The 57,671-nt window shown below is 56.2% G+C and carries 51 protein-coding genes (2 of these 51 only partly in view); 28 read left to right on the top strand and 23 right to left on the bottom strand.

What is annotated here, in order from left to right:
• Nucleotides 1-302, top strand: the 3' portion of a protein-coding gene (locus FHR99_RS04280; RefSeq protein WP_183409298.1) for an acyl-CoA dehydrogenase family protein. Its footprint begins 838 nt before the window's first position; the window shows 302 of its 1,140 coding nt (coding positions 839-1,140); the start codon falls outside the window, past its left edge; the stop codon is at nucleotides 300-302.
• A gap of 81 nt (nucleotides 303-383) precedes the next feature.
• Here FHR99_RS04280 and panD read toward each other — a convergent pair whose 3' ends face one another.
• From panD to dksA, 11 genes are all read right to left on the bottom strand, one after another.
• Nucleotides 384-764, bottom strand: a complete 381-nt coding sequence (gene panD, locus FHR99_RS04275) for an aspartate 1-decarboxylase (RefSeq protein WP_183409297.1) — start codon at nucleotides 762-764, stop codon at nucleotides 384-386.
• Between the two features lie 57 nt (nucleotides 765-821).
• Nucleotides 822-1,706 (bottom strand): pantoate--beta-alanine ligase, encoded by an 885-nt coding sequence (gene panC / locus FHR99_RS04270; RefSeq protein WP_183409296.1) that lies wholly within the window; start codon nucleotides 1,704-1,706, stop codon nucleotides 822-824.
• Between the two features lie 292 nt (nucleotides 1,707-1,998).
• Nucleotides 1,999-2,790, bottom strand: coding sequence for a 3-methyl-2-oxobutanoate hydroxymethyltransferase (gene panB / locus FHR99_RS04265; RefSeq protein WP_183409295.1), 792 nt, complete (start codon nucleotides 2,788-2,790; stop codon nucleotides 1,999-2,001).
• A 12-nt stretch (nucleotides 2,791-2,802) separates the two neighbouring features.
• Nucleotides 2,803-3,453, bottom strand: a complete 651-nt coding sequence (locus FHR99_RS04260) for a deoxynucleoside kinase (protein WP_183409294.1) — start codon at nucleotides 3,451-3,453, stop codon at nucleotides 2,803-2,805.
• Nucleotides 3,454-3,948, bottom strand: coding sequence for a 2-amino-4-hydroxy-6-hydroxymethyldihydropteridine diphosphokinase (gene folK, locus FHR99_RS04255; protein WP_183409293.1), 495 nt, complete (start codon nucleotides 3,946-3,948; stop codon nucleotides 3,454-3,456).
• Nucleotides 3,948-5,309 carry a polynucleotide adenylyltransferase PcnB gene (gene pcnB, locus FHR99_RS04250; RefSeq protein ID WP_343067379.1) on the bottom strand — a complete coding sequence of 454 codons (1,362 nt, stop codon included), beginning with the start codon at nucleotides 5,307-5,309 and terminating at the stop codon, nucleotides 3,948-3,950. Before pcnB ends, folK begins: the two co-directional genes overlap by 1 nt.
• Nucleotides 5,310-5,787: 478 nt before the next feature.
• Entirely contained in the window at nucleotides 5,788-7,221 is a 1,434-nt protein-coding gene (locus FHR99_RS04245; RefSeq protein ID WP_183409292.1) for a sigma-54-dependent transcriptional regulator, read from the bottom strand.
• 140 nt (nucleotides 7,222-7,361) lie between these two features.
• Nucleotides 7,362-10,358 (bottom strand): ATP-binding protein, encoded by a 2,997-nt coding sequence (locus FHR99_RS04240; RefSeq protein ID WP_183409291.1) that lies wholly within the window; start codon nucleotides 10,356-10,358, stop codon nucleotides 7,362-7,364.
• Nucleotides 10,348-10,524, bottom strand: coding sequence for a hypothetical protein (locus FHR99_RS04235; RefSeq protein WP_183409290.1), 177 nt, complete (start codon nucleotides 10,522-10,524; stop codon nucleotides 10,348-10,350). The genes FHR99_RS04240 and FHR99_RS04235 overlap by 11 nt, the downstream gene beginning before the upstream one ends.
• A 74-nt stretch (nucleotides 10,525-10,598) precedes the next feature.
• A complete protein-coding gene (gluQRS, locus tag FHR99_RS04230; protein ID WP_183409289.1) occupies nucleotides 10,599-11,489 on the bottom strand; it encodes a tRNA glutamyl-Q(34) synthetase GluQRS in 891 nt (296 codons plus the stop codon).
• 35 nt (nucleotides 11,490-11,524) lie between these two features.
• Nucleotides 11,525-11,962: an RNA polymerase-binding protein DksA gene (gene dksA / locus FHR99_RS04225; RefSeq protein ID WP_183409288.1), complete on the bottom strand. Its 438-nt coding sequence runs from the start codon at nucleotides 11,960-11,962 to the stop codon at nucleotides 11,525-11,527.
• Nucleotides 11,963-12,193: 231 nt separating this feature from the next.
• Here dksA and FHR99_RS04220 point away from each other — a divergent pair, with 231 nt between their 5' ends.
• The 11 genes from FHR99_RS04220 to FHR99_RS04170 all read left to right on the top strand — a co-directional run bounded on the left by FHR99_RS04220 (nucleotide 12,194) and on the right by FHR99_RS04170 (nucleotide 22,069).
• Nucleotides 12,194-13,357, top strand: a complete 1,164-nt coding sequence (locus FHR99_RS04220) for a pyridoxal phosphate-dependent aminotransferase (RefSeq protein WP_183409287.1) — start codon at nucleotides 12,194-12,196, stop codon at nucleotides 13,355-13,357.
• Between the two features lie 127 nt (nucleotides 13,358-13,484).
• A complete protein-coding gene (locus tag FHR99_RS04215; RefSeq protein WP_183409286.1) occupies nucleotides 13,485-14,588 on the top strand; it encodes an amidohydrolase family protein in 1,104 nt (367 codons plus the stop codon).
• A gap of 182 nt (nucleotides 14,589-14,770) precedes the next feature.
• Nucleotides 14,771-15,244, top strand: coding sequence for a Na+/H+ antiporter subunit E (locus FHR99_RS04210; protein ID WP_183409285.1), 474 nt, complete (start codon nucleotides 14,771-14,773; stop codon nucleotides 15,242-15,244).
• Between the two features lie 5 nt (nucleotides 15,245-15,249).
• Nucleotides 15,250-15,534, top strand: coding sequence for an MrpF/PhaF family protein (locus FHR99_RS04205; protein WP_183409284.1), 285 nt, complete (start codon nucleotides 15,250-15,252; stop codon nucleotides 15,532-15,534).
• On the top strand, nucleotides 15,527-15,850 hold the full coding sequence (gene mnhG, locus FHR99_RS04200) for a monovalent cation/H(+) antiporter subunit G (RefSeq protein ID WP_183409283.1): 324 nt from the start codon (nucleotides 15,527-15,529) through the stop codon (nucleotides 15,848-15,850). Before FHR99_RS04205 ends, mnhG begins: the two co-directional genes overlap by 8 nt.
• Nucleotides 15,851-15,859: 9 nt before the next feature.
• Nucleotides 15,860-16,855 carry a Na(+)/H(+) antiporter subunit B gene (locus FHR99_RS04195; RefSeq protein ID WP_343067476.1) on the top strand — a complete coding sequence of 332 codons (996 nt, stop codon included), beginning with the start codon at nucleotides 15,860-15,862 and terminating at the stop codon, nucleotides 16,853-16,855.
• Nucleotides 16,855-17,202 carry a cation:proton antiporter subunit C gene (locus FHR99_RS04190; RefSeq protein ID WP_183409282.1) on the top strand — a complete coding sequence of 116 codons (348 nt, stop codon included), beginning with the start codon at nucleotides 16,855-16,857 and terminating at the stop codon, nucleotides 17,200-17,202. Before FHR99_RS04195 ends, FHR99_RS04190 begins: the two co-directional genes overlap by 1 nt.
• Nucleotides 17,196-18,668 carry a proton-conducting transporter transmembrane domain-containing protein gene (locus tag FHR99_RS04185; protein WP_183409281.1) on the top strand — a complete coding sequence of 491 codons (1,473 nt, stop codon included), beginning with the start codon at nucleotides 17,196-17,198 and terminating at the stop codon, nucleotides 18,666-18,668. Before FHR99_RS04190 ends, FHR99_RS04185 begins: the two co-directional genes overlap by 7 nt.
• Entirely contained in the window at nucleotides 18,665-20,113 is a 1,449-nt protein-coding gene (locus FHR99_RS04180; protein ID WP_425488605.1) for a proton-conducting transporter transmembrane domain-containing protein, read from the top strand. Before FHR99_RS04185 ends, FHR99_RS04180 begins: the two co-directional genes overlap by 4 nt.
• The gene (locus FHR99_RS04175; protein ID WP_183409280.1) at nucleotides 20,113-20,373 is read left to right on the top strand and encodes a hypothetical protein; all 261 of its coding nucleotides are present in this window, start codon (nucleotides 20,113-20,115) and stop codon (nucleotides 20,371-20,373) included. Before FHR99_RS04180 ends, FHR99_RS04175 begins: the two co-directional genes overlap by 1 nt.
• Entirely contained in the window at nucleotides 20,366-22,069 is a 1,704-nt protein-coding gene (locus FHR99_RS04170) for a Na(+)/H(+) antiporter subunit D (RefSeq protein WP_183409279.1), read from the top strand. Before FHR99_RS04175 ends, FHR99_RS04170 begins: the two co-directional genes overlap by 8 nt.
• 178 nt (nucleotides 22,070-22,247) lie before the next feature.
• On the opposite strand, the gene FHR99_RS04165 is transcribed toward FHR99_RS04170, so the two are convergent.
• Nucleotides 22,248-23,408, bottom strand: coding sequence for an acyl-CoA desaturase (locus FHR99_RS04165; protein WP_183409278.1), 1,161 nt, complete (start codon nucleotides 23,406-23,408; stop codon nucleotides 22,248-22,250).
• Nucleotides 23,409-23,627: 219 nt separating this feature from the next.
• Here FHR99_RS04165 and FHR99_RS04160 point away from each other — a divergent pair, with 219 nt between their 5' ends.
• The gene (locus FHR99_RS04160) at nucleotides 23,628-26,042 is read left to right on the top strand and encodes an efflux RND transporter permease subunit (protein ID WP_183409277.1); all 2,415 of its coding nucleotides are present in this window, start codon (nucleotides 23,628-23,630) and stop codon (nucleotides 26,040-26,042) included.
• Here the strand turns inward: FHR99_RS04160 and FHR99_RS04155 are convergent.
• The 5 genes from FHR99_RS04155 to FHR99_RS04135 all read right to left on the bottom strand — a co-directional run bounded on the left by FHR99_RS04155 (nucleotide 26,039) and on the right by FHR99_RS04135 (nucleotide 33,685).
• Entirely contained in the window at nucleotides 26,039-26,626 is a 588-nt protein-coding gene (locus FHR99_RS04155; protein ID WP_183409276.1) for a TetR/AcrR family transcriptional regulator, read from the bottom strand. The two genes, FHR99_RS04160 and FHR99_RS04155, sit on opposite strands and share 4 nt — an antisense overlap.
• Complete coding sequence (locus FHR99_RS04150) at nucleotides 26,616-27,956, bottom strand: hypothetical protein (protein ID WP_183409275.1); 1,341 nt, start codon at nucleotides 27,954-27,956, stop codon at nucleotides 26,616-26,618. The genes FHR99_RS04155 and FHR99_RS04150 overlap by 11 nt, the downstream gene beginning before the upstream one ends.
• On the bottom strand, nucleotides 27,956-28,840 hold the full coding sequence (locus FHR99_RS04145; protein WP_183409274.1) for an outer membrane lipoprotein-sorting protein: 885 nt from the start codon (nucleotides 28,838-28,840) through the stop codon (nucleotides 27,956-27,958). The genes FHR99_RS04150 and FHR99_RS04145 overlap by 1 nt, the downstream gene beginning before the upstream one ends.
• Before the next feature lie 14 nt (nucleotides 28,841-28,854).
• Entirely contained in the window at nucleotides 28,855-31,422 is a 2,568-nt protein-coding gene (locus FHR99_RS04140; RefSeq protein WP_183409273.1) for an MMPL family transporter, read from the bottom strand.
• 115 nt (nucleotides 31,423-31,537) lie between these two features.
• Nucleotides 31,538-33,685 carry a PQQ-dependent dehydrogenase, methanol/ethanol family gene (locus tag FHR99_RS04135; RefSeq protein WP_183409272.1) on the bottom strand — a complete coding sequence of 716 codons (2,148 nt, stop codon included), beginning with the start codon at nucleotides 33,683-33,685 and terminating at the stop codon, nucleotides 31,538-31,540.
• Nucleotides 33,686-33,856: 171 nt separating this feature from the next.
• Here FHR99_RS04135 and FHR99_RS04130 point away from each other — a divergent pair, with 171 nt between their 5' ends.
• The 3 genes from FHR99_RS04130 (at nucleotide 33,857) to FHR99_RS04120 (ending at nucleotide 36,002) form a co-directional block, all read left to right on the top strand.
• On the top strand, nucleotides 33,857-34,186 hold the full coding sequence (locus tag FHR99_RS04130) for a BolA family protein (protein ID WP_183409271.1): 330 nt from the start codon (nucleotides 33,857-33,859) through the stop codon (nucleotides 34,184-34,186).
• Between the two features lie 5 nt (nucleotides 34,187-34,191).
• On the top strand, nucleotides 34,192-35,151 hold the full coding sequence (gene trhO, locus FHR99_RS04125; RefSeq protein WP_183410132.1) for an oxygen-dependent tRNA uridine(34) hydroxylase TrhO: 960 nt from the start codon (nucleotides 34,192-34,194) through the stop codon (nucleotides 35,149-35,151).
• Between the two features lie 98 nt (nucleotides 35,152-35,249).
• Nucleotides 35,250-36,002: a hypothetical protein gene (locus FHR99_RS04120; protein WP_183409270.1), complete on the top strand. Its 753-nt coding sequence runs from the start codon at nucleotides 35,250-35,252 to the stop codon at nucleotides 36,000-36,002.
• A 34-nt stretch (nucleotides 36,003-36,036) separates the two neighbouring features.
• Here FHR99_RS04120 and FHR99_RS04115 read toward each other — a convergent pair whose 3' ends face one another.
• The 4 genes from FHR99_RS04115 to FHR99_RS04100 all read right to left on the bottom strand — a co-directional run bounded on the left by FHR99_RS04115 (nucleotide 36,037) and on the right by FHR99_RS04100 (nucleotide 40,686).
• Nucleotides 36,037-37,590 carry an acyl-CoA synthetase gene (locus FHR99_RS04115; RefSeq protein WP_183409269.1) on the bottom strand — a complete coding sequence of 518 codons (1,554 nt, stop codon included), beginning with the start codon at nucleotides 37,588-37,590 and terminating at the stop codon, nucleotides 36,037-36,039.
• A 94-nt stretch (nucleotides 37,591-37,684) separates the two neighbouring features.
• Nucleotides 37,685-38,062, bottom strand: a complete 378-nt coding sequence (locus tag FHR99_RS04110) for a DUF2237 family protein (RefSeq protein ID WP_183409268.1) — start codon at nucleotides 38,060-38,062, stop codon at nucleotides 37,685-37,687.
• Between the two features lie 5 nt (nucleotides 38,063-38,067).
• Complete coding sequence (locus FHR99_RS04105; protein WP_183409267.1) at nucleotides 38,068-38,697, bottom strand: acyltransferase; 630 nt, start codon at nucleotides 38,695-38,697, stop codon at nucleotides 38,068-38,070.
• Nucleotides 38,698-38,718: 21 nt separating this feature from the next.
• A complete protein-coding gene (locus tag FHR99_RS04100; protein ID WP_246386452.1) occupies nucleotides 38,719-40,686 on the bottom strand; it encodes a pyrroloquinoline quinone-dependent dehydrogenase in 1,968 nt (655 codons plus the stop codon).
• 152 nt (nucleotides 40,687-40,838) lie between these two features.
• Between FHR99_RS04100 and pyk the strand changes: the two genes are divergently transcribed.
• Complete coding sequence (pyk, locus tag FHR99_RS04095; protein WP_183409266.1) at nucleotides 40,839-42,269, top strand: pyruvate kinase; 1,431 nt, start codon at nucleotides 40,839-40,841, stop codon at nucleotides 42,267-42,269.
• A gap of 32 nt (nucleotides 42,270-42,301) precedes the next feature.
• Here pyk and FHR99_RS04090 read toward each other — a convergent pair whose 3' ends face one another.
• The gene (locus tag FHR99_RS04090) at nucleotides 42,302-43,081 is read right to left on the bottom strand and encodes an SDR family oxidoreductase (protein WP_183409265.1); all 780 of its coding nucleotides are present in this window, start codon (nucleotides 43,079-43,081) and stop codon (nucleotides 42,302-42,304) included.
• A gap of 302 nt (nucleotides 43,082-43,383) precedes the next feature.
• Here FHR99_RS04090 and npdG point away from each other — a divergent pair, with 302 nt between their 5' ends.
• The 6 genes from npdG to FHR99_RS04060 all read left to right on the top strand — a co-directional run bounded on the left by npdG (nucleotide 43,384) and on the right by FHR99_RS04060 (nucleotide 49,518).
• Nucleotides 43,384-44,061 (top strand): NADPH-dependent F420 reductase, encoded by a 678-nt coding sequence (gene npdG, locus FHR99_RS04085; protein ID WP_183409264.1) that lies wholly within the window; start codon nucleotides 43,384-43,386, stop codon nucleotides 44,059-44,061.
• Complete coding sequence (gene cofE, locus FHR99_RS04080; RefSeq protein ID WP_183409263.1) at nucleotides 44,058-44,825, top strand: coenzyme F420-0:L-glutamate ligase; 768 nt, start codon at nucleotides 44,058-44,060, stop codon at nucleotides 44,823-44,825. The genes npdG and cofE overlap by 4 nt, the downstream gene beginning before the upstream one ends.
• Nucleotide 44,826: 1 nt before the next feature.
• Entirely contained in the window at nucleotides 44,827-45,774 is a 948-nt protein-coding gene (gene cofD, locus FHR99_RS04075; protein ID WP_183409262.1) for a 2-phospho-L-lactate transferase, read from the top strand.
• 11 nt (nucleotides 45,775-45,785) lie between these two features.
• A complete protein-coding gene (gene cofC / locus FHR99_RS04070; RefSeq protein WP_183409261.1) occupies nucleotides 45,786-46,511 on the top strand; it encodes a 2-phospho-L-lactate guanylyltransferase in 726 nt (241 codons plus the stop codon).
• Nucleotides 46,508-48,991, top strand: coding sequence for a 5-amino-6-(D-ribitylamino)uracil--L-tyrosine 4-hydroxyphenyl transferase CofH (gene cofH / locus FHR99_RS04065; protein ID WP_183409260.1), 2,484 nt, complete (start codon nucleotides 46,508-46,510; stop codon nucleotides 48,989-48,991). Before cofC ends, cofH begins: the two co-directional genes overlap by 4 nt.
• 89 nt (nucleotides 48,992-49,080) lie before the next feature.
• The gene (locus FHR99_RS04060) at nucleotides 49,081-49,518 is read left to right on the top strand and encodes a nuclear transport factor 2 family protein (protein WP_183409259.1); all 438 of its coding nucleotides are present in this window, start codon (nucleotides 49,081-49,083) and stop codon (nucleotides 49,516-49,518) included.
• A gap of 67 nt (nucleotides 49,519-49,585) precedes the next feature.
• Here FHR99_RS04060 and FHR99_RS04055 read toward each other — a convergent pair whose 3' ends face one another.
• Nucleotides 49,586-50,866 carry a citrate synthase gene (locus tag FHR99_RS04055; protein WP_183409258.1) on the bottom strand — a complete coding sequence of 427 codons (1,281 nt, stop codon included), beginning with the start codon at nucleotides 50,864-50,866 and terminating at the stop codon, nucleotides 49,586-49,588.
• Between the two features lie 482 nt (nucleotides 50,867-51,348).
• Between FHR99_RS04055 and sdhC the strand changes: the two genes are divergently transcribed.
• From sdhC to FHR99_RS04030, 5 genes are all read left to right on the top strand, one after another.
• Nucleotides 51,349-51,723 (top strand): succinate dehydrogenase, cytochrome b556 subunit, encoded by a 375-nt coding sequence (gene sdhC / locus FHR99_RS04050; RefSeq protein ID WP_183409257.1) that lies wholly within the window; start codon nucleotides 51,349-51,351, stop codon nucleotides 51,721-51,723.
• Nucleotides 51,724-51,728: 5 nt separating this feature from the next.
• On the top strand, nucleotides 51,729-52,082 hold the full coding sequence (sdhD, locus tag FHR99_RS04045) for a succinate dehydrogenase, hydrophobic membrane anchor protein (protein WP_343067374.1): 354 nt from the start codon (nucleotides 51,729-51,731) through the stop codon (nucleotides 52,080-52,082).
• A 3-nt stretch (nucleotides 52,083-52,085) separates the two neighbouring features.
• Nucleotides 52,086-53,858: a succinate dehydrogenase flavoprotein subunit gene (gene sdhA, locus FHR99_RS04040; RefSeq protein WP_183409255.1), complete on the top strand. Its 1,773-nt coding sequence runs from the start codon at nucleotides 52,086-52,088 to the stop codon at nucleotides 53,856-53,858.
• A gap of 17 nt (nucleotides 53,859-53,875) precedes the next feature.
• The gene (locus FHR99_RS04035) at nucleotides 53,876-54,583 is read left to right on the top strand and encodes a succinate dehydrogenase iron-sulfur subunit (protein WP_183409254.1); all 708 of its coding nucleotides are present in this window, start codon (nucleotides 53,876-53,878) and stop codon (nucleotides 54,581-54,583) included.
• 275 nt (nucleotides 54,584-54,858) lie between these two features.
• Nucleotides 54,859-57,671, top strand: the 5' portion of a protein-coding gene (locus FHR99_RS04030; RefSeq protein WP_183409253.1) for a 2-oxoglutarate dehydrogenase E1 component. 31 nt of this gene lie beyond the right edge of the window; the window shows 2,813 of its 2,844 coding nt (coding positions 1-2,813); it begins with the start codon at nucleotides 54,859-54,861; the stop codon falls past the right edge of the window.

Here is a 57,671-nt window from a genome sequence, read left to right as displayed (position 1 = left end):
CGGTGCAGCATCAAATTGCCGATATGGCGACTCGATTGGAAGCCATGAACCTGCTGACCTATTCTGCGGCCCGCAAGCTGCAGGCAGGGCGCCCGGCGGTTAGGGAAATCAGTATGGCGAAGGTGTTTGCCGCCGAGGGTGCCCACGAGATCATCACCTACGGCATGCGTTTACTCGGGGCGAAGGCCTATCTGAGCGAAACCGCCATGCCGCGCCGTATGCGAGAGAGCTTTCTGGCCATGTACGCCGGCGGCACACCGGAAATTCAACGCAACCTGATTGCGCGGGATTTGGGTTTGTAGCGATAGAACGCTATACGAAGAAATAGCGGACATAAAAAAAGAGGCTCTAGGGCCTCTTTTTTGCGATTGCGTTGATGGGAGTCAGGCAACCTGAACCGGAATAGCATTGCTGCTGTGGCTGACTGTGTTGTCCGGATTCATGTAGATCAGGCGCGGCTTGAAGTTGATCAGCTCGGCCTCGGAGTAGCTGCCGTAGGCGCAGATAATGATCGTGTCGCCAACGCCGGCCTTGTGAGCCGCTGCGCCATTGACGGAGATAATGCCGCTGTTGTCTTCACCACGGATGATGTAGGTGGTGAAACGCTCGCCATTGGTGACGTTGTAAATATCGATCTGCTCGTATTCACGTAGACCGGCCAGGTCCAATAGTTTGCCGTCGATGGCGCAGGAGCCTTCGTAGTTGAGCACCGCGTGAGTAACACGTGCTTTGTGAAGTTTGGCTTTCAGCATGGTGGACTGCATACGCTGTTCCTTTCTGTCTCTCTTGCCTTAACGTGCGCCTGAATGAACCGACCCAAATTATTGGGCGGCAAGCATACCCCAGTCGGCGCTGGGATTGAAGTTCAGGGTGACATTATCGATCAGCCGGGTTGCTCCCAGTCGAGCGGCTGCCAGTATAACAATTTCTTCGGTGGCCAGAGTCACCTTGTCCAGGGTCTGGGCATCGCAGATCGAGAAATAATCGGGTTCAAAGCCCGCATCCAGCAAGGCCAGACGAGCGTGACGCTCCAGCTCATCATAGCTATCAAAGCCACAGGCGATGGCATCGCGGCATTCCTGCAGGGTTTTGTGCAGGAAGGGAGCCAGTTCGCGCTCGGCACGGGATAAAAATCCGTTGCGTGAGCTCATGGCCAAGCCATCTTCATCGCGGGCTGTGTTCACGCCTTCTATTTCAATCGGCATGCACAGGTCTGCGACCATCTTCTTGATGACGGCCAGTTGCTGGAAATCTTTCTTGCCGAATACAGCGACGTCGGGCTGCACGATTTGGAACAGCTTGGTGACGACGGTAGAAACGCCATCAAAATGGCCGGGACGGCTGGCGCCGCAATGGCGCTCGGACACACCGGGAACCGAAACGATAGACTGCACACCCATACCATTGGGGTACATTTCGGCGACACCGGGATGGAACAGGTACTGCACGCCTTCCGCAAACAGCTTTTCCTTGTCGGCGGCGAGGGTGCGGGGGTATTTGTCGAGATCTTCGTTGGCGCCGAACTGCAGCGGATTAACGAAAATGCTGACCACGACGATATCGCCCAGATCACGGGCGCGACGGACCAGTTGCAGATGGCCGTCATGCAGGTTGCCCATCGTGGGCACGAACGCAATGCGGCGACCGTTGCGTCGCTCGCTTGCCAGGGCTTCTCTCAGCCGCGCTGTTGTACTGAAGGTTTTCATACCACCCAACTTCCTACTCGTGCCATCGCTGATATGCAGATGCAGGTTGCTGTGATGTCAGTCCGCTTTCGCTGCGGGCTGGCGCCCATCTTCCACTGTTGCCGGAAGCCACTGTCACAAGTGTTTACAAAGTGTACATGGGACAGTGGCGGGCAAGTATGCCCCAATCATTAGAGGGGTTCAATGCTTTTCGGTAACAAAAAAACAATGATTGTGTTACCAAAAGAAGCGGCAATATAACGTAACAGAAGGTGCTGAAAGCCCCGTCATTCGGGGCTTTCAGCGGAAAAGGTCAGTCGAAGCTGTGCTCGGGGCCGGGAAACTCACCCTGTTCTACCGCAACCCGGTAGTTTTCTAAGGCGGTAGCGATGTCCGGGGCGTCTGCAAGGAAGTTTTTAACAAACTTCGGAATTCGCCGCGAGATGCCCAGTAAGTCGTGAAGAACCAGTACCTGGGCGTCGGTCTGTGGGCCTGCGCCAATGCCGATCACCGGGATGGTCAGGGCTTCGCTGAGGCGCTGTCCGAGCTCGGTTGGTACACATTCCACTACCAGCAGGCTGGCGCCGGCGTCTTCCAGCGCCTTGGCATCGGTAATGATACGTCGGGCTCCGGCCTCATCCCGGCCCTGCACCTTGAAGCCACCCAGGGTGTTGACCGATTGCGGGGTCAGACCCAGATGGCCACAGACGGGGATGCCGCGCTCGGTCAGCAGGCGGATGCTCTCGCACAGCCATTGACCACCTTCGAGTTTGACCATATGGGCGCCGGACTGCATCAATGCGGTGGCATTGCTCAGGGTATCGTCGATGGTGTTGTAGCTGCCAAAGGGCAGGTCGGCAACAATGAGGGCCTTTTCGGTGCCGCGATCCACGCAGGCGGTGTGGTAGCACATGTCCTCGACGCTGACGGGCAGGGTGCTGGTATGGCCCTGAAGGACATTGCCCAGTGAATCGCCGACCAGAATTACATCGATGCCGGCTTCGTCGACAACCCGGGCGAAGGTCGCATCGTAGGCAGTCAATACGGCGAATTTCTCGCCCTTGGCTTTTTTGGCCGCAAGGGACTGAGGGCTGATTTTGTTCATGGGCGACTCCCGTTACACCAGGCTCGGGTTGAAATAATGGCGGCCACTGCGAATGCGCGGAATATAGTCGACAAGTTGCCGGAAATCACGTTCGTTATTGGCAAAGTCGATTTCTTCCGCGTTAATGATCAGCAGCGGTGAGGCATCGTAGTAGTGGAAGAACTCGCTGTAAATCTCGTTGATGGTTTCGAGATACGTGCGTTCAACCCGCTGTTCGTAACGAATGCCGCGGTTCTGAATGCGATTCATCAAGACATCAGCCGGCGCCTGCAGATAGATAACCAGATCGGGAACCGGCGCATCAAGGGTCATCTGTTCGTAGACCTTGTCGTAGAGCGCCATCTCTTCGGTATCCAGGTTGGCGCGGGCAAACAGCCGGTCTTTCTGCATCAGAAAATCAGCGACCCGGCGTGGCGCAAACAGGTCCGCTTGTTTGATCTCATCGAGCTGTTCGGCGCGCTGAAACAAGAAGAACAGCTGAGTTGCCAGGGCGGATTGACGGCGATTTTTATAAAAGCGCTCGAGAAAGGGGTTCTCATCGGCTCGTTCCAGCATCGTGTGGTAGCCGAAATGATCTGCCAGCTTCTGGGTAAGCGTGGTTTTGCCCACACCGATCGGGCCTTCGATCGCAATAAAGTCCGGAAGCTCGGTATTTTCTGTCATCTACACTCCATCCCGTAAAGGCAGCCGCCAGACATCGTTGCGGCTCGCGTAGTCTAATAGGCTCGCCACGCAAGTTCCATCCGGCAGCGCCAGATCGGGGGCAATTTCTTCAAGCGGAACAACAACAAAGGGCCGATCCTGCAGGCGGGGGTGAGGAATGGTGAGTTCGGCGGAGTCGAGCTCGAGCTGGTCATAGAGAAGAATATCCAGATCGAGCGTGCGAGCACCCCAGCGGATGGTGCGTACCCGCCCGTGTTGCTGTTCGATGGACTGCAGGGTATGCAGCAGGGGGATGGGCTCCAGCGAGGTTGCAAGCTCGACCACCGCATTCACAAAGTCGGGTTGCTCGCCGGGGCCGACCGCTTTGCTGCCGTAAAAGCTGGATACCTTGCGTACCTCAATCGACGGGTGATCGCCGAGGGCGGCCAATGCGCGCTTCAATTGATGAAGAGGCTCGTCAAGATTACTGCCGAGGCCAATATGGCAGGTATGCATCAGGACGGTCGCGGCGACTTCCGGTGACGCGGCTTGCGACGGCGGCGGCCGTTACCGCGCGATGAGCGATCGCCCGCCACCTTTTTCTGCATACCGTCGCGGGCGCTTTCGTCGGCTTCCTGAAAAGCTGTCCACCAGGGGCCCAACTCTTCCGGGATTTCACCCGACTGCTCGCGCAGCAACAGGAAATCATAGCCGGCACGGAAATAGCGGTGTTCCAGCAGTTCCTGTGCTCGGCGCCCGGTGCGGCGGGGCAATCTCAGTTGCAGTTCCCAGATGTCGCGCATGGGCATGGAGAAGCGCTTGGGAATCGAGGTGTGCGCCTGCTGGGCAGACACGACGTTCTGGGCCGCCTGATGCAGAGCAGGGATTTCAGGCATGCCTTCTGCCTGAAGCTGCGCCATTTCCCGACGTACCACCGGCCACAGCATAATGGCAAAGATAAAGGCGGGCGTGACGGGTTTGTTCTGGCCAATGCGGGTATCGGTATTGATCAGACCTTGCTCAATCAGGGCGGACGCACTGCTGTCGCCGCTGTCGAGCACGGCCTGGGTCGCGGGGAACAGGGGGCGGAACAAGTTGTAGTGCTTGAGCAGGGCGTAGACGCGCAGTGCCTGGCCTTCCATAAAGAGTTTCAGCACTTCGTCGAACAGGCGCGCGGCCGGTATTTGTTCCAACAGCGGCGCCAGCTGCTGCAATGGGGCAGCGGTGCGTTTCTCGAGTGTAAAGTCGAGCTTTGCCGCAAAGCGAACCGCGCGCAGCATGCGCACCGGGTCTTCCTGATAGCGGCTGGAGGCATCGCCGATAATGCGTACCTCGCGTTTTTCCAGATCGCTCAGGCCGCCTACATAATCGTGTACGGTGAACTTATCGCTGCAATAGTAGAGCGCGTTAACGGTGAAGTCCCGGCGTATGGCGTCTTCTTCGAGAGTGCCGTAAACGTTGTCGCGCAGCAGCATGCCACTTTCGCCCGCAACCGCGGATTTGGCATTGCCGTCTTCGTGGCTGCCGCGATAGGTAGTGACTTCGATAATTTCGCGCCCAAAGCGTACGTGAACGATCTTGAAACGGCGGCCGATGATGCGGCTGTTGCGAAACAGCTGGCGAACTTCTTCCGGTGTCGCATCAGTGGCAATGTCAAAGTCCTTGGGCTGCTTGCCCAGCATCAGGTCGCGAACGCCGCCGCCTACGAGAAATGCGTCAAAGCCACCGCTGCGCAGGCGGTGCATCACTTTAAGCGCGTTGTCGCTGATCTGCTTGCGGGAAACCACGTGTTCGTCACGGCTGAGCACCCGGGGAAGTTTTTCCGCGCTGGGTTTGCGTGTCACGGCAGAAGTAATTTTTGTCCAGAGATTAGCCACTTAGATCCATTCAGTTGTTAAAACGGGCGAATCAGTAAGCGGCGCATTCTAGCATAGAACATTTTCTACGCAGCATTTCATTGTTGTGGGGCGCGGCTCGGTCATTCGAGGCAGAAGAAGAGTAGGTAATTTTACGGGGGCCAGAAATGAAGAAGGGGAAAACAGCGTCTTCCCCATCCAGGTCTCTATGCAATTGTTTTTATTAGTTTTTCTGCTCTTATTATTATTTTTTTTCAGTATTATTGTTATTTGCGAGTACTTATAGCACCTACTGTGCCAACTTTTAAATATCCTTTAAAAACAATTGTTTAATCTAATTATTCGGTACTAGCTTTCACTAAGTATTAGTGCGTATTGTTACTGTTCTGCCCGATGGCTGTTACTTTTACCATTTTGGGTAACGCCGATTTTGACGTGTTTTGTGAAAAAGTGGCGTTTCAGGGAACTAATTTCCGAGTTGGCGCGTTTTCGCACTGCGTTATGCGGATTTAGAACTTTTCTTTCGCGGAATGCCCAAGCGTTGCCGGCGTTCCCACAAACACTTGCGGCTAACCCCCAGTTTCTGGGCCAGCTCGGTCTCGCTCATGGAATCCTGGTGCTCCAGAACAAAGCGCTGGAAGTAGTCTTCCAGTGACAGGTCTTCGCTGGGGTCCAGATTGCTGCTTTTGGGTTTGCTGGGCTCTGCCTCGCGGCGGGGTTTGCTGCCAGAGGCAGGTTTGGGTTTGCTGCTGCGCATCTGGCTGACATCGACCAGTTCCAGATCAATATCGAGTAGATCGTTGTCGATTTCCTCTCCGTCGCTGAGGATCACCGCACGTTCCACTGCGTTTTCCAACTCGCGAATATTGCCCGGCCAGATATAGGTGGTGATGGCCTGAATGGCCTTGGGCGAAAAGTGCATGTCGCCCTTGTCGAGGCGTTCGCAGCAGCGCTTCAATATCGCTTCGGCAATTTCGAGGATATCCTTGCCGCGCTCCCGGAGGGGCGGCAGCTCCAGCCTGACAACGCCGATCCGGTAATAAAGGTCTTCCCGAAACTCATGGTCGCGGGCCATGGACTTCAGGTCGCGGTGGGTGGCGCAGATCAGGCGAACGTCGACGGTGCGGGCATTGACCGAACCAATGCGACGGATTTCGTTTTCCTGGATAAAGCGCAGCAGGCGGGCCTGAGCTTCCATGGGCAGTTCGCCGATTTCGTCGAGGAAGAGTGTGCCGCCATCAGCAGCTTCGATCAGGCCGATACGGCTCGCGTTGGCGCCGGTAAAGGCTCCTTTCTCGTAACCGAACAGCTCCGACTCAATCAGGGTTTCCGGAATGGCCGCACAGTTCACCGAGATAATGGGCTTGTCGGCACGGCTGCTGCGGTTGTGAATAGCCTTGGCAACCAGCTCCTTGCCGGTGCCGGTCTCGCCGTGAATTAACACGGTGGCTTCGGTGGGCCCCACCTTTTTAATGCGCTCGTACAGGGTAGCCATGGTTTTACAGCTACCGATCATCTCGCCCAGCTGGGGTTGACCGCGAAGCCCTTTGCGACGGGTGCGGCTGCCATTGGCTTCTGCGGCGTCGGAGTGAGCTTCGATATTGCGCTTAACCGCTTCCAGCATTTCATCGTGGTCAAAGGGTTTGGCCACGTAATCCACCGCACCCTGTTTCATCGAATCCACCGCCGAGCGCAGGCTGGCGTAGCTGGTCATGATCAGTACCGGCGATTCGGTGAGCTGGATCAATTCGGTGCCGGGGGCGCCGGGCAGGCGCAGGTCGGAGATGATCAGGTCGAAATCATCGAGCGTGAAATTCTGCTGGGCCTCGGCAACTGAGGAGGCTTCCTGTACGGCGTAATCGTTGCGTTCCAGCAAGCGTCGCAGGGCTTTGCGGATTACGTCTTCGTCTTCGACTATCAGGATGTCACTCATTTCACACTCGCAAATCGGGCTGAATCGTAGAGCCGGGCGCGGCTTGCGGGCAAACTGTTACCGATCTGCCCACGCGTTCGTAACATTTAAACATACCGTTTCAACGGGGCTTTTGCCAGCCCCGCGATATTGCCTTTCTGTTAGACAGGAGATGCGCCGCCGGTTTGATAGGCGGGGAGGGTAATATGCACACAGGTACCGCGGCCGGTATCGGCAACGGGGCTTTCGATGCTGATGTCGCCGTTCAGATCTTCAATAATGTTGTAGACCAGCGCCAGGCCCAGCCCGGTACCTTTTCCCGGCTCTTTGGTAGTAAAGAAAGGCTCGAAGATTTTTTCCAGAGCGTGGGCGGGGATGCCGCTGCCGTTGTCGCAGACCGACAGCTTGATAGCGGAAGGCGCAATTGTATCAGCCGCTTGTTCGGGCGTGGGTGTTACGGGCTCCGCATCGACCACAATCACACCGCCCGGGTCACTGGCATCGCGGGCATTGGCCAGCAGGTTGATCAGAACCTGAATCAGGCGCTGGGTTTCGGCTGCGGCCAGCGCGCCGTTTGGACAACGGTTGCTGAATTCAACCTGTGTGGCTTCCCGGTCCAGCGACAGCAGCTGAATGGCCTCGTTGATGCAGTGCCGGATATCCACCGCTTCTATCTGTGTGCTCTGGTTGTCGCGGCCCTGATGAGCGAAGTTCACCAAACTCTGCACGATGCCGGTGATGCGCTGGGTCTGCTTGATGATCTGGTCGGCACTTTCCAGTACCTCGGGCTCCTCGGAATCATAAAGCAGATTCTGTGCGAGACAGGCAATGCCGGTGACCGGGTTGCCGATTTCGTGCGCGACCCCGGCGGCCAGGCGACCTATGGAGGCGAGTCGCTCCTGATGGGTGAGTTTGTTTTCCATCAGGTGGGTGTCGGTCACATCTTCGACAATAATCACCTGCTCACTGCGGGCCAGCGGGTCTACCGCGGCTTTGTGCAGATTGAGTATGCGGGCGTGCTGGTCTGTTTCCAGAGTGTGCTTGCGCCAGTGCAAATCGCTGCTCGCCTGAAACTCTTGCAGCAGCGTTTGCCAGTCGTCGGCGAGATCCGTCAGGCGTGAGCCGGTGATATCGTCACTGGCGATACCGGAAATGTCGCTCATGGCCCGGTTCCACATCAGTATTTCACCGTCGCTGCCCAGCGAGCAGAGACCAATAGGCAGTTCATCCAGTGTCTGGCGGTGATAGCGGCGCAGGTTGTTCAGGTCAGCGGCTAGCCCTGTAAGGTGGGCGTTATAAAGTTCCAGCCGGCTTTCGATAAAGGTGATGTCTTCGCTGCTGGCGCTGGGGTCAGAAGCGTAGGGCAGTTGCTGATCCACCAGTGATTTTGCCACGCCCGGGCCCATCAGGGCTGACAGATTGATTTCAATCCGGTCACGTAGCCGACGCAGGGCGTAGGGTCGGCGTTCGTCGGGATTGAGTTGCAGTTCTTCCAGCGCTCGGGCGACTTCCCGGTGGGCCACATTGTCACCCAGCGCGTAGGCAAGTCTTTGCTGCATTTCGGCGGCATCGCGTAAATCCAGAATCTGGCGGACTGGGCGATTCAGGTCGTCCAGCGTGCACACTTCGGCGGCGATGCGTTCTTCGTCGCGGGTATTGGTCAGCAGGGAAACGGCGATAAATACCAGCGCGTTTGCGGTCAGCGACAGTGCGACTACCGCCACCCAGTTCGATTCTTCCGGCAGGCTGCCCACATAAAATGACAGTAGTAGGCTGGAGTCCACCAGATCTACCAGTGTGGCCAAAGACCCGAGCGCCCAGACCGCAAAGCCGGCAGCCAGACCGCTGATAAAGCCGTAGCTATTGGCGTGAGGCCAGTAAAGGATGGCGAGGGCGCCGGGGAAAAACTGCACGCAGCCGGACACCGCGGCAATGGCGAGCTGGCTGAGGGTGTTGCTATCGGGGGTGGCAAAGTAAAACAGGAAGCCGGCGGCGATAATGACGGCGATGAGCAGCTGGCGGGTTCGCAGCAGCCAGTGGTAGATATCGACTTTGTTGTCCGGTTGATACAGTGGGAGGATCAGGTGGTTCAGCGACATGTTGGCCAGTGCGAGGGTGGCGACAATGATGACGCCGCTGGCCGCCGATAGCCCGCCAATAAACGTGACGTAGGAAAGCCAGTTGTGGCCGCTTTCCTTACCGATAATCAGAGAATAATACTGCGCCGGTGCTCCGGTGCCCTGAGCTTCGCCCGCCCAGAGTATCGGAAAGACTGGCAGGCTGATCAGCAGTAAATAGAGCGGCACTGCCCAGCTGGCAATTCGCAGATTCCTGGCATTGGGGTTTTCGGCAAACACCAGGTGGAATACGTGGGGCAGACACACTGCGCTGGCAAAAAACATAACCAGCGCCATCCGGGTGGTATCGCCACCCGCTGGTTGATTAAGTGCGCTGATCAAATCTTCCTGCCCGGCTAGCCAGCTCTGCATATTTTCAAAGCTGCCGAAGACATAGATGACGCTGAAAATGCCGGTAAGGCTCAGTGCGACCAGCTTGACCACGGATTCAAAGGCAATGGCAGTAACCAGCCCCCGGTGACTCTCGCGGGAGTTGAGGTGACGCGAACCAAACAGGATCGCGAAGACGATAATCACGACGCAGAATAGAAAGGCCAGCAGGTCGCGCTGTTGTCGGCTGTCTGCCAGGTTTTCCGGGCGACCACTCAAGACCTGCATGGATTCGGAAACCGCCTGAATTTGCAGGGTCATCAGCGGCAGCATGGCCACTAGCATAAACAGGGTGACGACCGAGCCGGCGACCTGGCTGCGAAAGCGGAAGGTCAGCAAGTCAGCCAGCGAGCCCAGTCGATAGCTTTGACAGATTCGCATCAGCGGGGCAATCAGGAGCGGGTAGACGATGAAAGCCGTCGCGGTGCCGAGGTAGTAATTCATGTAACTGTAGCCGGCGTCCTGGGCCTGATCGACCACGCCGTAGATACCATAGGCGCTGACAAAAACGCCGAGCGACAGCACATAGGTGGCGGGGTGGCGGTTTAGCCAATCGGCCAGCACGCGCTGTTCGGCCGCGTAGGCAATGGCGAACAGAATAATCAGATAGACCGAACCCAGCAGAAAGAGGGTGATGAAATCAGCGTTCATCCTGAGTGAGATCCTGCTGGCTGATAAACACAAAAACCACAACGCCCAGCCAGATCAGGTGAGGTCGGTACCAAGCGATACTGTCGTTGAGCAGCCACTGTTCGAGCGAGGGCGTGAACAGGAAAAACACTGAAAACAGCAGGATCAGGGATGAATGTATCAGCATTGCCGGGCCTCTCGGACTGAAGCCCAATGGTAATAGAGGCTATTTGTGAAAGTAAAACGCCAGATGAGTACGCTTCAGTAAAAGTTGGATTCTGGCTGCCCCATGAACGGGGGTAGATATCGGGTGTCCCAGTGCTGAATGGCGTGCTCCAGAATGGCCTCGACACTGGCGGTGTTAGGGCCAGTGGGCAAAGGCTGGTTCAGAAAGCGCAGGGCTAGCAGGAGGTTGTCGCAGGCGCGGCTGTCATCAACCGCAGCGGCAAAGGTCTGTTTGCTGAGTTTGTGGCCGTCACTGCCGATAATCACCGGGAAGTGCAGGTAGCTCGGGCTGGAAAAGCCAAGCTGTTGTTGCAGAAATCGTTGGCGCGGTGTGGAGACCCACAGATCGGAACCGCGCACAACGTGGGTAATACCCTGAAACGCATCATCGACCACCACGGCCAGTTGGTAGGCGTAGTAACCATCGCGTCGTTTCAGAATAAAGTCTCCGACGTCGCGGGCAAGGTTCTGTTGAATCGGTGTCTGCAGACGATCGTGCGCCTGCCAGAGCTCGTCGGGCACGGCGAGCCGAATGGCGCAGTCATTCGGATTGACCTCGGCTACGCAATGACCTCGGTGAATCCCTTCAAACTCAGCAAGCTGTCGCCGCGAGCAGCTGCACCGAAAGGCCAGGCCAGCGTCCAGTAGTGTTTGCAGGGCGGCGTCGTAGGCTTTCGAACGAGTCGACTGTTCCAGCATGGGGCCGTCCCAATGCAAACCGTGTCTGCGCAGGGTATTCAGAATACGTTCGTCAGAACCGGCTATTTCTCTGGGCGGATCAATGTTTTCCATGCGCAGCAGCCATTGCCCGTGGTTAGCTCTGGCGTCTAGAAAGCTTGCGAGCGCGCCAATCAGGGAGCCAATATGGAGTGGACCGGTTGGCGAGGGGGCAAAACGACCGATATAGGGATGTTCAGCGGAAGGCATGAGGTGGTTGGGCGGCCGCAGCCGCCCGGGCAGGATCAACCGTGTTCCTGCTTTTCCTTGATTTCGTCCAGCGTCTTGCAGTCAATACACTGGTTGGCGGTAGGACGAGCTTCAAGACGCTTGATGCCGATTTCCACACCGCAGGTATCGCAATAACCGTAATCGTCGTTGTCGAGACGGTTCAGGGTCGATTCGATTTTCTTGATCAGCTTGCGCTCGCGGTCGCGGGTACGCAGCTCGAGGCTGAATTCCTCTTCTTGAGTCGCTCGGTCCGCCGGATCAGGGAAGTTGGCAGCCTCATCCTTCATGTGGGTTACCGTGCGGTCAACCTCTTCCATGAGTTCAGCTTTCCATTTGAGCAGAATGTTGCGGAAGTGCTCCACCTGCTTATCGTTCATGTACTCTTCGCCCTTTTTCGGTTTGTAGGGCTCAAAGTTTTTGAACACTCCCGCTTCTTTTTGCTTTGCTGGCATTGATTCAATGTCTCCATCAACGACTGGAAGTGCGCCGTAGCAAGGCCTTTAAACCTGCCACCCCCGGCGCTAAAGCGGCAAAGCTACCAGATTACTCGGACGCGCGCCATAACAAAAAGGCTGTCGGAGTAAACCGTGCCGAGTGGTTAAGTATAGCCTCTTCTGGCCTGTTTAGACGGTGGCGACAAAGGCTACGACTGGTAACATAAGGCTTTTTCCGGAGGTAACACCTTGGTCAGACCCTATGCCAGCCGCCTGAATGATATCGAGCCCTTTCGTGTCGTGGAGGTGCTGACCCGCGCCAAGCAGTTGGCTGCTCAGGGGCGGGATATTGTGCGACTGGAGGCCGGGGAGCCGGATTTTTCGACGGCAGAACCGATTGTACGCGCGGCGCAGGAAGCCTTGGCTCGCGGCGAGACCCACTACAGTCAGGCGGCGGGCTTGCCGCAACTGCGCGAGGCGATCTCCCGCTACTACAAAACAGATTACTGTCTTGATATTTCGCCAGAGCGGATTATGGTCACGCCGGGTGCCTCAGGCGCGCTGCTGTTGATTTCCGGCTTGCTGTTGAATCCGGGCGACGGGATTTTGATGACAGACCCCGGTTATCCCTGCAACCGCAATTTCTTTCGCTTGGTTGAAGGAGAGGGGCAATTGGTCCCGGTCGGTCCGGAAGATCGCTATCAGCTGACCGCTGCCAAGGCCGAAGCGGCTTGGCGCGATAATACCGTCGGCGCGATCGTCGCTTCGCCGGCCAATCCGACGGGCGAAATTCTAAGCGCCGATGAATTGCGCGAGCTGCATGCGCTATGTGAACACAACAAGGGGCATCTGATTGTCGACGAGATTTACCATGGCCTCGATTACAACGAAAAGGCGGCCAGTATCCTGTCGATCACCGATCGGGCCTTTGTGATCAATAGTTTCTCTAAGTATTTCGGTATGACCGGCTGGCGCCTGGGCTGGCTGGTTGCGCCGGAAGATGCGATTCCCCATCTGGAGCGCATGGCGCAAAACCTGTTTATTTCCATGTCGACCATGGGCCAATTCGGTGCCCTGGCGGCTTTTGAGCCGGAAACTCGTGCCATTCTCGATAGCCGTCGCGATGAATTTAAGCGGCGTCGGGATTTTCTGCTGCCGGAGCTTCGCCGGCTCGGCTTTACCCTGCCGACCACGCCAGCGGGTGCCTTGTATCTGTATGCCGGTATTGAATCCTTTGGGCAAAACAGTGCCGAGTTCTGCAGAACCCTGCTCGAGGAGCATGGGATATCGATTACCCCGGGCGCAGATTTCGGGCGCTACCGCTCAGATGAGCACGTTCGCTTTGCCTACACCACGTCGATGGAGCGTTTGGAAGAGGCCGTTTTACGGCTGAGAAAGTTGTTTGGCGGATAAAACTGTCGCGCTTTCTGGACACTACGGAGTACTTCAACGGTTGGGGCTGTAAACAATTACCATTGCTCCTCTGGAGCGGGAACCTGACAACGGAATCGCCAGTCTTTGAGCGCACTGGAGGAGTGTCATGCGTTCAAAGAAGTCATATATAGTTTCATTTTTTCTAGCGGCCGCCGTATCGGTTCCTGCGAAAGCGGAACCACCGTCACGGCTGGTGCGGGTTGATGCCCATCTTCACTACGTAAATTTCATGCAGGAAACCGGCGGCACCCGCGAGCTGCTCGAAGCCATGGATGAGGCGGGCGTCGATAAGGCCTGGATCTTTGGCTTGCCCGTGATTAAGAAGTGGGATGCCAGTGCGCCCAAACGGCCACGCTATTATCTCGGCGATGAATCGCCGTTGTATTACTACAGTGGGACCGATGATATTCTCGCTCGCGATTTGATGGATTTGCCAGAAGCGCAGCGTGAGCGATTTGCACCGTTTATCAGCGGTTTTAATCCGACCGATATGAATGCGGCAGGGCAGGTCGAGATGTTGATTGCCCGGTATCCAGGCTTGTGGCAAGGGATTGGTGAAATTCTGACGCGTCACGATGCCTTGACTGCATTGACCAATGGCGAAACCGCACGAGCTGATCACCCGGCATTAATGAAGGTTTACAAGGTGGCTGCGCGACATCAACTTCCGGTGTTGCTGCACAGTAATTTGTCTTCCTTGCGGGAGGACGAGCCCATCTATCAGGGCGAGCTGGAAAATGCACTTAAATATAACCCGTCTACGAAATTCGTGTTGGCGCATGCGGGTACCAGTGAATCGGTAGAGGCCTTACAGAAGCCGATTGCCAACTTGCCGGATATTCTGCGTTATCTGCTCAAGCGCTATGACAATCTCCATATCGATCTGACCTGGAGTGTGCGCGATCATTATTTGTTCAAGGATCAAGGGAAGGTTGATAAGCACTGGCTCAAGCTGATTGAAGAGTTTCCTGATCGCTTTTTGCTGGGCAGTGACAAGGTCGGCAAGTTTAAGGGCTTGGGCAGAAACCTTGCGGGATATGAAGTGTTGTTGCAGAAGCTGGATGCAGAGACTGCTGAGAAAGTCTCTCATCGCAATGCAATGGTGCTGCTGCCTCCGCGCGGCGCCGGTACTATTGCCGTTTCGGACGAGCCTAATTTGGCGCTGGCGGATCCAGTAGACGTTGAGTCCGGCGAGGAGCAGAAGCCCTAGCGCCGGGCTGTTCAAAATGTCGTTGGCGGACAGCGCATCTGGTTGACAGGAATGCCTCCGCTCCGCAGAATGAATCCCCTTTTGGGGTAGTCGCAATGAGTGATATCGTTAGTTTGACGGTACACAGTCGGCACAGAAATCGCTAAAGTGGCTATCAGCTTTTTCGGAGCGGTAATACCAATATGAAGCATACCGTCAGCGTTTTTCTGTTGCTCGCCAGCTTCTGGCTGATCAACTCCGGTTATTACAAACCCCTGTTGCTGAGTTTCGGCTTGGTATCCGCTATTTTTGTGGTCTACCTGACGCACCGTATGGATGTCGTTGACCACGAGTCTCACCCTCTTCACCTGTTCAATCTCAAGCTGCCAAGCTATTACCTGTGGTTGGTGGGACAGTTGATTGTCAGCAATATTGATGTGGTTAAACGTGTCTGGTCCGGTAAAGGCAGCATTTCGCCCTGTACTGCGTGGCTGCCCTTGAGCCAGACCAGCGATATTGGTCGCGTGATCTATGCGAACTCGATAACTCTCACGCCGGGCACCGTGGCGATGGATCTGGAAGATGACCGGGTTTATGTGCATGCGCTGAGTCGTGAGGGGCTGGACGATTTACGAGCCGGCGAGATGGATCGCCGTGTAAGCAACCTGGAGCGATAGCGCGCATGATTCTGACGGTAGTCGCACTTGCTCTGATTGTTGTAATGGCTATGGCTATTGCTCGCGCCTTTCTTGGCCCCACAATTTATGACCGTATTCTGGCGGTTAACCTGTTTGGTACCAAAACGGTTTTGCTGATCGCTGTGGTGAGTTATATCGCCGGGCGGCCTGATTTTCTCGATGTTGCCCTGATCTATGCGCTGATTAACTTTATCAGTGTGATTGCAGTACTACGCTTTTTTGAATACGGATCAAGCAAGGTCAACGACAAGGTGGGTAAAGATGCCTGAGCTGATAACCTTGCTAAGTTCTCTGTGTCTGTTGCTCGGCGCCTTTTTGATTTTCTCTGGCGGTTTGGGTGTGTTGCGCTTTCCGGACTTTTTTACCCGGATGCATGCGGCCGGGGTGACTGAAACCATGGCAGTCACTTTGATTGTTCTCGGTTTAATGCTGCACTCCGGCTGGGGGCTGCCGCTGTTCAAGCTTTTACTGATTCTATTGTTTGTCATGATTACCGGCCCCACGGCCAGTCATGCCCTGGCGAAGTCGGCCCTGCACGGTGGCCTGCGCCCCCTGGGCGACGATTCGAATAACGAGCGTCATTAGTCGGGAGTTATCGTCATTAGTACTCTGCTCGATATAGCGGTTTTAACCCTGCTGGTTATTGTGGCGCTGGCCATGGTGCGCGCGCGAGATCTGTTTGCCACTGTGATGCTGTCAGGCATCTACGGTCTCTTGTCTGCCAGCTTCTTCATATTGATGGACGCTGCCGATGTGGCGTTCACGGAAGCGGCGGTTGGCGCCGGCATCTTTCCCTTGCTGATGCTGACCGTTTTGACCAGTGTTGGACGCTACGAAGCCGAACGTCGTCGTGTCCGTTATCTTCCTCTGTTCGTGATGGTGGTACTGGCAGGCGCCTTGTTTGCGGCGGTGTTGCAGATGCCGCCCTTCGGCGCCGTCGATGCGCCTTCACACGGCCACGTTGCGCAGCGTTATATTCAGGATTCACCCGCTGAAATCGGTATCCCGAATATGGTGACCAGCGTGCTTGCCAGCTATCGGGGATTCGATACGCTCGGTGAGGTTGTGGTTATTTTCACCGCAGCGGTCGGTGTGGTTGTGATTTTGCTGGGTGGTCGACCCAAAACGCCCCAACAGTCGACACAGGCGCTGATGGCTGAGCACAAAGTGCTGCGCGTGGTCGGCAAAATGCTGATCCCCCTGATTCTGTTGTTCGGCCTCTATGTGCAGTTTCACGGCGAGTACGGGCCGGGCGGTGGCTTTCAGGCCGGGGTTATATTTGCAGTCGGCATTATTCTCTACGCGATGCTGTTTGGCCTCAGCAACGCCCAGCGGGTGGTGCCCCTCGGTGTATTGCGCTGGCTTGTTGCCTTGGGTGTCTTGATATACGGCAGCGTCGGTTTGGCGAATCTCGTCGTTGGTGGCGAGTACCTCAACTACTCGATGCTGGCGAGCGATCCGGTAACTGGACAGCATATCGGTATTATTCTGATTGAATTGGGTGTAGGCATCACCGTGGCGTCGGCCATGGTGCTGATCTTTTTTGCCTTCACCCGTGCCACTCGCAGCCGCGATGAGCTGGAGGAGTAATGGCTGATTACTATAACTATCTGATCGTGGTGCTGTTGATGGTGATGGGGCTTTACATCGTCATGGCACAGGGGAATCTGGTCAAAAAACTGATTGGCCTGAATATTTTTCAGACCTCTGTGTTCATTTTTTATATCAGCACGGCCAAGGTAAGTGGTGGAACCGCGCCCATCGTCATAGACGGCGCGGAGCTGTATTCCAACCCCTTGCCGCAGGTGTTGATTCTCACCGCGATTGTGGTGGGCATTGCGACCATGTCACTGGCCTTGGCGCTGGTGCTGCGGATCAAGCGCGCTTATGGAAGCGTCGAGGAAGATGTCATACTGGAACAGGATAAGTCGTGCTGAGTCATCTTGCCGTTCTCCAGGTTGTTGTTCCGCTACTGGCGGCGCCAACCTGTCTGATTCTTGAGCGGGCCCGCGCGGCCTGGCTTTTCGCCTGTCTGGCCTGCCTCCTATCACTGGGTATCAGTATTGCCCTGTTTATGCAGGTTGAGGCGAGTGGTCCGATCAGTTATGCACTGGGCGGTTGGGAAGCGCCGTGGGGAATCGAGTACCGCATTGATGCGCTGTCGTCCTTCGTGCTGCTGCTCATTAACCTAGTGGCCGCTGCGGTGATCATCGGGGCCAACAGCAGCCTGACCGCTGAGTTGCCCGAGCCCCGGCACTCGCCTTTTTACGTGTTGTTCCTGCTCTGTTTTGCAGGGCTGCAGGGCATAGTCGCCACCGGCGATGCCTTTAATGTGTTTGTATTTCTAGAAATCTCCTCTTTGGCCACTTATGCACTGGTAGCACTGGGGCGAGATCGCCGCGCCTTGTTTGCGGCCTATCAATACCTGATTGTCGGCACCATCGGTGCGACCTTTTACCTGATCGGTATCGGTTTTCTTTATAGCCTGACGGGAACGTTGAATATGGCCGACATGGCCCAGCTTCTGCCCGGGCTGGAAGAACAGCGCCTAGTGGCGGCGGCCTTTGCCTTTGTCGTGATTGGTATTGCGATGAAGCTGGCCTTGTTTCCGCTTCATGGCTGGTTGCCTGACGCCTACAGTCAGGCGCCGTCGATGGCTACGGCTTTTCTTGCGGCGTCAGCGACTAAAGTGGCGCTCTATCTGTTTATCCGCATGTACTTTGAGGTGCTGGGTCAGGACGCGGTCAATGCACTGTTCCCGGTGGGCAAGCTCTTCCTGCTGCTGGGTGCGATCGCGGTAATACTGGCCTCACTGGCGGCTATTCGACAGAACAACGTCAAACGCGTTTTTGCGCTTTCCAGCGTCGGTCAGATCGGTTATCTGGTGATCGGCGTGGGTCTTGGCAATGCACTGGGTTTGCAGGCGGCGCTGCTGCACCTGTTTAACCACGGTCTGATCAAGGCCGCACTGTTTATCGCAGTGGCGGCAGTGGTGTGCCGGGTTGGTGGCAGCCGACTGGAAGATTTCCGCGGTCTCGGTCGCGCCATGCCCTGGACCATGGGCGGTATGGTGATCGGGGCGCTGAGTTTGATTGGTGTGCCTCTGACAGCGGGCTTTGTCAGCAAATGGTATCTGGTGTTGGCGGCGATGGAGTCGGGCCTGTGGCCGCTGGTGGCGCTGGTGCTGATCGGTTCCTTTATCGCCCTGTTCTATGTATGGCGCATTGTCGAAGTGGCTTACTTCCAGCCACGTGACGGCGCGGCGGTCAGTGAAGCGCCGCTGATGCTGCTGCTTCCGCTGTGGGCGATGGCACTGGCCAATCTTTATTTCGGTATTGATACGAGTCTTACGGTGGGTGGTTCTGAACAAGCCGTTAACTTTCTGATGGGGAGTCGCCCATGATGCAGTCAGCGACTCAACTTCTGTTACTTGCGCTGGTGCTGCCGCTGCTGGCGGTGCCGGGTATTTTACTGGCGCGAAACCAGCCGAATCTGCGCGAAGCCATTTCCCTGCTGACCGGGGCTGCGCTGTTTATTGTCAATCTTTGCCTCTTTAGCCTGGGCGAGGGCGGTGTAGTTTTGGTGGAGATTCTGCCGCGCCTGGCAATCAGTCTGGAGCTGCAGCCGCTTGGTTTGGTGTTTGGTTTGGTCGCCAGCTTTTTGTGGCCAATCACCACCCTCTACGCCATTGGCTATATGCGTGGCCACGATGAAGACAACCAGGCGCGCTTTTATGTGTTTTTCGCGATAGCCATTTCGGCGGTGATGGGGCTGGCCTATTCGGGCAACCTGTTTACTCTGTTTGTGTTCTACGAGATCGTGACCTTCAGTACTTATCCATTGGTCACTCATGCGGGTACTGAAAAGGCGCTGAAGGGCGGTCGCACCTACCTGAGCTTGCTGCTTGGCACTTCCATTGTGTTTTTCATCCCGGCGATGATTGGTACCTGGTTCTTTGCCGGGAATCTCGACTTCCAGCCGGGGGGTGTCTTCGGTGAAGAGGTTTCGCCCATCGCCTTGTCGGTGCTGCTCGTGCTGTTTGCCTTTGGTATTGGTAAGGCTGCACTGATGCCGTTTCACCGCTGGCTGCCGGCGGCGATGGTTGCGCCAACGCCTGTCTCAGCCTTACTGCATGCGGTAGCGGTGGTGAAGGCCGGGGTGTTCTCGGTCGTTACTGTGGTGGTGTATATCTTCGGTATCGATACGGTTGCCAAACTGCCGATTACGCCGTTTCTGGTATATCTCGCAGGCGCCTCGATCTTGTTGGCTTCGCTTGTTGCCATGCGCCAGGACAATTTCAAATCGCGCTTGGCTTACTCCACCGTCTCGCAATTGGGTTACATCACCTTGGGCGCGTTTCTGGCCAGCGAGGCTGCGGTCGCGGGCAGTTTGCTGCATATTGTGATGCACGCCTTCGGCAAGATCACCCTGTTCTTTTGTGCGGGTGCGCTCTATGTGGCTCACCATAAAAGTCAGATCAGCGAGTTTGATGGCATGGGCCGGGTGATGCCGATCACCTTTATTGCCTTTACGCTGGGCGCCTTATCGATCATTGGCCTGCCGCCACTGGGTGGTGTTTGGAGTAAATGGTTTCTGATGATGGGCGCACTGGATAGCGGCTACATGATTATGCTGGCTGTGCTGTCGATCAGTTCCTTGTTGAATATTGTGTATCTGCTGGAAATCCCGGCTCGCGCCTTCCTGAAACCGGCTCCGGAGGGTGCCACGCTGCAGGAAGCACGTAGCAGCTCGGTGCTGGCGATGACGATTACGGCTCTGATGTGTATCGCGCTGTTTATCTACGGCAGCGATATTTATGAATTTATTCGCTCCGCGAGGCTCACCTGATGGCATCTGAACAACGCGATGAGCGGCAACGCTGGTTGGACCGCCCGGAAAACGTCACCAAAATTGTCAGGGCCTTGTGGATTGCCTGCGGTGCTTTAGTGGTGGCCGAATTTTTTTATCACAAGCATCCCTATTTTGGTTTTGATGGAAGCTTTGCCTTCTACGCAATCTTTGGCTTTGCCGCTTATTGCGTCATCGTATTTTCCGCCAAGGGGCTGCGCCGTGTGATCAAGCGCGATGAGGACTATTACAATGAGTGAGGTATTGCTCAATCCCGCGCTGCTAATGATGCTGGCAGGTCTGGTGGCGCTGGTGATTCCCAAGCGCGCTTTAGGTGTGTGGGCTGTTGTTGTGCCGGTGGCGACGCTGGCTTTGCTGATTTCCTTGCCTGAGGGAGCGGCTGGGCAGTTCACCGTATTCGGTATGGAGCTGGTTACCCGACGTATCGACGGCCTCAGTTTTGTATGGGCGGTGATCTTTCATATCGCGGCGATTCTGGCAGGTATTTACGCCTGGCATGTGCAGGATCGGGTACAGCAGGTTGCGGCACTTGTTTACGCGGGCGCTGCCATTGGTGCGGTGCTGGCCGGTGATCTACTGACGCTCTTCCTCTACTGGGAGCTGACGGCTCTGTCATCGGTCCTGCTGGTCTGGGCCTCACGTAATCCCACCGCGACCAAAGTCGGTTTCCGCTACCTGATTATTCAAGTGATCTCCGGTTTGCTCTTAATGTGCGGTGCGTTGGTGATGCACCAGCAAACCGGCAGCATTGCGTTCGATCATATTGGTCTGGAAGGCGTTGCGGGCTGGCTGATCTTTATCGCCTTTGGCATTAAGTGTGCGTTCCCGTTCCTGCACAACTGGCTACAGGATGCCTATCCTCACGCGACCCCAACGGGCACAGTCGTCTTGTCGGCTTTTACTACCAAGCTGGCGGTTTATTCGCTGGCGCGTGGCTATGCCGGTGAAGATCTGCTGATAACCATTGGCGCGATTATGACCGCCTTCCCGATCTTCTTTGCGGTGATTGAAAACGACCTGCGTCGGGTGCTTTCCTACAGTCTGAACAACCAGTTGGGCTTTATGGTGGTGGGTGTCGGTATTGGTACCGAGCTGGCCATCAACGGTGCCGCGGCGCACGCGTTTGCCCATATTCTCTATAAAGCGCTCCTGTTCATGTCGATGGGTGCGGTGCTGTATCGCGTCGGTACCGTGAAGGCCAGCGAATTGGGTGGGCTTTATAAATCCATGCCCTGGACCACGGTGTTTTGCATTATTGGTGCGATGTCGATATCCGCTTTCCCGCTGTTCTCAGGCTTTGTCACCAAGTCGATGATCCTTACCGCCGTGGCTTATGAGGGCGAGTGGATCGTCTGGACGGTGCTGCTGTTTGCCTCGGCGGGGGTATTGGATCACTCAGGCATCAAGGTGCCGTTCTTTACCTTCTTTTTCCATGACGCCGGTCATCGGGTTAAGGAAGCGCCCTGGAATATGCTGCTGGCGATGGGTATCACTGCCTTCCTGTGTATTGCGATCGGCGTTTACCCCGATCCGCTCTACGCCATTCTGCCGTTCCCGGTAGACTACCATTCCTACACCGCAGCCCACGTGATTACTCAGCTGCAGCTCCTGCTGTTTGCAGCGCTGGCCTTCGCGGTACTGATGCGCAAGGGCTGGTACCCGGAAGAGATCAAATCCACCAATCTGGATTTTGACTGGGTCTATCGCCGCCTGCTGCCGCGAATGACCACGGCTGTGCTGAACGGTGTGTGGGCAGCCGATAAGGCGGTGCGCGGCGTTGCCTTGCGTACCCTGGATGGTGTGGTGGCAAAAGCCAGTCATACCCTTGGCCCCAATGGCGTCTTCTCGTCGAACCTGTCCACCGGTGCGATGGTGGTGTGGGTCTCGGTGTTGCTGGGCTTCTATGTGGTGTTTAGTTACTTCTGGACTGCCTGAATATCCCCTCACCCTGTCCCTCTCCCGGTGGGAGAGGGTACCTAAGTTCTTGGTTCCTGCGCTTGCTCCCTTTCCCTTTGGGAGAGGGTTGGGGTGAGGGGCCAACCTATTTCAAGACGGAACAGAGCCATAAAAAAAGGCCACCCTAAGGCAGCCTTTCTCGTTAGCTTGAAGTCCCTCAGGCTGTAGCAGCCTGAAGCTCCAGAGTCAGCACCCGCAGTCTGCGGGCCTGCATCTTCAAGTTGTACTCCAGTTCCTTGCAGCGGCTCTTCAGGGAGACTTCTTCCCATTTCTGCTGTAAGCGCTCCTTGCTTTCCGCCAGCTGCTGCACCTTGTCGGCATAGGTTTTCTGGCTCAGCTCCTTAAATTCCTGCAGGCTGGCAGAGAACTGCTGGTATTCCTGCTCCAGGAAGGCCGTTACTGCGCCCACGTCCACGGCCTTGGCTTGTTTCAGCTTTTCTTCGGCCTTGCGGAACTGCATGGCGACAATGGCACGCTGAATCTTGAAGTCCGGTACCTTTTTCAGATCCCAGGTCAGCCCCAGCCACGAACAGGTTTTGATCAGCCACTTAGTGGGATCAAAGTGCCACCAACGAATGCCGTTACGGTAGTCATTCTGAAAAATGTGGTGGTAGTTGTGGTAGCCCTCACCGTAGGTAAACAGCGCCAGAATATCGTTGTCACGGGCACTATTCTCATCAGTGTAGGGCTGGCGACCCCAGAAGTGGGCCAGCGAGTTGATGAAAAAGGTGGTGTGGTGGCTGACCACCAGGCGCAGAAAGCCCGCCAGCAGAATGCCCGCCCAGACATCGCCACAGAGCCAGCCAGCGAAGGCAGCGGGGGCAACGTTCATAAACAGGGCGATCTTCATGTAGTGGTTGTGCTGCCACATCACGATCTTGTCGCGCATCAGATCCGGGGCGTTGGAGAAATCGTCACGGCCCGCTTCATAGTCGCGAATCATCCAGCCCATGTGGGAGAACCACAGGCCTTTTTTGGCGGAATAGGGATCGTGATCGATGTCATCCACATGACGGTGGTGACGACGGTGGCCAGAGGCCCAGATCAGAATGCTGTTCTGGAAGGCGGCGGCACCGAACAGGGCGTAAAACAGGCGCAGTGACCAGTGGGCCTTGTAGGCGTTGTGGGCCCACAGGCGGTGGTAACCGGCGGTGATCGACATGCCGTTGGCGCCGAGGATTACGACGAAGGCAAGCCACTGGGTCCAGTGGAAGCCAACGGTAAAACCGTACCAAGGTACGCCGATGGCAGCGACGGCAAAGGTGATCGCAAACATCAGGGTTTGCGGCCAGAGAATAGGGGGCTTTTGCTCAGACATCAGTATTAGGGTCTCAATCTTCGATAGTCAGCCTAGGGTCTGGACATGATACCGAAAGGGTTGCGAGGGGGATATAGTGGAATGTGCTATCAGTGCTTGTCATTTCGGCCAAGCCAGCACTGCGGCTAAGTAGCGACAATCATTAACTTTTTGTAGGCAATCGCGGTACAGTTTGGGGCACACTGAACATCGCATAACGATAACAAGGAAATACCGCCCATGTCAGAAAATTCTGCGCCCGCGAAGTTGGTCGATCGCATTGATCGAGCCTTTGAAGGGCTCGCCGCCTGGGCTATCAGCCACCGCTGGGTCGTGGGGCTGTTCTGCCTGATGCTGCTGGGTGGTTCGCTGTATTTTTCCAGCAAGGTAGTCAGCGACAACAGTCTGGACGCCTACTTTGATCGGGGTGACCCAAGCTATATCGCCTACATGGATTATCTAGAGCAGTTCCGCTCCGACGAGATCGGCTACATCCTGTATCGGGTGCCCGGTGCCGAGCACGGCCCTTTTGATCTGGAGGCGGTGCAGAAAATTCACCGGCTTACCGAGCGCCTGGAAGATGAAGTGCCCTTTGTTCATGAGGTCACCAGCCTGACCAATACCGAGTTTATCCGCGCAGACGAAGACACCATCAGTGTCAGGAAGCTGATGCGCCGAGTGCCCCAATCCCAGGGAGAACTGCTGGAACTTCGTGATCTGGTGATGAGCCGGCCGCTCTATGTGGATTTCCTGATTGATAAAACCGGCGAGTACGCGGCCATCATTCTGGAGATGGAAAAGAGCAGTGTTGATCCCATGACGGAGATCATGCTCGACCCGGCGCGCGGCTCCGCCCTTGACAACCTCTACCCTCAGGTCAGTGACGCCGCCATCCGGGAGATTCTGGCGAGCCCGGAATTTGACGGCATCGAGTTCTACCAGACCGGTGATGTAGCGATGAACGCCGCCTATAACATCGTGTTTATGGAGGATTCCTCGGTCGGCATTCCGCTGACACTGCTACTGCTGGCGGTGTTTTCCCTAATTTTGTTCCGCGCCAGCCTGCTTGGCATGTTCGGGCCACTGGCGGTGGTTATTCTGAGTTTGCTGCTGGTGACCGGCTTTATGGGTCTGTTTGGCTGGGTGCTGGGAATGTTCTTTGGCATTGTTCCCACGCTGATCGCCGGCGTCGGCGTTGCCCAGTCGGTACATATCATTCTTGAGTATCAGCGGCGCCTGGCCCGAGGCGACTCGCGCGCTGTGGCGGTGCAGGGTGCCATAGGAAAAGTGGGCGGTGCCTGTTTGATGGCTGCGGTTACAACCGCGATGGGCTTTTTGGTGATGTCGGTATCTGAGATGAAGGCCCTCAGCGAGATGGCCATGTACGCAGCCATCGGCGTGATGTGCACCTTTGTCTTGTCCACAACCTTGCTGGTGGTTTTTCTCGGCAGTGGCCGCGAGCATAAACAGAGCGGCAAACCCTACGTGCAGCCCTTTGTATTGAAGGTGGCCGAGCGCTGTGGCGAATGGTGTGTGCGCTATCCGCGCCGGCTGGTCTGGGGCGGCGGCCTGATTCTGGCGGGGAGTCTGGCCGGTGTTGCGATGCTGAAGGTGGACTTTAACTTCCTCGAAGAATTCAAACCCCATGTTGAATGGCGCCAGCACACAGAGATTGTCGAAGATGTAATGGGTGGCATTCTGAGTGTGGTTTATATCTTTGACACCAAACAGTCCGATGGCGTCAAAAACGCCGAATTTTTGAAAGCCCTGGAAGGCCTTCAGACCTTTAGTGAAGCTCAGCCTTACGTAAAGAACTCCTTTTCGGTAGCGGACCTGCAGAAAGACATCAACCGCAGTTTTCATGGCGATAACCCGGAGTGGTATCGCCTGTCTGACAACGACACCCTGATCTCCCAGTACTTTTTCGTATATGAGCTCTCGGGCGGTAAGGAAGTGTACGACTACGTTTCCCGGGACTATTCCAAGGCCGTGGTGGAACTGCGGGTGGAAATGACTCAGGCCGCCAACCTGAAAAAACTGCTGGCGGATATTGATGACTACCTTGAAAAGAACCCTGTACCGAACGCGGAGCTGAAGAAAACCGGGGTTGGCTTGATGTGGGTGGTGATGGCGGAATATATCAGTCGCACTCAGTTGATCGGTTACAGTCTTATTTTTGTCGGCGTGGCGATTATTCTTTGTATTGCCTTCGGCTCAATCAAAGTGGCCTTGCTGGCGATGATTCCCAATATGGCGCCGGTGATTGTGGTGATGGGGGTGATGGGCTGGCTTGGCATACATCTCGATTACGTCAAGTTGCTGCTGGCGACCATTGCCATCGGGATTGCGGTGGATGACACCATCCATCTGGTCATTAACCTGCGGCGGCATTTCCTCAAAACCGGCAACTACGCCGAGTCAGTCAAACTGGCCTTGAATGATGTGGGGCCAGCGTTGCTGGTGACGACGATTATTTTGATCGGCGCCTTCTCCTGCTATCTGCTGTCGAGTATGGCGGTGATCAGCAGTTTCGGCATTTTGCTGGGCGCGGCCATTCTGGTGGCGCTGGTAGCGGATTTGCTGTTTATGCCGGCGCTGATTTTGCTGACTAAACCGTTTGGGCCGGAGCGAGCGAGAGGAGCAGAACTAAGCTAAATCTTGCGAATTCCACGGACCAAGGCCAGCGCGCTGTCGATGGCGTAACGGGGAAAGGCTATTTTTTCAGGGACGATCAGCAGAGCAATCCCGATGCCGTCAAAAATACCCATCAGGCCTGAGGCGATGGCATCGGGATCGGTGTCTTTCTCAAATTCACCAGAGGCAATGCCCATGCTAACCAGCTCGGTCAGCGTGCCATGAAACAGCTGATAGTGCTGCCGCATCAATTCGCGGAAGCGGGGCAGGTAGGCCGCTTGTGAGAAGAAATCGAGAAAGAGCTGGTTGTATTTTCCCAATTCCAGCATCAGTTCTTCGTGGTTGTGAAGAATATCCTTGAGTTGTGTGTAAGCAGACTCTCTGGGATTGATCGACAGGTGTAGGCGGTCCAGATTGTTTTCCAGAAAACTGTTTAGCACCCCAATTAAAAGATCTTCCTTGCTGTCAAAGTGATGGTAAACGCCGCCCTTGCTGAGCCCAGACGCTTCAACAAAATCATTCATTCGGCTCGCCGCAACACCTTTGTCGAGCAGCACGGTGATTGCGGCATCAATGATTTTCTGGCGACGCTCATCAGAATTCATATTTGATACTCACGGTGGCGGATTCTTCGGCGGGCAGTATTGGAATATCAAACTCCAATTCACTCAGGTCGGCGACGCTCAGGGCCAGCGCGGTATTCCAGTAATCATTCCACTGGTACTCCGCAAGTACAGTTGCACCGGCGAAACGCGGACTGGACGACCAGTTGCCCAACAGGCTCATGGTGAGATCGTCGTTGAGGTAGGTTTTGCGCCAGCCGACGGTGAAGATTTGGGTGTCATCATCTTCAACGGAATCATTGGAGTAGTGAGTGCCCCAGATGCCGGCATTAAACAGGTGGTTGCCGCTGGTGGTGTATTCAAAGCCAAAGGCCGCGTCGACTCGCTCGGTATGTTCGCCGCTGATGGCAACAAGTTGATGATCGCGGTGGGCGACTTCAGCTTTAAGAAGTAAACGACCGAGCGCGATTGAGGTGGCCATGCCTACCAGATCAAAACGCGCCAATTCCGGGCGTAGCCCAAAGTCCGGTGTGCCGGTTACTGCCAGAATCGCCGGACCCAGCAGGGCTGCCAGCGGTGAGCCGCCACTGTTGGTACTGTCCATTGAGGGCCCAAAGTATACGGGTGTGACGGTATTGTCGTAGAGCCGTGCTGCCATCACACTCAGGTCGACTTTACTGCCGTGCCATTTGTAGCGCAGACCAAATTCTTCGCCGGCTTCAATACTTAAATCCGCCGGCGGGAAGCCGGGGGCGAACTCCACCCTTAAACGGTGGTGCTGAAATATATCGGTGCGGGCTTCCGGTGTGTAAAAGGCCTGTAATTGCCCCACTGGCAAAAAACACTCGCCGACCAGCATATCCTGTGGCAAACGCACATTGCCGTAATCGGTCAGCAGTTGTTCCGTGTAATCAAAGGGGGTGACTATGTCGGTGACAAAAGTGCCTTCAACGGTGCCCCAGATCAGAGTCTGGCGGCCAGCGGTGGCGGTGCAGGAGGCCTTGCTGTACTGAAGCCACGCGCGCTGCCATTTGTTTTTGCCGTAGGCGCCGCCGCGTCGTTCGGCCAGATCGTCGTCTTCATAAAAATAGCGATAGCGCGTATCCAGCTTGAGGTACCAGCCCTCGGCCAGATTACCCTCGTAAACCAGCTGAACGCTGCTTTGCGATCGGTTGGGATCACCGGGAATCTGGGTGTGGCTGTGTTCAAGTGTGGTCTTGAAGCCGTCGGTCCAGTGGGGCTCACTGACTTCGATTTCAGAGGAGTCAAAGGAAAATCCGTCACCGCTGAGAAAATCCTCAGCGGCGATGGTCGGTGCAATGACTAGTGAGCTAGCCAGTGACAAAGCAAGCAGGGCGTGATGCGTTTTCATTATTTGAAGTGCTTGCGCAGGGCTTCCAGCGTTTTTTCACGGTACGCAAAGTCAGTCAGTGTACGCTGGGTCAGAAACTCGTCCTCGACCTCAACGTTCAGCGCGATGGCTTCGCTTTTCATATTCGATAGGCGCTGCGACTGCAGGTTGATCAGCGTAATATCTCGAGCGATCCAATGGCCCTCGATCTGCTGAATATCGGCAAAGGCGATCTGTTTGAAGGGCTTGCCACGCTTGTCGTAAGTCTGGGCTTTGAGAATGGTGTAGCGCTCTTTGTCCACCCAGTAGAGCAGTTTGCTGTAGTCGGTTTTGGGAGCGCGGATGGGTTTGGGGATCGCTTCAATGACCCAGACCTCGCGGCCACCAAACGGACCTTCCTGCAGAATTTTGTAGGTGTACTCGTCAACGGTTCCAGTTTCCATATCCTCGGTGGTGAACTCCGAGCCAAAGACGGAAACCGGTTCGCGATCCTCACCGGTACCACTGGCCATGCGTTTTACCTTGCCCAGCGCCGACAGATAAAGCCAGGTTTCCATATCTTTGTCCGGGTCGTCGTAGCTGTAGGTCAGCATGCCGATGCCGCGCTCACTGGCTGGTTCCAGCAAGATGGAAATACCCTTGCTGTCTTTCTTTTCCGAACCGTATTGTTTTGATACGGATTCAAGCACTTTTACTCGGGGCGTTTCGACACAGGTAATCTGTTTGTTCTTCTGGCCGAACTTGCAGGTAGAAAGCTGGGAGCGGGTAAGATTGCCGTCAGCGATCTCGCGCTGCAGGGCATCCATCTTTTTCATAATAGATTGCGCCTTGTCATCGTTCGCCATCGCACTTGCGGCGACAACACCAAGGGTCAGCGCGGCAATCAGTTTTCGGGTATTCAACATTCGAACAGCCTCTTTTAAGTGAGTTTGCTTGGAGCAGGTGCGTTATTTTCCAAAACCTTGCGCCGTCCCATATCCGGTTTGAGCCAGTGCATCAGGGCAGGCAGGAACAGTAAATCTGACAACAGGGCAACCAGAATCGCCAGGCCGCCAAAGATGCCGGGCTTGGCCAGACCGAGGTAGCCGGCAAAACCGAGTACGCCAAAACCGAGGCCGAGAATCAGACTGGTAAAGGCAACCGCCTGACCCACTTCGCGCAGCGTCTTGCGCACGGCAATGCCGACATCGCCGTGTTCAATCCAGGTGTAGCGGTAGTGGGTGAGGAAGTGAATGGTGTCGTCGACCGCAATCCCAATAATAATAGGCGCAACAATCAGGGTGTCAGTGTCAAGCGGAATGCCCAAAGCGCCCATCACTCCAAAGGTAAACACCGCAGGCAACAAGTTGGGGATCATCGAGATTAGGCCGGCTTGATAGGAGCCTAGAGTTACCATCATCAACAGGGTGATGATGAAAAGAGCAAAGCTGAAGCTCTTCACCTGTGTCCAAGCCACATGATCCATTAGGTTCATCATCATGTGAAAGGTGCCGGTGACTTCAAGACTCATGTCCGGGTAGGTGCTGCGCAGTGGCGCAAAAATCTGTTCGATATCTCGATCCAGCTGATTGAAAAACGGGGTGTACTCGTTGGTGCCACCGTTTTTCAACATGAAGGAGATATGACTCTTGCTGTAATCGTCGCTGACCATATCGCGCCGATCGTCAGGGTTGGCGTTGTTGAACAGATACAATAATTGCGCGGTCATGCGCGGATCGTCCGGCAGACGATGGTAGGCCGGGTCGTCGCCATTCATTACCTGATTCGTGTCTTCGACAATATCGGCCAGCGAAAAGGTTTTGATGACCTTGCCCTGATGCTTTTCGGAGATCAGGTTCTGAAGCTCGTTAATGGCTTTGAGTACCGCTGGGTCCTGCAGGGCATCTGCCTGATTAAAGTCGAGGAAAACCTCTAGATCCATGCCGCCCATCATGTCTTTGTCGACCAGCTCTAACGCGCTCTGCAAGGGAGTACCTTCGCGGGCGAGCTTGGAAAAATTCGTGTCGATGCTGAGACCAAAGGCGCCGTAAATAAGCAGGGCGAATACGGCGACATAGCTGACTACAATGGCTTTGGCACGTCGTTCGGTAAAGTCGGCAATCCAGGCCAGCATGGGTTGCAGGTCAATCAGAGGCTTTTTGCCGTCGCTCTCAGATTTACCTTCCGTCTGGATTTTCGGGTGCCAGATATCCAGCAAGATGGGCAAAAACAGGAAAATCAGCAGAAAGGAAAAACCTACCGCCAGCGCGGACGTGATACCGAAGGTTGTGATGATGGGCATGTCGGTCAAGGTCAGTGCCAGCATGCCGATCATGGTGGTAACGGAGGTCAACAAAATCGGAATGCCGGTTTTGCGATAGGCCAGCGCGAGCGCCCGGTGGTGATCCTTGCCCTCGCGGGTGAATAGGGTATAGGCACTCAGTACGTGAATGCAGCTGGCAATGCCGACGGCCAGTACCAGCATAAAGGTCAATGCCAGCATGGTGGTGTAGGTCATGCCGAGCCATGCCCCGGTGCCGATGGCCCAGATCGCTGAGGTGTAGACGATGAGCAGGGGCCAGATTACCGCGCTGAGAGAGCGGAATAGCACCCAAAGCAAAATCACGACCAACGCCACCATGGCGGTTAGCAAACCGCCAGCCTCGATCACGGCGTTCATCACGAAATCCATGGTCGCGGGATTGCCCACGTAATGAAATTCGAAGTCTGAAAATGCGGGGTCTTGAGTAATCTCTCGAACCGCGTTCATAAAACGCGCGTACTCGTCGAGCTGTACGCTGGCAAATTCGACTTCAGCAACCTCGGCGCTGGCATCAACCTCCAGGGAGGTTTCCAGGCCAAAGCCGAAACCATCATCGGCTAACAGGTTGTCGGTTTGTGTGGCGCTTTCGCTCAGCTCACTTTCAACGGGCACCACACCAAAATCCGTTTTGATCCGGATGCCCCCGTACTGAAAATCGTCGGAGTAGAACATCCGCTCAAAGCTGTCCTGACTTTCGGCGATGGCGCGACGGCGTTCTCGTTCACTCTCTGTTTCAGGGAAGTCAGCGCCAATAAGCTTTTTTGAGATCAGGGTGTCGCCTTGAGCGATCTGATAGCGGGCGTTGTAAAGGCTGTCGATATCGACGATGCGCCCGAGTTCTCCGGCATCGGCCCCCTCGCTTAGTTGGGTCAGCGTGGTATGCAGTTTTTCGAGGGTGCGCAGGGCCTCTTCCGAAAACACATCGCCTGACTGAGGTCGGTAGACGATAAACACGCTTTCATCGCTGCCAAACTGACGCCTGAAGGCATTGCGGATTTCCAGCGGCCCCGCTTCATCTTCAAACCAGACTTCCGGTGACATGTTGACCGCAAAGTGGCGAACCAGCCCGGTCATCATCAGTGTTGCGATTGCAACAAAGAGGATCAGGCTCAGCCAGCGGTAGGGTAGAAGGGCGCCGGGCAGGCGCTCGAAGAGATGATTCAGGCGAAACAGCAACTGCTGCACAGACGACTCCCCATAAGTCGTGAAAGGTTGGCAGCAGTGTACAAACCGACCAGTTGGTCTGCAACCGTCTGGTCGTGAAATTCAGATTAACTTCTTTTAAGTCGCGAGGCCTTGCTCAACTGGTGGTGAGACGAATAAACCAGGCCATCACCCGCGTTGTCAGATCCGTAGCCTTGGCCTTCAGCTCCGCCCACCAGCCAGTCTGCTGGCGCAGGGCGTGATCCTCGTGCGCCCGTTCAATCACGTAGGCATGAATGTTGGCCACCTGTTTGGCGTTAAGCACATCGTCAAAGCGCGGCATGCCGGCCTGCTCCATCAGCCCGTTTAACACCACCGCCTCGAAGTTTTCATGCCAGATGGGGGCAAGGTAGCGCATATCGGGAATTGAGCCGTCGCCCACCGCCGTTGCGCCGTGGCAGCGCGCACAGAAGCGATCAAACAGCTTGCGACCTTCCTCGATCTCAGCCTCACTGGCCTGCGTGCGCGGAGGCGGTAGAGGGCGTTCTGGCTCGGGTGCTGGAGGCAGCGTTGCCGAGCCTTGGAGTTTGAAGGCCATGATGCGGTTGTTGGGGTTTTCGGTGGGGTAGCTCTTGCCGGTGTTCATGGTAAGGGCGCCGCCGCGACCCACGCCCACGGCAACATATTGCTCGCCATCGACCGTGTAGGTTACAGGGCCCGGCAAAATGCTGTTCTGGGCGTCAAAGGACCAGAGGATTTCCCCTTTGTCTGCACTCACAGCCAGAAAGCGGCCGTCGGAGGTGCCCTGAAAGACCAGATTGCCGCCGGTAGCCAAGACGCCGCCATTGTGGATATAGGGGTGGGGCAGCTTCCAGGCAATCTCGGCTTTTTCCACATCCCAGGCGAGCAGATGGGATTTGGGGAAATGTTTCAGAATCCCCTGAGTAACCGGTTGCGGCAGGGCATCCTGACTGAGTTTGTAGCCAGTGTTGAAATGCCGCTTTAGGTGTTTGTAGTCCGGGGCCTTGATCTCATCGAACAGCATGCCCATGTCCAGCTCGGGGATGTACAGCATTTTGGATTCAGGGTTGTAGGCCATGGGTTGCCAGTTGTGGCCGCCGATGGCAGACGGATAAACCATCGCTGGTTCGCCGTCGTAGTCCTGACCCTCGACCTCCACCGGGCGACCGGTGCTCATATCGTAGTGGCTGGCCCAGGTTACCGTGGTGAAGGGCTCTGCGGAAAGCAGTGTGCCATCGTGCCGGTCGATCAGGTAAACGAAACCCGCTTTGGGGGCGTGCACGATGACTTTGCGCGCTTCTCCCTGCCAGGTGATATCGGCCAGAGTGATCTGTTGTGAGGCAGTGTAATCCCAGTTGTCAGCGGGAACTTCCTGATAGTGCCAGAGGTAGTCGCCGGTATCGGGGTCAAGCGCAACCACGGAGCTGAGGTAGAGGTTGTCGCCGCCACCGGGGCTGCGGATGCGTCGGTTGTGAGGGGCGCCGTTCCCGACACCGAGGTAAAGTTGGTCAAGTTCCGGATCGTAGACAATGGCATCCCACACCGTGCCGCCGCCGCCATACTGCCACCATTCGCCGTTCCAGGTTGCTGCGGCTTTCTCCATGGCCTCATTCTCAAAGCCCTCGGCCGGGTTGCCGGGAATGGTGTGCCAGCGCCAGCGCATTTCGCCGGTGTTGGCGTCGTAGGCACTGACATAACCGCGGGTACCGAATTCGCTGCCGCCGTTACCGATAAAGACGAGGCCCTTGGCAACGCGCGGTGCGCCGGTAATGGAATAGGCTTTTGTCGGGTCGGTGGTGCGGGTGCTCCATACTGGCTTTCCACTTTCCTGATCGATGGCGATCAGGCGACCGTCAACCGTTCCCAGATACAGTTTGTCTTCCCAGGCGGCCAGACCGCGATTAACTACACCACAGCAGGCGGTAATGCTTTTCTCTCTCGGTACTTCGGGGTCGTATTTCCAAAGCAATGCACCGGTCCGGGCATCAACCGCGTAGGCAGTGCTCCAGGCCCCGGTAAAATACAGTACGCCATCGATGACCAGTGGCGTCGTCTCAAGCCCTAGATGGGTGTCCGTTTCAAAATACCAGGCCAGCCCAAGCTGTTCGGCGTTAGCGCTATTGATCTGATCCAGCGGGGAGTAGCGCTGTTCTCGGTAGCTGCGACCGTGACTGAGCCAATTTGCATTGTCGGCTTCGGCGTTGAGCAAGCGTTCGGGCGATACCGGGCCGGCGAAGGCCTGTAAAACGGAGGCTATGAGGGCTAATCCAATGATCGGTCGCATGATTTCAGTTTTTCTTGTCACAAGGGTAATCTGAAGCTTCTCACTATCCGCCCGGATAGTGAATTACTATTCAGTTAGTCGGTGGGTGAATGTGAGGCGAGGGCAGCGGGCAGGACAGCAGCCGCGCCAAACCGGTATAATGTGGGCCCATTTTTTGAGCTGTAGCGTGACATGCAAGTACAACAGACCATCGAACAGAAACTCACTCAGGCACTGGCACCCAGCCACCTGCAGGTGGTCAACGAAAGCCATATGCATTCGGTGCCGCCCAATTCGGAAACCCATTTCAAGGTGGTTGCCGTGGCCGAGCAGTTTGAGGGTATGCGTAAAGTCGCCCGCCATCAGGCCGTTTATGGCGTTCTGAAAGATGAGCTGGCTGGTCCGGTGCACGCCCTGGCCCTGCATACCTATTCTCCGCAGGAGTGGCAGGAGAGAGCCGAACAGTCGCCGGATTCACCGGACTGCCTCGGTGGCAGCAAGCGCGAGGGAAAGGGGCAGTGACCGAGATGTCTGACGACAAGTCTGTGGTTGTGGCGGCCCTCTACCGCTTTGTCACGCTGGATGATTTTGAAGCGTTGCGCGAACCCTTGCTGGAGGTTTGCACTCGGCACGGTGTTCGAGGAACCTTGCTGCTGGCTCATGAGGGCATTAACGGCACCATCGCCGGTTCCCGCGAAGGGATTGATGCGGTAATCGCATGGCTGCGCTCCGATGAGCGTATGGCCGCTTTGTCCTGGAAGGAATCCTACGACAGCGCGCAGCCGTTTTACCGCATGAAGGTCAAACTCAAAAAAGAGATTGTCACCATGGGCGTTGAGGGGATTGATCCCAACGATGTGGTTGGCACCTATGTTAAACCCTCGGACTGGAACGCGCTGATCTCCGACCCCGAGGTTCTGCTGATCGATACCCGCAATGATTACGAGGTCGAAATTGGTACCTTCAAGGGCGCGGTTGATCCCCACACCAAAACCTTTCGCGAGTTTCCGGACTACGTGAGCCAAAACGTCGACCCCGGGAAACACAAAAAGGTCGCCATGTTCTGCACCGGTGGTATCCGCTGTGAGAAAGCGTCGTCGTATATGAAGCAGCAGGGCTTTGAAGAGGTTTACCATCTCGAAGGCGGCATTCTGAAGTATCTCGAAGAAGTGCCGGAAGAGCAGAGCTTGTGGCAAGGCGAGTGCTTTGTGTTTGATAACCGGGTGACGGTGAAGCACGATCTTTCGGCCGGTAGCTTCGATCAATGCCACGGCTGTCGTCGCCCGATCAGTGACGAAGACAAGCAGAGTGAATTTTATGAGAAGGGCGTTGCCTGTCCGCACTGCTTCGACGAGCTGACAGACGACCAGAAAAAGCGGTTCCGTGAGCGCCAGAAGCAGGTTGAACTCGCCAAGCAGCGCAAGGAAGCCCATATCGGCGCGCCGCCACCAGCCCGCCAATTGAGAAAAGCTGACGAAGCGGGCTGAATCCCGTATTTTGCGTGTCTCGGTTTACCAGTATGGCCAGCGGCTCTGCAGGGCCTATACTGGTATGACTTTAACTAGCCTGAGATCGTGCGACATTGGTGTTGTCAGACTGCAACTGGGGGCATTTTCGGCGGATTTTCTGCGGCTTGGTGTTGGCCTGCCAGTTCGCCGTGACGCCTGTTCAGGCTCAGGAGCCGGTGCAACTTTGGGTTCAGTCCATTTTCGGCTCGCGTCACACTGCAACTCACTTTAAACCCTTCTTTGACGAAGCCTTCAGGCAGATAGAGCGGGGCTACTCGATCTATTACAGCAATAACTTTGAGTTGCTGGGTCGGCGCTGTCTGCAACAGCACTACGATGTGATTATGGGCAGCTACAGTGCCGCAATGCGTGAAATCGAGCGCGACTGCGGCTATCGCTTGGTGGCCATTACCGAGCAGCCGATTCACCTCTATACGCTGATGGGGCAGCCTTTAACAAAGATCGGTCGTGTCGGCGTGATTCCGGGCATTCGCGCTGCTGACATGGAGTTCCATTCGGTTGTTCCTGCCAGTGCCACACTGGTGCCATTTCGCAATCATATCGCTGCGACGATGGCTTTGCTGGAAGGGAAGATCGATGCTTTATCGAGCGCGCCGGTCGCCATTCAGCGGTTGTCCCCACAGTTGAAGAACAAGCTCGTCATCGCTCATACCTTTGCCGACATCGGTCGCGGTGCCGCCTTGCTGTCGCCGCGATTTATTGCAACGGAAGAGGGGCGCTCCTTTAGACGCTTTGTACTGAGCAACGGTGAAATCAGCCGTAGAATTTATATTGAGGGAATGGGCATCAGTCCCTGGCTCGAACCCTGAAAACAAACAGCCCGGCAAATGCCGGGCTGTTGCTTTATACCTTCCGGGTATGACCTTCCCAGTACGGATCGCGCAGGCGACGCTTGTAGAGCTTGCCATTCGGGTCGCGCGGCAGTTCGGCCTGGTAATCTATACTGCGAGGCAGTTTCATTCGGGCGAGACGCTCTTCGAGAAACGTCATCAGCTCCTCCGTCAACGCGTCTGAAGGTTCAACACCCTCAATCGGCTGCACCACGGCTTTGATTTCTTCGCCCCAGTCTTCGTTGGGAACACCAAAGACGGCGCAGTCGTTGACCTTGTCATGCAGGATCAACACGTTCTCGATTTCGGCGGGATAGATGTTGGCACCACCGGAAATAATCATGTCGATTTTGCGATCGCTCAGGTAGAGGTAACCGTCTTCGTCGAGGTGACCGATATCGCCGAGGGTGAAAAAGTTACCGATGCGATTCTTTTTGGTCTTTTCAGTGTCGCCTTTGTATTCGAAATCGCTATTGTCCATCAGCTTCATGTAGATGGTACCCGTCTGGTTGGGGCCTAGCTCATTGCCTTCGTCGTCGTATATTTTGACTTCACTGCCGTACCAGGCCGAGCCCACCGAGCCCGGATGTGCCAGCCAGCCTTCCGGCGTGCACAGTGTGCCGCCGCCTTCGGTACCGGCGTAGTATTCGTAAATACTGTTGCCCCACCAGTCGAGCATTTGGCGCTTGATATCGGGTGGACAGGGTGCAGCAGCGTGAATCATGTGGCGCGTCGAAGAGACGTCGTATCGGCTGCGTACCTCTTCGGGCAACTTCAGCATGCGGATAAACTGGGTCGGTACCATATGGCTGGTAGTAACCTTGTACTCTTCAATTAGCTTCAGGGTTTGCTCAGGGTCCCATTTTTCAACGAGTACCACGGCGTGCCCCATATGCAATGAGTTGCCTGAAAACTGCAGCACTGCGGTGTGGTAGAGCGGGGAGCCGCAGAAGTGCACATTGTTGTCTTCGGGTTGAATGCCGAACAGCATGAGGAACATGGCCATCATGCCGTAGAGGTCTTCCGGCGCCATGTCGGGCAGGGGGCGTTTTACGCCCTTGGGTTTACCGGTCGTGCCTGAGGTGTAATTCATGATCTGACCGGCGCTACGGTTTTCAGGCAGGGTGTCGGGCTGACCGTTCACCAGCTCATCAAACGAACGGAACCCGGGAATGTCGCCTACGGCAAAGGCGCGGCTGGTGTCGAAACCCGCAGCCTCGGCAGCAGTGCTGGCGGCTTTGGCAACGCGTTGATCACTGACGAAGGCTTTTGCTTCACAGTCTTCCAGAATGTAGGCGACTTCAGGTCCGGCGAGGTGCCAGTTGATGGGCACCATGTAGAAGCCCGCCTGGGTGGCCGCCAGATAGATGTAATAGAACTCTACGCAGTTGGGCAACATCATGGCGACCGCATCGCCGCGCTCCAGACCAAGCTCGCGCAGGCCGTGCACTACCTGATTGGCTTTGGCTAGCAGGTCGCCCCGTGTGTACTTGTTGCCATCGGGTGCTACTAGCGCCAACGGAGAAGGATCTTTTTGGGCGAAGGCCCAGAATCCCAATTCAGACATGTATCGCAATCTCCCTTCCAGAACAATATCGTGATGGCTGGACTATAGCATTGACCGAGAAGGGCTCCATCGCCGCAAGCGGCGAGTTAGAGTATCAATTCAGGTCAGCGGCAAATTGTCTCAAAATCGATAGCGGCACCGTTTCCAGCGCTTTTTGGTGGGTGCGGGTTAAATAAACTCGTGGGGCCATGTCTTGTTGATAGGCTTCCAGCCAGCGGGCTGCGCACAGACACCAGCGATCGCCGGGGTTTAAGCCGGGGAAGCCGAAATCCGGCGCCGGCGTGGACAAATCGTTCCCACGAAAGCGCGAATACTCGAGAAAGTCTTGGCTGACTTCGACGCAGACGGTATGGGAGCCCACGTCAAGCTCGCTGGTGTTGCAGCAGCCATCGCGAAAAAAACCTGTGACCGGGTCGGTGCTGCAAGGAAGCAAGGGTTCGCCAAATACGTTCAGAGACTCTTCTCTATCCATGTGGGTTATTCCTCCTTCGGTTGCGTGTTGGCCTTGCGCTCGTGGAGTGCGATCGAGGTGCTGCGATCACACTGTAGTCGCGGTCGATTCTCTTCCAGTTCGGTCAGCGGTTCTGCTGGGGTAAAGCTTTTCCGATAGCGTAACACCAGCTCCTTGTAGACCTCGGTGCCGTCTGTCTTCCAGTGGACTTCGTCGTCTGAAAGTTCGCGGATAATCCGGGCGGGGACACCGGATACCAGACTGCGACGCGGGATGGTGAAACCCGCTTTCACAAAGGCATTGCCACCGACAAAGGCTTCTTCACCCACGGTGACATCATCCATTACGGTCGCATTGATACCGACCAGGGCATTCCGGCCGACTCGGCAACCGTGCAATACGGCGCCGTGGCCGATATGGCCGTAGCTTTCGACAACGACGGACTTCTCCGGGAAGGAGTGCAGCATGCAGTGATCCTGAATATTTGCGCCGTCATGGACTTCTACCGTGCCAAAGTCACCACGCAGGCAGGCGAAGGGTCCGATAAAGCAATGCTTGCCAATCCTGACATCGCCAATAAGCACAGCTTCGGGGTGAACGAAACTGCTGGGGTGAACCACGGGGATAACCCCTTCCAACGAATAGACCTTGGCCATAAAGACTCCAGAATGTGCGGGTTACGGCAACGCAAAGGCGATCAGCGCATCGCCTGGCTCAGACCAGCCGTGACCACCTGCCGCAACCACCAGATATTGCCGGCCGTTTATCTGGTAGGTCATCGGGGTGGCATTGGCGGTAAAGGGTAGACTCTGACGCCAGACTTCCTCCCCCGTGTGTTGGTCGAAGGCGCGAAGGTAGCGGTCGGTCGTCGCGCCGATAAATACCAGATCACCGGCGGTGGCCAGAGCACCTCCGACATTGGGAACACCAGTATTAAACCAGAGAGGAAAGGGCGCTAAATCCCGCGTTGTGCCGAGCGGGATTCGCCATTTTATTTCGCCGCTTTTCAGGTCGACAGCGGTAAAACTGCCCCAGGGTTTGGGCACACAGGGTGCGCCCCAGTTGGATACCAGCGGCGTGCGGAGTGCGCCGTAGGGGGTGCCTTTCATCTCAAAGTATTCCAGTGGGTAAACACCGTCCCTCGGTTCGGCGTCGTACTCTTGTCGCGGAATCAGTTGGACCACGGTGGCGAAGTGCATCTGGTTGACGAACATCAGGCCATTGCCCGGATTGATGGCGACGCTGCCCCAGTTAATGCCGCCCATATTGGCGGGATACAGCACTGAGCCCTCCAGCGAAGGGGGCGTGAATATGCCTTCAGAGCGGTATTGCCTGATCAGCTCCTGACAGGCGCTTTTACCGAAGCCAAACAGCCCTTCCACATTCTCCTCTGTCAGCGGTGCGGTGAAGTGCAGCGGCGCTGGATGGGTGGCAAAGGGTTGTGTCGGCGACAGCTTCTCACCTGGCACGCCGTTCTGTGGAACCGGGCGCTCTTCAACGGGGTAGAGTGGTTTGCCGGTTTCCCGGTCGAGCAGAAAGACCATGCCGGTTTTAGTGCCCTGTGCAATACCACGTCGCCCCTGACCTACACCGGGTATTTGAAACAGTGTGGGCTGTGCGGCCACGTCAAAATCCCAGACGTCGTGATGGACGGTTTGAAAATGCCAGCGGTAGCGACCGCTGCGGGCATCCAGAGCAACGACTGATGATCCATATTCGTCGATGCCGTCGCGCTCGCCACCGTACAAGTCGGGTGACGGATTGCCGGTCGGAATCAGCACCAGATTCAGGTCGTGATCCGCCGACATCGGGGCCCAAACATTGGGGGTGCCCTGGTGGTAGCGAGTGGCGCCATGCTGGTCTTGATGTCGGGCTTTGTAATCCTCGCTGACCGGGTCCCAGGCCCAGGCCAGTTCGCCAGTGCGGATATCAAAGGCGCGAACCACGCCCGAGGGCGCACCGGTTCGCAGGTTATCCACCACCAGCGCGCCGATGACGGCTTTGTCGTCGATAATCACCGGCGGCGAGGTTGGGTAGTACTCCCAGGTCTCGTGCTCAGAAATACCTTCGCGCAGCGCAACTCGGCCAGCCTTGCCAAAGCCCGGGCAGGGTTGCCCGGTGTCGGCATCGAGCGCGATCAATTCAGCATCGCGGGTGCCGTAGACAATGCGCTTATCACAACTGTCCTGAGCATCGCCTTCCCAGTAGCTGACGCCGCGACAGAGGGCAGGATAGTAGCCACCGGAGGTGTTCTTTATTTCCGGGTCGAACACCCAGCGTTCTTCACCGGTAGCCGGATTGAGTGCGAATACGCGACCAAAGGGGGTGCAGTAATACAGGGTGTCGTTGACTGCGATGGGCGTGACCTGCAGGCTGGTAAACGACCAGTCTCCGCTGCCATCGCTCTTGTCGCCGGAATCATGGCGCCAGGCAATTTCGAGATCCTGCACGTTTTCGATATTAATCTCGTTGAGTGGGCTGAATCGGTCGCTGCCCGGACCGCCATAGGTCGGCCATTCGGCAGTCAATCCTTCTGCCGCGCTGTGCGCTGCGGGTTCAGGCGAGGTACTGGCCCAGCAGCCGCTGAGCAGACAGCACAGCAACAGGGTCAGCAGAGCTTGGGTATTCAGTGTCATATGATTCATGGAGCCTCCGGAAGCTGAAACGAGCATAGCAACAGCCGCCGGTGGATTGAATTACCAAAACAAAAGGTATTGAGCGCGTGCCACTGATTTTTAATGAAAACTCAGTGATAATGAACGCACATGTAAAAGAGCAGAGATAAGCAAACAACCTTATGCGCAGAACTAAAATTGTCGCTACCGTGGGTCCCGCCTCCGACAGTCCGGACATTCTTCAAGCGTTGATCCGAGCCGGTGTAAATGTGTTTCGCCTCAACTTTTCCCACGGCAATGCCGACGAGCAGCGCCAGCGCGCGCTCCGCATTCGCGAGTTGGCCGAACAGGCCGGGCAGCACGTGGCGCTGTTAGGTGATTTGCAGGGGCCGAAGATTCGCCTGCGCAAACTGCCCGGCGACAGCATTCAGCTGAAAAAGGGCCAGAAGCTGATTCTTGATACGGCGATGGCCGACAGCGAAGGTAATGAGGGGCATATCGGTGTCGACTACCAGCCGCTGGCCGAAAGCGTAGAGGCCGGCGATATTTTACTGCTGGACGATGGTCGTTTTCGGCTGGTGGTGGAATCGGTTGAGGGCTCGAAGGTTTATACCCGTTCTGAAAGCAGTGGCCGCCTGAAATCGCGGAAGGGGATCAATAAACTTGGCGGTGGCTTGTCGGCACCGGCCTTGACCAGCAAGGATCTGGAGGACGTCAAGGTCGCTGCAGAACTGGCGCTGGACTATGTCGCCATTTCCTTTCCCAGCAATGCGGCGGATATTGAATATGCCCGGCGGGAACTCAACAAGGCGGGCTGTATTGCGGAGGTCATTGGCAAGGTTGAACGTGCGGAAGCGGTGGCTGACAACGCAACGCTCGACGCGTTGATTGAAGCCTGTGACGGCATCATGGTGGCCCGCGGCGATCTAGGTGTAGAGATTGGCGATGCCAATCTGATCGCTTACCAGAAGTTGATGATCAAGCGGGCGCGGCAGCTCAACCGGGTGGTGATAACCGCGACCCAGATGATGGAATCCATGATTTCCAACCCGCTGCCGACCCGCGCCGAGGTTTTTGATGTGGCGAATGCGGTGCTGGATGGCACCGATGCCGTGATGCTATCGGCGGAAACGGCGGCAGGGGAATATCCTGTCGAGACCGTTGAAGCCATGGCCAGCACTTGCGTCGGAGCCGAGCAGTCGCCATCGATTCGCCGTTCCGGTCATCGCATGGATCGCGAATTTACCAGCGCCGAAGAAGCCATCGCCATGGGCGCGATGTATTCCGCGAACCATTTGCAGGGTGTGAAAGCCTTGATCGCGCTGACCGAATCGGGGCGCACGCCGCTGCTGATGTCCCGGATCAGTTCAGGGCTGCCGATATTTGCAGTGAGCAGTCATCAGACCACCTGCAACCGGGTCTGCCTCTATCGCGGTGTTAGACCGGTCTATCTGGACACGTCTACCTTCGCCAAGGAAGAAATGATTGAGGGGGTTATCGCCCACCTGCGCGACAAGGGCCTGGTGAACAGTGGCGATACCGTAGTCTTTACCCACGGCGATAATGTGGGCGTAGGCGGATATACCAACACCCTTAAAATAATTACGGTCTGAACACTATCGCGGTCGTCACCCGCGATGATCGATTATTTGCCGTCGGTGTTCGCCGCGTCCAAAAAGGCCGGTTTCTCACCGCCGCCGTGAACAGTCACGGTAGTGCCGCTAACATAGGATGACAGGTCGCTGCCCAGGAACAGGCAGGCGTCACCAATGTCTTCCGGTACTGCCATGCGTCCCAGCGGAATGGTCGCGCCGACCGCCTCGATACCCGCTTCATCACCATAGTGTAGGTGGGACTGCTCGGTACGGATCAAACCGCCGATAATCGCATTCACGCGCACCTTGGGAGCCCACTCAACCGCGAGCGACGTGCACAGATTGACTAGGCCTGCCTTGGCGGCGCCGTAGGCCGCTGTGCCTGGCGAAGGGCGTACCGCTGAGACGCTGGCGATATTGATAATGGAACCGCCGGTTTCCTGCTGCTGCATCACAGCATTGACGCATTGACCAAAGTTCAACGGGGCCAGCAGGTTCAGGCGGATAATGGATTCGGAAAAACGCGGCGAGGCGGTGGCGGCGTCGGCAAAGGGGGCGCCGCCGGCATTGTTGACGAGGACATCGATGCGACCGTGTTCCTCGGCAACCTGATTTACGAAGTCCTGAATTTGATCGAAGTCTTTGACATCGCAGGGCAAAAACTGTGCGCTGCGGCCGCCGGCTGTGGGCAGGGCATCCGGTTCAGAGCGCCCGCAGATAACCACATGGGCGCCACAGCTCAGAAAACGCTCGCTGATTCCTCGGCCAACGCCTTTGCCGCCTCCCGTGACGATTACCACTTTGCCGGAGAAGTCGAGTCGATTATCCATGTATCAATCCCTGCAGAAATTCGAGGTCAGTATAACGCCATGATCAACGGGCAAAAAAAAGCCCGAGTTCAGCGCTGGGCAAGCCTAGCCGCCGATGGAAAAGATTGTATCGTCCAAACGGGGCATATTGGCTAACGAAAGCGGTCATTGCGGGCAGTTCGGTTGGTTTCGCTAAATTTCTCGTCATTTTAGGTGCTGGATGGCCGAGTAACCTTTTGAGAGAATGCAGCCCGGCTTTCGCCACAGCTCGGTGCGAACGCGTGGCAAAGAAAAGAATTCTAGATGACACAGGAAGGGCAGTAATGAGCGATTCAAAACCGGTATTGGCAATTCTGGGTGGCACGGGTGATCTGGGGACGGGGCTTGCCCGGCGCTGGGCGGAGGCAGGCTATCGTGTGATTATCGGCTCCCGCACGCAGGACAAGGCCGAAGCAGCCGTGGCTGATCTGCAGCAGGTTATGGCGGATCGCGGTATCGCCCAGGTCACTGTGGAAGCCATGGGAAATCTGGCTGCAGCAGAAGCGGCGGATATCGTCGCCATGACAGTTCCCTTCGCCCATCACTCCAGCACACTCGAGCTGGTCAAGCCAGCCCTGAAAGGCAAGATTCTGATCGACGTAACCGTGCCGCTGGTGCCGCCGAAAGTCGCTCGCGTACAACTGCCGGAAGCGGGCAGTGCCGGACAGATTGCCCAGAACCTCTTGGGTGAAGATACCCAGGTGGTATCGGCCTTCCAGAATGTGGCGGCTCATCACCTGCAGGAAGGCAAAGGGCTCGATTGTGACGTGTTGGTGTGCGGCGACAAGAAAGATGCCCGCGCCAAGGTGATTGAGCTGGTGGAAGCCGCGGGTATGCGTGGTTTTCATGCGGGCAGTATCGCCAATGCCGCGGCGGTGGAAGCGATGACCTCTGTACTGATTTTCGTGAACAAGCAGTATCAGTGTCACGCCGGCATTAAACTGACCGGCCTGGCTGAGTGAGCAGTTCGCTGAACCTGACCGTGTTGCCGGGCTTTCCCTTAGTGGAGCCCGGCGACGATTTGGCTGCTTTAATTGTTGAATGCTGTGAGCGCGCCGATATCGTTTTGCAAGATGGCGATGTGTTGGCGCTGGCCCAGAAGATTGTCTCCAAAGCGGAGAATCGCTACGTCTGGTTCAATGAGGTGGAGCCTTCTGAAGAAGCGATCGCGCTCGCTGAAAAAACGGACAAGGATCCGCGTCAGGTTGAGTTGATCCTGCGCGAATCCAAAGAGGTGGTGCGGCATCGACCGGGTGCGATTATCGTTGAGCACCGGGAAGGCTATGTACATGCCAATGCCGGCATCGATGCCTCGAATATTCACTCCGACCCTGATAATCCGCGGGTCTTGCTCCTGCCAGAAGATTCCAATGCCTCGGCACGTACACTGCGAGACGCGCTGCGCGAAAGGCTCGGCGTAACATTGAATATCCTTATCAACGACAGCGCTGGTCGTGCCTGGCGCAATGGTACCTGTGGCTTTGCTCTGGGCAGTGCCGGTTTTGAGGCCCTGGTCAGTCGTATTGGCGACAAGGATCTGTTCGGGCGCCCGCTGGAAATCACCCAGATCGGTGTCGCGGATGAATTGGCGGCAGCGGCTTCCTTTCTGATGGGGCAGGCCGACGAAGGTGCTCCGGTCGTGCTGATTCGAGGGGCGCAACTGCGCGCTTCCGAGCAGGGGTGCGAAACCCTGATTCGTCCCAAAGCGCAGGACATGTTCCGCTGAGATGAGCGCTTTGACGGGGAAGGTGGTGGCTCTGACCGGGGGCGTAGGCGGCGCCAAGCTGGCGCGCGGCTTGATCGAATGTCTAGCGCCTGACCAGTTATTGATTGTTGCCAATACCGGTGATGACTTTAACCATCTTGGGTTATCGATTTCACCGGATTTAGATTCCGTTATGTATGCCCTCGCGGATTTAAATGACCCGCAGCGGGGGTGGGGTCTGGCCGGTGAGAGCTGGCAGGCGATGGATGCGCTGCAGCAATTGGGCGGGGCAGATTGGTTCAAGCTGGGTGATCGGGATATTGCAACGCATTTGCAGCGCAGCGTGCGCTTGCGCGAAGGTGCGTCTTTATCCCAAGTTACCCGGGAGCTTTGCGCCGCGCTTGGCATTCAGCATCGTCTCGTGCCGATGACCAATGATCGGGTCAGTACCATGATCACCACCGAGCAGGGCGAGCTGGCCTTTCAGGAATACTTTGTTCGAGAGCAGTGTGCACCTGCGGTGTCGGCCTTTCGCTTCGACGGCATCGAATTGGCCCAGCCCCTGCCAGAATTAATGGATTGGCTCGCCGCCCCCGACCTCGAAGCGATTATTGTGTGCCCCTCCAATCCTTTTGTGTCGGTCGATCCCATTCTCCAGCTACGGGGGGTTCGCGCGGCGATTCAGGCGGCCACTGCGCCGGTGGTCGCGGTTTCGCCCATAGTGGGTGGGCTGGCGGTAAAAGGCCCGGCGGCGAAAATGATGAAAGAGCTGAATATGCCTGCGACCGCGACCGCCGTGGCTCAGTGGTATGGTGAACTGCTGGATGGGCTGATGATTGATGTGGTTGACCGGGAGCTGGTGGACACCATTGAAACCAAAACCCGGGTATTGCCAACCCTGATGAGTGACCTGGAAAGCAAGGTGGATCTGGCCCAAGCGGCTATCGACTTTGCCCGACAGCTTGATTAGTGTGATTCACCATGTGGGTATTTATTCCTTTAAAAGATTTCGTGCAGGCCAAACAGCGCCTGTCTGGCTTTCTCAGTCCTTCTGAGCGGCGTTGCCTGTTTCAGGCGATGGTGGAAGATGTGCTGGATGTGCTGACACAGGTAGAGGGCTTGGAGCGGATTATTCTGCTGTCTGACGATCCCGCGGCCAACCTGTTGGCGGAGCACTACAACATTGAATGCTGGAGCGAGAGGGCGCTGGCACCACCGGGGCTGAACTCTGTGATCAATGCGGCGGTGCGCTCTGTAGCCGGACAAGTTGACCATTGCATGGTCGCCCATGGTGATCTGCCCCTGGCCAGTGTTGAAGAGTGGCAGGAAGTTCTCGCAGAGCATGCGCGAGGTCATGGCGCGCGGGTAACGCTGGTCACCGATCGCCACTGCGACGGTTCCAATGTGCTCATTACCAGCCCGCCGGGCAGTCTGACTTTTGCTTATGGTTCCGAGTCCTGCCATCACCATCGCGCGCAGGCTCAGCAAAAGGGGCTGTCGCTGATGACGTTGGAGCGGCAGGGTTTGAGTCGCGATATCGATGACGGTGATGATCTGGCGGAGCTGGTCAGTTGTGATTGGGGCAGTCGTGCACCGAAAACCCTACATTACCTGCGAGAAAACGGTCTTGATCAGCGCATCAGAGCGCTGACATCAAAAGAAGCAAACAGTGCATTTATCAAAATGGATGTGGTCTCGGATTCATGAGTGACTGGCACACTATTGCCGCCAAGGCGGGCAGCCATCAGCAGCTCAGCGCGGAAGAAGTACTGGCGCTGGCTGAACTGGATGAGAAGCATGACGACGACCTGCTTGCCGTAGCGGGTGAGCTGCGCGACAGCGGTTTTCGCAATGTGGTGACTTACTCGCGCAAGGTCTTTATTCCGTTAACCCACCTTTGCCGCGATGTCTGCCATTACTGCACCTTTGCCAAAACGCCAAAGCGTATTGAATCGCCTTATATGAGCGTCGAGCAGGTGCTCGATTCCGTGCGTGAAGCCGAAAAAATGGGCTGCAAGGAAGCGCTGCTGACCCTCGGTGAGAAACCGGAATTACGTTACAAGGCCGCGCGTGAAGCCCTTGCGGAAATGGGCTTTGCGACCACGCTGGAATACGTGGCGCACGTATCAAAACGTATTCTCGAAGAAACCAGCCTGCTGCCGCATGTCAATGCGGGCTGCATGACCGCCGATGAAATCGCCATGTTGCGCCCGGTATCGGCATCAATGGGTATTATGCTGGAATCCGCATCTGAGCGGCTGACAGAAAAGGGAATGCCGCACTACGGTTCACCCGACAAAGATCCGGCGGTTCGTCTGCAAACCCTGCGCCTGGCCGGAGAAGCACAGGTGCCTTTCACCTCGGGTGTGCTGATTGGTATTGGCGAAACCCGTCGAGAGCGGGTTGAATCCCTGCTGGCGCTGAGAGACGTGCATGAGGAATTTGGTCATCTGCAAGAAATTATCGTGCAGAACTTTCGCGCCAAGCCGGACACCAAAATGGCGTCAGCTCCCGAGCCCGATCTGCACGAATTGCTGTGGACCATCGCAGTCTGCCGATTGATCTTTGGCGCGGAGATGAGTATTCAGGCGCCGCCCAATCTCAGTCCGGGCGTGCTGGAAAAAATCGTTGCAGCGGGCATTAATGATTGGGGTGGGGTATCGCCGCTGACCCCGGATTTTGTGAATCCCGAGGCGCCTTGGCCCCATCTGGAAGAGCTCGCCCGAGAGACAGCGGTCGCCGGTAAATTCCTGCAGGAACGGCTGACCATTTATCCCGGCTACGCCATTGATCCTGTGCGCTGGCTCGATGAAAGTCTGCACGAGCGTGTGCTGAATAAAATTGATTCGGAAGGCTTTCCTCGTACTGACACTTGGCTGACCGGGCAACATGCAGAATTGCCGCAACAGGATCTTCAGTGGCTGAATACTGCGGTTAGCGAAGCGGCCGTTTCTGCCGATATTCGCGGCATACTAAAGCGGTCAGCCGCCGGCGAAGCCTTGAGCGAGGCTGAGGTTGTTCGCCTGTTTCAGAGTCGTGGACCAGACTTTGCTGCAGTTACCCGTGCCGCCGATGAACTACGTAAAAAGCGCTGTGGCGACAGCGTTAGCTATGTAGTTAATCGCAATATCAATTACACCAATATCTGTTATTTCAAATGTCAGTTCTGTGCTTTTTCCAAAGGCAAGCTCAGCGAAAATCTGCGTGGGCGACCCTATGACCTAAGCCCGGACGAAATTGCCCGGCGCTGCAGTGAAGCCTGGTCGCGTGGCGCGACGGAAGTCTGTATGCAGGGCGGTATTCACCCGGATTACACAGGTCAAACCTATCTCGATATTCTCGCTACGGTTCGCGAGGCGGCGTCGGATATGCATATTCACGCATTTTCGCCGTTAGAAGTTTGGCAGGGCGCCGCGACCTTGGATATGGCCATTGAGCCGTATTTGCGAAAGCTCAAGGCTGCCGGCCTTAACACCTTGCCTGGCACGGCCGCTGAAATTCTGGACGATGAAGTTCGGGATATCATCTGCCCCGACAAGATCAATACCGAGCAATGGCTCAATGTCATGGAAACAGCGCACGGGGTCGGCTTGCGCACGACCGCGACCATAATGTTCGGGCACGTGGACCGACTGGAGCACTGGGCGCGGCACCTTCTGCGGGTGCGTTCGTTACAAGCCCGCACGGGCGGTTTTACCGAGTTTGTGCCGTTGCCGTTTGTGGCGTCTGAGGCGCCGGTTTACCTGAAGGGCAGGGCACGCAAAGGCCCCACTTTTCGCGAATCTGTGTTGATGCATTCGGTCGCGCGGCTGGTATTCAATGGTTTGATAGACAATATTCAGGCGTCCTGGGTGAAACTGGGCCACAACGGCGTTGAAGCTTGCCTGAATGCTGGCGTCAATGACGTCGGCGGCACGCTGATGAACGAGACCATTACCCGCGCGGCAGGTGCAACCCACGGGCAGGAAACCTCGCCCCAGCAGATGGATACGCTGATTCGCGCTATGGATCGAGAGCCCGTGCAGCGTACAACGCTGTATGAGCGGGTCCCTGAGGAACGTGAACAGGCTGCTCGCGCCGCCGGTGCGCTGCTTGAGGTGGTCAACACCCCGGCTCAGAAGTATGAGCGCAAGGGCGGACGCAAACCGCTGGTGAAAAACACTGACGATCTGATTGCCTCGGCCTGAGCCCAGAAATCACCTCTTTGGGTCAGGCGCCGAGGTGGCGGGGCGGCTTAGACTTTCCTTCGATATAACAACACAAAGAGGATTTGGTCATGCCTGCATCACCCGAACAGGTACGCGCTGTCATCAATCACTATGTCCAAGCTTGGAAAACTGGCGACAAGGCCCTGTTGCTGTCCATTTTTGCCGATGATTGCAGTTGGGAAGATCCGGTGGGGGCGCCTGCATTTCTCGGCCACGACGGAATTTCCCAGTTCTGGGATTTTGCCTATCCTCAGGACTCGGCCCGGACATTGACGCCGGTGCCTGAGCAGATTATTGCCTGCGGCAACGAGGGTATTTTGCGCTTTGTGATGCAGGTGAGGGTGCCCGCTGAGAACAAGGGGCTGAACCTCCTGGTTACCGATCATTTTGTATTAAACGATGAAGGTAAAATAAAAACGGCGCGAGCATTCTGGGATGAAAGCTGCGTGTCATGCCCTGACGGTATGGAAATGTTTGTGCCGGATATGAGTGCGGCTTACGACTGAGTTGTCGAGTACCGTAGATACAAAAAAGGCCGCAAAATGCGGCCTTTTCTTTGTCTAACGCTGTGGCTTAGCGCTTGTCCAGCGGCACAAAGTCGCGCTGTGCCGGGCCAGTGTAAAGCTGACGCGGACGGCCGATGCGCGAGTTGTCTTTGTGCATTTCGTTCCAGTGCGCGATCCAGCCCGGGGTACGACCCAGAGCGAAGATAACGGTGAACATGGAGGTCGGAATGCCCAGAGCCTTCAGGATGATGCCGGAGTAGAAATCGACGTTGGGGTAGAGCTTCTTCTCGATGAAGTAGTCGTCTTCCAGCGCGATTTTTTCCAGGCGGGTAGCGATTTTCAGCAGCGGATCGTCGATACCCAGCTCGCCCAGCACTTCGTCGGCAACTTTCTTCATCACGCGTGCACGCGGATCGAAGTTTTTGTAGACGCGGTGACCGAAGCCCATCAGACGGAACGGATCGTTCTTGTCCTTGGCGCGGGCAACACACTCGTCGACGCGAGACTCGTCGCCAATCTCGTTCAGCATTTCCAGAACCGCTTCGTTGGCACCGCCGTGCGACGGTCCCCACAGGGCTGCGATACCGGCAGAAATACAGGCGAAGGGGTTGGCGCCAGTGGAGCCGGCCAAACGCACTGTCGAAGTAGAGGCGTTCTGCTCGTGGTCGGCGTGCAGCAGGAAGATAGTGTCCATGGCTTTGGCCAGAATAGGATTCACCTTGTACTCTTCACAGGGGTTGCCGAACATCATGTACAGAAAGTTCTCGGAGTAGGTGAGATCATTCCGCGGATACATGAAGGGCTGGCCAATGGTGTATTTGTAGGTCATGGCCGCCAGTGTTGGCATTTTCGCCATCAGGCGAATAGCAGAAATTTCGCGATGGTTCTCATCGGAAATGTCCAGAGAGTCGTGATAAAAGGCAGACAGAGCGCCAACTACACCACACATGATGGCCATGGGGTGAGCGTCGCGACGGAAGCCCTTGAAGAAGGTGCTCATCTGGTCGTTCACCATGGTGTGCCTGCGCACATTGGTGGTGAACTTTTCTTTTTCTTCCTTGGTGGGCAGCTCGCCGTAGAGCAGCAGGAAGCAGGCTTCGAGGAAATCGGATTCCTCTGCCAGTTGTTCAATGGGGTAACCGCGGTGAAGCAGTACGCCTTTGCCACCATCGATGTAAGTGATCTTGGATTCGCATGACGCAGTGGATACGAACCCCGGATCGTAGGTGAAGTAGCCTTCGCCCGTCAGCGCACTTACTTCGATAACGTCTGGACCGATAGTACCTGAGTACACGTTCAGGTCGATGGTTTTGCCATCTATCGTCAGACTGGCTTTCTTGTCACTCATTACGACGAGCTCCTGTAGGGTAATGTCTTTTGAACGTCCTTTAACCGGAGCGACAAATATAGAGCCTCGAATCGTTTTGTCAACGTTGCATACTTCGGCGTTTTAGCGTTGGAGCGGGGTGAAACTGTTTAAAAATTAAGCGTTTCTGGGTGTCTTTTTATCTGCTGCATTCAAATGGCGCACACAGGGCGGAATGTATGCATTGAAATGCCTTTTTCTGGTGCGTGCCGGGCGCTAAGCACTTGAAAACACATTTTTTTGCACTGCCGTAAAGCGGGTAAGTTGGTTTGTAATTGCCCGGTGATGGCCCTATAATGCGCGGCGTTTCCGATATGCACGGTATTCACACTATATATAGTGTTTCGCCTTTCCGGCAGTGCCGTGCTCCAGTCAGGCCTTTTCGCCGTACGCATTGGTCGGAGACATGCTCCACATCCTTTTAATCGCCCGCGCAAGCCGGGCCAGAAAAAGTGTGAATTACCGTGACCGATAAACGACCCGTAAACCTCGATATTGGGACGATAGCGCTGCCAATCACCGCTATAGCTTCCATCCTGCACCGTGCGAGTGGTGCTTTCATATTCTTCGCCGTTGCCATTCTCTTTGCTCTGTTGGGTCAGAGTCTGAGTGGGCCTGAAGGCTTTGCCGCTGCGCAGGAGTGTCTGAACTCCTTTATTGGCAAGCTTTTGGTCTGGGGTACTCTGGCGGGTATCAGTTATCACTCTGTAGCAGGTATCAAGCACCTGATTATGGACGCCGGTATCGGTGAAACGATGGAGGGTGGTATCCGTGGCGCCCAGATCGTTTTTGTCGTCTCTGCGGTTCTGATCGTTATTGCGGGGTTGTGGGTATGGTAAAGGCAGTGACAAGTTTCGGCCGTAGCGGCCTGTCCGACTGGCTCGTGCAGCGTGTCAGCGGCGTTATCATGCTGGCTTTTGCGCTGGTGATGGTTTGCAAGCTGGGTTTCGGCGGCGAACTGACCTACGAAAGCTGGAAGGCATTTTTCGACGGTATCTGTATGCAGGTACTGACCACAGCAACCCTGTTGTCCCTGGTAGCACACGGCTGGATCGGTATGTGGGCCATCTCCACAGACTACTTCACCGAGCGCCTGATGGGCACCAAAGGCACCGTAATTCGTCTGGCCTTTCAGGCGGTATGCGCGGTCGTGCTGTTTACCTACCTCATCTGGGGTTTGCGGATTCTGTGGAGCTGATCAATGAGTAAGATTCGTACAATTTCTTTCGACGGCGTTATCGTCGGTGGCGGCGGCGCCGGTATGCGCGCGGCCCTGCAGCTGGCCCAGTCCGGTTACAAGACTGCGGTAATCTCTAAGGTTTTCCCGACCCGTTCGCACACGGTGTCTGCTCAGGGTGGTATCACCTGCGCCATCGCCAGTGCTGATCCCAATGACCAGTGGCAGTGGCACATGTATGACACTGTTAAAGGTTCTGATTACATCGGTGACCAGGACGCGATCGAGTATATGTGTTCTGTGGGCCCCGAAGCGGTATTTGAGCTGGACCACATGGGCCTGCCGTTCTCCCGTACCGAAGAAGGCCGGATTTACCAGCGTCCGTTCGGTGGTCAGTCCAAGGAATACGGTGAGGGTGGTCAGGCTGCCCGTACCTGCGCGGCGGCTGACCGTACTGGTCACGCGCTGCTGCACACCCTGTATCAGGGTAACCTTAAGAACAACACGGTCTTCTTTAATGAGTGGTACGCCACCGATATCGTCAAGAACCAGGACGGTGCGGTTGTCGGTGTTATCGCTATCTGTATTGAAACCGGCGAAGTGGTTTACGTTAAATCGAAAGCCACGGTATTCGCCACCGGTGGTGCAGGCCGCATCTACGCCTCTACGACCAACGCTCACATCAATACCGGTGACGGTATCGGTATGGCCCTGCGTGCCGGCTTCCCGGTGCAGGACATCGAAATGTGGCAGTTCCACCCGACCGGTATTGCCGGCGCGGGCGTTCTGGTAACAGAAGGCTGCCGCGGTGAGGGTGGTTATCTGGTCAACAAAGACGGCGAGCGTTTCATGGAGCGCTACGCGCCCAACGCCAAAGATCTGGCGGGCCGTGATGTTGTTGCCCGCTCTATGGTTCTTGAAATCCTCGACGGCCGCGGCTGTGGCCCCGAAGGCGACCACGTTTATCTGAAGCTTGATCACCTGGGTGAAGAAGTTCTGGAAAGCCGTCTGCCCGGTATCTGCGAGCTGAGCCGCACCTTTGCTCACGCCGATCCGGTCAAAGAGCCGATTCCGGTTGTACCGACCTGTCACTACATGATGGGTGGTATCCCGACCAACATCCACGGTCAGGCCCTGACTCTGGACGAGAACGGCAATGACAAAGTTATCCCGGGTCTGTATGCCTGTGGTGAGGTTGCCTGTGTGTCTGTTCACGGCGCCAACCGTCTGGGCGGCAACTCGCTGCTCGATCTGGTGGTCTTTGGCCGCGCCTCTGGCCTCTACATCGAGAAGGCTCTGCGCGAAGGCATCGAAATGCGCGACGCTACAGAGACCGATATCGATGCAGCCGCTTCTCGCATTCACGCCCTGGATAACACCACTGGCGGCGAAAGTGTGGCAGCCCTGCGCAAGGAACTGCAAAACACCATGCAGAACCACTTCGGCGTATTCCGCAACGAGAAATTCATGCAGGAAGGCATCAAGAAACTGGCCGAGCTGCGTGAGCGTATCGATAACGCCCACCTCGAAGACAAGAGCATGGCCTTCAACACCGCTCGCATCGAGGCGTTGGAGCTGCACAACCTGTTTGAAGTGGCCGAAGCCACGGCGATTGCCGCTGAAGAGCGCAAGGAAAGCCGCGGTGCCCACGCCCGTGAAGATTACACCGAGCGTGACGATGAAAACTGGCTGTGCCACTCCATGTACTTCCCCGGTGACAAACGTGTGGGCAAACGCGCAGTAAACTTTGCGCCGAAAACCCGCGATGCGTTTGAGCCGAAAACACGTACTTATTAAGTCGGGGAGATCAAAGAATGTTGCAAGTAAGTCTGTACCGCTACAACCCTGAGACTGATCAGGAGCCGTACATGCAGGACGTTGAGGTCGATACCGGCGGTAAAGACCTGATGGTTCTGGATGTGCTGGAGCTGTTGAAAGCACAGGATCCAAGCCTGGGTTACCGCCGCTCCTGCCGCGAAGGTGTGTGTGGCTCTGACGGCATGAACATCAACGGCAAGAACGGTCTGGCCTGTATCATGCCTTTGTCCGAGGCGCTGAAGGGTGGCAACAAGCTGATCCTGCGTCCGCTGCCCGGTCTGCCGGTTATCCGTGACCTCGTCGTTGATATGTCACTGTTCTACAAGCAGTACGAGAAGGTTAAACCTTACCTGATCAATGACACGCCGGCGCCCGCTATCGAGCGTCTGCAATCGCCGGAAGATCGCGCCAAGCTGGATGGTCTGTACGAGTGTATTCTCTGTGCCTGCTGTTCAACCTCGTGCCCCTCGTTCTGGTGGAATCCGGACCGCTTTATCGGCCCGGCCGGTCTGTTGCAGGCCTACCGCTTCCTGGCGGACAGTCGTGACACGGCCCAGCGTGAGCGTCTGGCCAACTTGGATGATCCATTCAGCGTATTCCGCTGTCACGGTATCCAGAACTGTGTGAATGTGTGCCCCAAAGGTCTTAACCCGACCCGAGCCATTGGCCACATCCGCAACATGCTGCTGACTAACGCAACCTGAGTTGGCAGTTAAGTAAGTCAGGTATTTTATTGTAATACTTGAAATTCCGGCTCAAGGTGTCATTGTGGGTCTTGGGCCGGAACGCCTGTCTTGACTGGTTTCAGTCGAGCAAGCGCAGTACGTCTACAATAGAAAGAGGAACCGAATAACCCCAGCGGTTATCTGTATGATGCAGTCGGTTCTCGTGATAGCCCGTTCCGCATTTCGGGGGAGAGCGGTGGGTGTTGCGCGAAGCGGTTCAAAGCGGATGCCGCATTTGAAGCAGGTGAAAATCCATGCAGAAAGGCTCGATGGAATTGCTCTGGAGCAGTTCCCATATCTCGGGTGGCAATGCCGAGTACGTCGAAATGATGTACGAAACATTCCTCACAGACCCCAATGCCGTACCAGAGGTATGGCGAAGCTATTTTGAACAACTCCCGCGCGTTACCGAACAGGTCGTTCGTGACATTCCTCATTCTCCGGTACGCGAGCATTTCGCTAATCTGGCCAAGGTCAAGGTTCGCCCCTCAGCCGCCGCTGCCAGTCCCGTCTCTGACCACGAGCGCAAGCAGGTTCGCGTTATCCAGCTGGTTAGTGCCTATCGCCAGCGCGGCCACCAGAAGGCCAGCCTCGATCCGCTGAATCTCTGGAAGCGGCCACCGGTTGCCGATTTGGATCTGCACTACCACCAGCTAAGCGATGCCGACCGCGATACCGTTTTTCAGACCGGTAGCCTCTATATCGGCAAGGATCAGGCCACGCTGGGCGAGATCCACGATGCGCTGGAGCGCACCTACTGCGGCACCGTTGGCGCGGAGTTCATGCATATTGTGAACACCGAAGAGCGCCAGTGGATCCAGCAGCGTATGGAGAGTGTACGTTCGCGGCCGGAATACGGATCAGACGTGAAGCGTCATTTGCTGGAGCGTTTGACCGCTGCTGAAGGCCTGGAAAAATCACTGGGCTCGAAATATCCGGGTACCAAGCGTTTCGGTCTGGAAGGGGGCGAGAGCCTGATTCCGATGATGGACGCGATGATCCAGCGCGGTGGTGCCTACGGTAACAAGGAAATCGTGATCGGCATGGCTCACCGGGGCCGGCTGAACGTACTGGTGAACATCCTCGGTAAGAACCCGGGAGAGCTGTTCGACGAGTTCGAGGGCAAGGCCCAGTATCAGGGCTCTGCCGATGTTAAATACCATCAGGGCTTTTCATCCAATGTGATGACCAGTGGTGGTGAGGTGCATCTGGCGCTGGCCTTCAACCCGTCTCACCTTGAGATCGTTTCACCGGTGGTTGAGGGCTCGGTTCGCGCTCGCCAGGATCGCCGCGATGACCCGATTGGCGACAGTGTTATGCCGATCGTTATGCACGGTGATGCGGCCTTTGCCGGTCAGGGCGTGGTGATGGAAACCTTCCAGATGTCACAGACCCGCGGCTATCGCACCGGCGGCACTGTGCACATCGTTATCAATAACCAGGTTGGCTTTACCACCAGCTTCCAGGCTGATGCGCGCTCGACCGAATACTGTACCGACGTTGCGAAGATGGTGCAGGCGCCGATCTTCCACGTGAACGGCGATGATCCGGAAGCGGTATTGTTCGTAAGCCAGCTGGCGGTGGATTACCGGCAGGAATTCAAGAAAGACGTGGTAATTGACCTGATCTGTTACCGCCGTCGTGGCCACAACGAAGCGGATGAGCCCTCGGGCACCCAGCCGCTGATGTACGCCCAGATCAAGAACCAGAAGACGACTCGCGAGCTTTACGCCAAGGCGCTGATTGAGCAGGGTATTGTCGACAAGGAAGAAGCCGACAATATCGAGACCGAATACCGCGCTGCGCTGGACGAAGGCAAGCACGTAGTGAAAAGTCTGGTGATGGAGCCCAACAGCGGCATGTTCGTCGACTGGCGGCCTTTTATCGGTCACGACTGGCAAGCACCGGGCGATACGACGTACGACGAGAAGCGTCTGCGCGAACTGGCCAGCACCATCAACACGATTCCCGAAGGTTTTTCGCTGCAGCGTCAGGTCAGCAAGATCTACGAAGACCGCCGCAAGATGGCCGCCGGCGCGATGCCCATCAACTGGGGTTTTGCAGAAACGCTGGCCTACGCGACCCTGCTGGATCAGGACTACAGCGTACGTATTACGGGACAGGATGTCGGTCGCGGCACCTTCTCGCATCGCCACGCGGTTCTGCACAGTCAGAAGGATGGTCACACCTACACGCCGCTGAAGAATCTGTCGGAAGATCAGCCACGCTTCACCATTCACGATTCCTTGCTGTCGGAAGAAGCGGTATTGGCGTTTGAATACGGCTATGCCACGACGACGCCCAGAACGCTGGTGATCTGGGAAGCCCAGTTTGGTGACTTTGCCAACGGCGCTCAGGTGGTAATAGACCAGTTTATCAGCAGCGGTGAATACAAGTGGCAGCGCCTGTGTGGCCTGACCATGTTGCTGCCACACGGCTATGAAGGGCAGGGGCCTGAGCACTCCTCAGCGCGTCTGGAGCGCTTTATGCAGCTCTGTGCTGAGCACAATATGCAGGTCTGCGTACCGTCGACCCCGGCTCAGGTTTACCACATGCTGCGTCGGCAGATGATTCGTCCGATGCGTCGCCCGCTGATCGTTATGTCACCGAAGAGTTTGCTGCGTCACAAGGATGCCGTATCCACCATGGAAGAGCTTGCCAACGGCAGCTTCCAGACGGTGATTGACGAAGTCGATAATCTCGACAAGAGCAAGGTGAAGCGGCTGGTGCTTTGCAGCGGCAAGGTTTATTACGAGCTGCTGGAAAAACGCCGCGAACACGAGAAGAACGACATTGCCATTGTGCGCCTGGAGCAGCTCTATCCCTTCCCCTACGATCGCCTGAAAGAAGTGATCGCGGGCTACCCCAACCTGAAGAAGGTGGTGTGGTGTCAGGAAGAGCCGCGCAACCAGGGCGCCTGGTATAACAGTCGTCACCGTATGTTGCGGGTAGTGCACAGCTTCCGTCCGGAGAAGAATCTGCTGCTTGGTTATGTCGGCCGCGATCCTTCGGCATCACCGGCGGCGGGCTATGCTGCACTGCATATGGAACAGCAGACTCGCTTCAT

The organism is Litorivivens lipolytica (genome assembly GCF_014191715.1).
GTDB lineage: Bacteria > Pseudomonadota > Gammaproteobacteria > Pseudomonadales > Spongiibacteraceae > Litorivivens > Litorivivens lipolytica.
Note: the sequence above shows the minus strand (reverse complement) of the source record. Positions and strands in the feature narration are given on the sequence as shown.

Bases quoted from the DNA above. Each gene is read 5' to 3' on its own strand.
- FHR99_RS04035 (WP_183409254.1), top strand. From the start codon at position 53,876: ATGTTGCAAGTAAGTCTGTACCGCTACAACCCTGAGACTGATCAGGAG.
- FHR99_RS04150 (WP_183409275.1), bottom strand. From the start codon at position 27,956: ATGAAAACGCATCACGCCCTGCTTGCTTTGTCACTGGCTAGCTCACTA.
- panC (WP_183409296.1), bottom strand. From the start codon at position 1,706: ATGAAAACCTTCAGTACAACAGCGCGGCTGAGAGAAGCCCTGGCAAGC.
- FHR99_RS04100 (WP_246386452.1), bottom strand. From the start codon at position 40,686: ATGAATCATATGACACTGAATACCCAAGCTCTGCTGACCCTGTTGCTG.
- FHR99_RS04115 (WP_183409269.1), bottom strand. From the start codon at position 37,590: ATGTCTGAATTGGGATTCTGGGCCTTCGCCCAAAAAGATCCTTCTCCG.
- dksA (WP_183409288.1), bottom strand. From the start codon at position 11,962: ATGCCAGCAAAGCAAAAAGAAGCGGGAGTGTTCAAAAACTTTGAGCCC.
- sdhA (WP_183409255.1), top strand. From the start codon at position 52,086: ATGAGTAAGATTCGTACAATTTCTTTCGACGGCGTTATCGTCGGTGGC.
- panB (WP_183409295.1), bottom strand. From the start codon at position 2,790: ATGAACAAAATCAGCCCTCAGTCCCTTGCGGCCAAAAAAGCCAAGGGC.
- npdG (WP_183409264.1), top strand. From the start codon at position 43,384: ATGAGCGATTCAAAACCGGTATTGGCAATTCTGGGTGGCACGGGTGAT.
- FHR99_RS04175 (WP_183409280.1), top strand. From the start codon at position 20,113: ATGGCATCTGAACAACGCGATGAGCGGCAACGCTGGTTGGACCGCCCG.
- FHR99_RS04105 (WP_183409267.1), bottom strand. From the start codon at position 38,697: ATGGCCAAGGTCTATTCGTTGGAAGGGGTTATCCCCGTGGTTCACCCC.
- FHR99_RS04215 (WP_183409286.1), top strand. From the start codon at position 13,485: ATGCGTTCAAAGAAGTCATATATAGTTTCATTTTTTCTAGCGGCCGCC.
- FHR99_RS04260 (WP_183409294.1), bottom strand. From the start codon at position 3,453: ATGACAGAAAATACCGAGCTTCCGGACTTTATTGCGATCGAAGGCCCG.
- FHR99_RS04205 (WP_183409284.1), top strand. From the start codon at position 15,250: ATGATTCTGACGGTAGTCGCACTTGCTCTGATTGTTGTAATGGCTATG.
- FHR99_RS04135 (WP_183409272.1), bottom strand. From the start codon at position 33,685: ATGCGACCGATCATTGGATTAGCCCTCATAGCCTCCGTTTTACAGGCC.
- folK (WP_183409293.1), bottom strand. From the start codon at position 3,948: ATGCATACCTGCCATATTGGCCTCGGCAGTAATCTTGACGAGCCTCTT.
- FHR99_RS04245 (WP_183409292.1), bottom strand. From the start codon at position 7,221: ATGAGTGACATCCTGATAGTCGAAGACGAAGACGTAATCCGCAAAGCC.
- FHR99_RS04210 (WP_183409285.1), top strand. From the start codon at position 14,771: ATGAAGCATACCGTCAGCGTTTTTCTGTTGCTCGCCAGCTTCTGGCTG.
- mnhG (WP_183409283.1), top strand. From the start codon at position 15,527: ATGCCTGAGCTGATAACCTTGCTAAGTTCTCTGTGTCTGTTGCTCGGC.
- FHR99_RS04145 (WP_183409274.1), bottom strand. From the start codon at position 28,840: ATGTTGAATACCCGAAAACTGATTGCCGCGCTGACCCTTGGTGTTGTC.
- FHR99_RS04055 (WP_183409258.1), bottom strand. From the start codon at position 50,866: ATGAGTGACAAGAAAGCCAGTCTGACGATAGATGGCAAAACCATCGAC.
- pyk (WP_183409266.1), top strand. From the start codon at position 40,839: ATGCGCAGAACTAAAATTGTCGCTACCGTGGGTCCCGCCTCCGACAGT.
- FHR99_RS04110 (WP_183409268.1), bottom strand. From the start codon at position 38,062: ATGGATAGAGAAGAGTCTCTGAACGTATTTGGCGAACCCTTGCTTCCT.
- FHR99_RS04235 (WP_183409290.1), bottom strand. From the start codon at position 10,524: ATGCTGATACATTCATCCCTGATCCTGCTGTTTTCAGTGTTTTTCCTG.
- FHR99_RS04160 (WP_183409277.1), top strand. From the start codon at position 23,628: ATGTCAGAAAATTCTGCGCCCGCGAAGTTGGTCGATCGCATTGATCGA.
- FHR99_RS04240 (WP_183409291.1), bottom strand. From the start codon at position 10,358: ATGAACGCTGATTTCATCACCCTCTTTCTGCTGGGTTCGGTCTATCTG.
- FHR99_RS04180 (WP_425488605.1), top strand. From the start codon at position 18,665: ATGATGCAGTCAGCGACTCAACTTCTGTTACTTGCGCTGGTGCTGCCG.
- FHR99_RS04165 (WP_183409278.1), bottom strand. From the start codon at position 23,408: ATGTCTGAGCAAAAGCCCCCTATTCTCTGGCCGCAAACCCTGATGTTT.
- FHR99_RS04190 (WP_183409282.1), top strand. From the start codon at position 16,855: ATGGCTGATTACTATAACTATCTGATCGTGGTGCTGTTGATGGTGATG.
- cofC (WP_183409261.1), top strand. From the start codon at position 45,786: ATGTGGGTATTTATTCCTTTAAAAGATTTCGTGCAGGCCAAACAGCGC.
- FHR99_RS04155 (WP_183409276.1), bottom strand. From the start codon at position 26,626: ATGAATTCTGATGAGCGTCGCCAGAAAATCATTGATGCCGCAATCACC.
- cofD (WP_183409262.1), top strand. From the start codon at position 44,827: ATGAGCGCTTTGACGGGGAAGGTGGTGGCTCTGACCGGGGGCGTAGGC.
- FHR99_RS04060 (WP_183409259.1), top strand. From the start codon at position 49,081: ATGCCTGCATCACCCGAACAGGTACGCGCTGTCATCAATCACTATGTC.
- trhO (WP_183410132.1), top strand. From the start codon at position 34,192: ATGTCTGACGACAAGTCTGTGGTTGTGGCGGCCCTCTACCGCTTTGTC.
- cofH (WP_183409260.1), top strand. From the start codon at position 46,508: ATGAGTGACTGGCACACTATTGCCGCCAAGGCGGGCAGCCATCAGCAG.
- FHR99_RS04090 (WP_183409265.1), bottom strand. From the start codon at position 43,081: ATGGATAATCGACTCGACTTCTCCGGCAAAGTGGTAATCGTCACGGGA.
- FHR99_RS04130 (WP_183409271.1), top strand. From the start codon at position 33,857: ATGCAAGTACAACAGACCATCGAACAGAAACTCACTCAGGCACTGGCA.
- FHR99_RS04170 (WP_183409279.1), top strand. From the start codon at position 20,366: ATGAGTGAGGTATTGCTCAATCCCGCGCTGCTAATGATGCTGGCAGGT.
- panD (WP_183409297.1), bottom strand. From the start codon at position 764: ATGCAGTCCACCATGCTGAAAGCCAAACTTCACAAAGCACGTGTTACT.
- gluQRS (WP_183409289.1), bottom strand. From the start codon at position 11,489: ATGCCTTCCGCTGAACATCCCTATATCGGTCGTTTTGCCCCCTCGCCA.